Origin of the sequence: Polaribacter vadi (genome assembly GCF_018861005.1) — a bacterium.
Classification (GTDB): domain Bacteria; phylum Bacteroidota; class Bacteroidia; order Flavobacteriales; family Flavobacteriaceae; genus Polaribacter; species Polaribacter vadi_A.
Genome location: NZ_JAHKQL010000004.1, coordinates 243,459 through 301,129, shown reverse-complemented (window position 1 = coordinate 301,129; position 57,671 = coordinate 243,459). Strand labels below are relative to the sequence as shown.

Below are 57,671 nucleotides of genomic sequence, written 5' to 3'. Positions count from 1 at the left end.
AATTAACGGTTGTAGGCGCTGGTCCTGGAGATATAGATTTAATAACAGTAAAAGCTATTAAAGTTTTAAAAACTGCAGATGTAGTTTTGTATGATGCTTTAGTAAATGAAGAATTACTAGATTATATCAACCCAGAAGCAGAGCAAGTTTTCGTGGGTAAACGAAGAGGATGTTATCGTTATCAACAAGAGCAGATTAACGAATTAATTGTAGAAAGAGCTAAAACTTCTGGACACGTAGTTCGTTTAAAAGGTGGAGACTCATTTATTTTTGGTAGAGGTGCAGAAGAAATGGAATATGCTGCAAATAATGGTTTAGAGACTGCAATTGTTCCAGGTATTTCATCATCATTAGCAGTACCTGCTTATCAAAACATACCTTTAACTAAAAGAGGAAGTTCAGAAAGTTTTTGGGTTATTACAGGTACAACTAAAGAGCATAAAATATCATCAGATGTTGAGTTGGCAGCAAAGTCTAATGCAACAGTTGTAGTTTTAATGGGTATGAGTAAGTTACCTCAAATTGTAAAATTATTTCAGGCAGAAGGTAAAAATAATTTACCAGTAGCTGTTATTCAAGAAGGTACAACTGTTAATGAAAAAATAGGGATTGGCACTGTAGATACTATAGAAAATGTGGTTGCAGAAAACGAATTAAGAAACCCTGCAATTATTGTTTTGGGTAATGTTGTAAAACATCGTCAAGCCATTTTAGATATTCAACAAGAATATGCAAGCGATATAAAGTAGTAGTTTAATGGAAAGAAATAATTTATATCCTATTTTTTTAAAAACCAAAAACCTACAAGTATTAATTGTTGGTGGAGGTTTTGTGGCAGAAGAAAAATTAACTTTTTTGTTAAAATCGAGCCCAGATGCTAATGTAACAATGGTATCACCAATGTTTAGAGAAGGTACAGTAACTTTGTCAAAAAAAGGGAATGTAAAACTTATTCAAAAAAAATACAGTAAAAAGTATTTAAAAGGGAAACACATTGTTGTAGCAACAACAGATATTCCTAAAATTAACGAAAAAGTTTACAGTCATTGCAGAAAGAGAAGCATTTTGGTTAATGTTGCAGATAATCCACCTTATTGCGATTTTTATATGGGCGGAATTGTAACCAAAGGAAACGTAAAAGTGGCAATTTCTACAAACGGAAAATCGCCAACAACCGCTAAAAGATTACGTCAATTTTTCGAAGAAGTTATTCCAGAAAATATTGATGATTTAGTAAAGAATTTAAACGAGTATAGAAAAACCATTAAAGGAGACTTTGAGGAAAAAGTAGAAAAGCTAAATGAATTTACAAAAAGTTTAGTAGAAAAATAAAAGTAAAAAGGCGAATAATCTTTAGTTTTTTGCAATTAGTAAAAAACCAAAGAAAAGCCAAAAGCAAAATAAAATGATTACAACAGATATATTAATTATTGGGGCAGGACCAACAGGGTTATTTACAATTTTTGAAGCAGGTTTATTAAAATTAAAATGTCATTTAATAGATGCATTACCACAACCAGGTGGTCAATGTTCAGAAATTTATCCAAAGAAACCAATTTATGATATTCCTGCTTATCCAGAAATTTTAGCAGGCGATTTAACCCATAAATTAATGGAACAAACAAAGCAGTTTGAGCCAGGTTTTACTCTAGGAGAAAGAGCAGAAACAATAGATAAACAAGATGATGGTACTTTTATTGTAACTACAAATAAAGGAACAAAGCATCACGCAAAAATTGTTGCAATTGCAGGTGGTTTAGGATCTTTTGAGCCTAGAAAACCAAAAATAGAAAACTTAGAAAAGTTCGAAGATAATGGAGTTGAATACATTATTAAAGAACCAGAATTATATAGAGACAAAAAAGTAGTAATTTCTGGTGGTGGAGATTCTGCTTTAGATTGGGCAATTTTCTTGTCAGATGTTGCATCAGAAGTAACTTTAATTCATAGAAGAAACGAATTCAGAGGCGCTTTAGATTCAGTAGAAAAAGCACAAGAATTAAAAAACTTGGGTAAAATTAACATTATAACACCTGCAGAAGTAAAAGGAATTATTGGTGATGATAAAGTTACGGGTGTTGCTGTAGAGAAAAAAGGCGAAGATGCTGTAATTATAGATACAGATCACTTTATCCCTTTATTTGGTTTATCACCAAAATTAGGGCCAATTGCAAACTGGGGCTTAGAAATAGAAAAAAATGCCATTAAAGTAAACAACGCATTAGATTATCAAACAAATATTCCAGGAATTTACGCTATTGGAGATGTAAACACCTACCCAGGAAAATTAAAATTAATTCTTTGTGGTTTTCACGAAGCAACTTTAATGTGTCAAAGTGCATATAAAAGAATTTTTCCAGACAAAAAATACGTAATGAAATACACAACAGTTGGTGGTGTAGAAGGTTTTGATGGTACAAAGAAAGAAGCACCAAAAGCAGTAGTAAAAGCAATAGAATAAACTTTTTGCAGGGGTATAAAAACCTTGTAAATATTCGTTAAATAGCTTTTTAAACTCAAAAAAAATAATGTTTTTAAGAAGCTATTTCCAGCTTTCAGCACTCGCTTTTTTACCTAAAAAGGCAAAAAGAGCTCAAACAAATGCTTCAATCTGGGCTAAACTTGTTTAAAAATCAATTGATTTCTTGCAATAAAAGGCAAATTTAAAAGTGTAAAACTAAACAAGTTTTTAAAATTTGTAAGGTTTAAAATCATCCAAATTCATTAATTTTGGTCTTTGGTAAATAAATAAAAATGAGTGTAGATATCAACATAAAAATAACTGATAGAAATGGTGAAACACATGAAATTGTTGCACCAACAGATATGGCAATGAACCTTATGGAAGTTGTTCGTTCTTACGAGCTTGCAGAAGAAGGTACAATTGGTATTTGTGGAGGAATGGCTATGTGTGCCTCTTGCCAATGTTATGTAATATCAGATCATCAATTACCAGAAATGACAGACGATGAAGACGCAATGTTAGCAGAAGCATTTGATGTAGAAGATAACAGTAGGTTAGGTTGTCAAATACAAATGACACCAGAATTAGAAGGTTTAGAAGTAGAATTAGCACCAGAAAGCTAGAGTTTAAATGAAACAATCAGAACAAATAAAAGAAACAACCCAATTAATTGGAGCTAAAAATTACAGCATGTGTTTAAGAGACGCAGTTGAGGTTTTTACCAAACAATTAATTAATAATTTGTTCGATGTAAATGATTTAGCAGAAAGTGGTGCAGATACCAGAAATAAATTTTTACAAATACTAAAAAGATTATCTGTAGAAAATGGAGAGAATCTATGGAGCGAGTATCAAAGTTTCTTTGTAGAAATTAGAAGAAAATTAGATTTAGACGCAATTGCTGCAGAAAGAAACGATCCTGCTTGTAAAAGTTTAGAAGAAGTATATTTAGCTTATCCTGGTTTTTATGCAATTGCTGTACATCGTTTAAGTAATCAATTATTAAAATTAGCAGTTCCTGTTTTACCAAGAATGATGAGCGAATTTGCACATAGTACAACAGGTACAGACATTCATCCAGGAGCAGAAATAGGCGATTCGTTTTTTATAGATCATGCAACAGGTATTGTAATAGGAGAAACAACCATTATTAAAAATGATGTTTCTATTTATCAAGGAGTAACTTTAGGAGGCATCCAAGTTAAAAAGAGTTTGGCATCAACAAAAAGACATCCAACCATAGAAAGCGGAGTTGTAATTTATGCAAATGCTACTATTTTAGGTGGTGATGTAGTTATTGGTGCAAATTCTGTAATTGGCGCAAATGTTTGTGTTACAGAAACAATTTTAGAAAATTCTGTAGTAACTGTACAATCAGAAAATAATATTTTTCAAAAAAGAAATTAAACAATGCAGACAAAAAGTATCATAGATTTTGTAGGAAATACACCTTTGGTGGAAGCGCAACATATTTTTAAAAAAGAAGGTGTTACTTTATTATTAAAGTTAGAAGGTAACAACCCTGGAGGAAGTGTAAAAGATAGAGCTGCTTATTACATGATTTCTGAAGCTATTAAGAGAAAAAATATAAAAAAAGGAGATACTTTAGTAGAAGCTACAAGTGGTAATACAGGTATTGCTTTAGCTTTAATGGCAAAAGTATTGGGGGTAAATATGGTAATTACAATGCCAGAAAACTCAACTATTGAAAGAGTTAAAACAATGCGTGCTTATGGTGCGAAAGTAATTTTAACTCCTGCAGAAAAAGGTATGGAAGGAGCAATTGACCATGCATTAAAATTAAAATACAAAAAAGGATATTTTAGATTAAATCAATTCGATAATTTCGATAATCCAAAAGCACATTATAAAACTACTGGTCCAGAAATTTGGAGAGATACTGAAGGAGAAGTAACGCATTTTGTTTCTGCAATGGGAACAACAGGTACAATTACAGGTGTTTCAGATTTTTTAAAAGAAAAAAACGAAAATATTACAATTATTGGAGCGCAACCTAAAGACGGTGCTAAAATACCAGGTATAAGAAAGTGGCCAGAAGAATATTTGCCAGCTATTTTTAATTTAAATAAAATAGATCAAGTATTAGAAGTTGGTGAAGAAGAAGCAAGAGAAATGACTATACGTTTAGCAAAAGAAGAAGGTATCTTTGCAGGAATGAGTAGTGGAGGTTCTGTTGCAACAGCATTAAAAGTAGCAAACTCAATAGATAAAGGAGTTGTTGTAGCAATCATTTGTGATAGAGGAGATAGATACTTATCATCAGATATCTATCAGTAATTTAAAAGTAAAACAAGTATTTGCTATAAAATCAAAAAAAAAGTTCGTTACTTTGTAGCGAATTTAGTTCATAAACTTATTAATACGTTATCACGAAAGGCAGAGGGATTAGACCCAATGAAGCTTTGGCAACCTCTTAGAAATGAGAAAGGTGCTACATTCTACAATCTATTTTGATGATTTGTCAAAACAGTAATTGACAGATAACAGCGAAAATTACCACTTTCCTGATGACATATGATAGAATAATAAAATATGTCAAACATATACAAAGCTTTACAAGAAAGAATTTTAGTTTTAGATGGTGCTATGGGTACTATGCTACAAGCTTATAAATTTACAGAAGAAGATTTTAGAGGAGAACGTTTTAAAGACTATCCAACACCATTACAAGGTAATAACGATTTGTTATCTATTACACAGCCAGAAGCTATAAAAACCATTCATGGAAAATATTTTGCAGCTGGTGCAGATATTATAGAAACTAACACTTTTTCTGGAACTACAATTGCAATGGCAGATTATCAAATGGAAGATTTAGTATACGAGCTAAATTATCAATCTGCAAAAATTGCCAAAGAAGTTGCTGATGAATTTACAGCCAAAGAACCACATAAACCACGTTTTGTAGCAGGTTCAATAGGCCCTACAAACAGAACTGCAAGTATGTCTCCAGATGTAAACGATCCTGGTTATAGAGCTGTAACTTTCGATGAATTAAGAATAGCTTATAAACAACAAACAGAAGCTTTAATGGATGGTGGAGCTGATATTTTATTAGTAGAAACTGTTTTTGATACCTTAAATGCAAAAGCAGCTTTATTTGCAATAGAACAAGTAAAAGAAGAAAGAAAAGTAGAGATACCTGTAATGCTTTCTGGTACAATAACAGATGCTTCTGGTAGAACTTTGTCTGGGCAAACTGCAGAAGCTTTTCTAATTTCTGTTTCTCATATTCCTCTACTTTCAGTAGGATTTAATTGTGCTTTAGGAGCCAGTTTATTACAGCCCCATTTAGAGGCAATTGCCAATAAAACAGATTTTGCCATTTCTGCACATCCTAATGCAGGTTTACCAAATGCTTTTGGTGAGTATGATGAAACTCCAGAAGAAATGGGAGAACAGATTGAAGAATATTTAAAAAAGAATTTAATTAATATTATTGGCGGTTGTTGTGGTACATCACCAGGTCATATTCGTGTAATTGCAGATATTGCAGCAAAATATAAACCAAGACATCATTCTGAATTTGTTTCAGAATTAAATTAAAAAGACCTTTTAGGATTTTTAAACCAGAAAGGTCTGTATTTTAGACTATGATTTTAGAAGTAGCTATCTTAAATATAAAACAAGGTCAATCTTCAGCTTTTGAAATTAATTTTCTTAAAGCAGAAAGTATCATTTCATCAATGAAAGGATACATTTCTCATCAACTAAAAAAATCTGTTAAAGAAGAAGATAAATACATTTTAGTAGTGAATTGGGAAACCTTAGAAGATCACGAAATTGGATTTAGAAAATCTGAAGAATATCAAAAATGGAAAGCTTTGTTGCATCATTTTTACGAACCTTTTCCAACAGTAGAACATTATAAGTAATGAAGATAAAACAAACAAAATATATGAAATTGTCTGGTTTAGAACCTTTAATTCTAAACGAAAACAGTAATTTCATCAATGTTGGTGAACGTACAAATGTGGCAGGTTCACGTAAGTTTTTGCGTTTAATTAAAGAAGAAAAATTTGATGAAGCTCTAGATATTGCAAGACATCAAGTAGATGGTGGTGCGCAAATTGTGGACATTAATATGGATGATGGACTTCTTGATGGTAAAGAAGCTATGGTTCGTTTTTTAAATTTAATTGCTGCAGAACCAGATATTTGTCGTGTACCAATGATGATTGATAGTTCTAAATGGGAAATCATTGAAGCTGGTTTGCAAGTTGTACAAGGTAAATGTGTTGTAAACTCAATCTCTTTAAAAGAAGGTGAAGACAAATTTATAAAAGAAGCTAAACTAATAAAAAAGTATGGAGCTGCTGTAATTGTTATGGCTTTTGATGAAGTTGGTCAAGCAGATAATTACAAACGTAGAATAGAAATTGCACAACGTTCTTATGATGTTTTAGTAAATAAAGTAGGTTTTCCATCAGAAGATATTATTTTCGATTTAAACATTTTTCCTGTAGCAACAGGAATGGATGAGCACAGAAAAAATGCAATCGATTTTATAGAAGCTACAAGATGGGTGCGTCAAAATTTAGAAAACGTTTCTGTAAGTGGAGGTGTAAGTAATGTTTCATTTTCGTTTAGAGGAAATAATGGAGTAAGAGAAGCAATGCATTCTGTTTTCTTGTATTACGCAATACAAGCAGGTATGAATATGGGAATTGTAAATCCAGCAATGTTAGAGGTTTATGATGATATTCCTAAAGATTTATTAGAACATATAGAAGATGTAATTTTAGATAGAAGAGATGATGCCACTGAACGTTTGTTAGATTTTGCAGAGACTGTAAAAGGAACAGCAAAAGAAAAAACAGTAGATTTATCTTGGAGAGAAAACCCTTTACAAGACAGAATTACACATGCTTTAGTAAAAGGAATTGATGCTTTTATTATAGAAGATGTAGAGCAAGCAAGACAAGAAGCTGAAAAACCAATTGAAGTTATTGAAGGTAATTTAATGATTGGGATGAATGTAGTTGGAGATTTATTTGGAGCAGGAAAAATGTTTTTACCTCAGGTTGTAAAATCTGCTAGGGTAATGAAAAAAGCGGTTGGTTATTTAAATCCGTTTATTGAGGCAGAAAAAGGAGAAGAACAAAAAGCGCTTGGAAAAATTTTAATGGCAACTGTTAAAGGTGATGTTCACGATATTGGTAAAAATATTGTAAGTGTTGTTTTAGGTTGTAATAATTATGAAATAGTAGATTTAGGTGTAATGGTACCACCTGAAAAAATTATAGAAGCTGCTAAAAGAGAGAATGTAGACGCTATTGGTTTAAGTGGATTAATTACACCTTCTTTAGATGAAATGGTGTATTTGGCCAAAGAAATGGAACGTCAAAATTTTGATTTACCATTGTTAATTGGTGGTGCAACAACATCTAAAGCACATACTGCTGTTAAAATTGATACACAATATAAAAATGCAGTGGTTCATGTAAATGATGCATCTAGAGCTGTAACAGTTGTTGGTGATTTGTTAAATAAGAAAACCAATAATGAGTACGTTGCAAAACTAAAGAAAGATTATGATGAATTTAGAACTAAGTTTTTAAAACGAGGTAAAGAAAAATCTTATATTTCTATTGATGAAGCTCGTAAACGTAAATACAAAATTGATTGGGAAACATCAGAAATTGTAAAGCCAAACCAATTAGGTATTCAGACTTTAGAGCAATTAAGTTTAAAAGAATTAGTGCCTTTTATAGATTGGAGTCCGTTTTTTAGAAGTTGGGATTTACATGGAAAATTTCCAGATATTTTAACGGATAAAGTAGTTGGTGAACAAGCAACAATTATGTTTGACGAAGCTAAAGTTATGATTGATGAAATTATAGCAAAACAACTCTTAAAACCAAAAGCAATTTTTGGTTTGTTCGAGGCAAACACAATTAATGAAGATGATATTTCTATTCAGAAAAAAGGAAAAGAAGTAGCTATTTTTAGAACTTTACGTCAGCAATTAAAGAAAAGAGAAGGGATACCAAATATTGCTTTATCAGATTTTGTGGCTCCAAAAGAAACTGGTAAAACAGATTATATGGGTGCATTTTGTGTAGGTATTTTTGGAGCACAAGAATTGGCTGAAAGTTATAAAGCCAAAGAAGATGATTATAATGCAATTATGGCACAAGCCATTGCAGATCGTTTTGCAGAAGCTTTTGCAGAATATTTGCACAAACAAATTAGAACAAAACATTGGGGTTATTCTGCTGATGAAGAATTAACTAATGACGATTTAATTAAAGAAAGTTATAAAGGTATTCGTCCTGCACCTGGTTATCCTGCGTGTCCAGATCATTTAGAAAAGGAAACAATTTGGGATTTATTAGATGTAGAAAATCAAATAGGAGTTACGTTAACCGAAAGTTTAGCAATGTGGCCAGCAGCTGCAGTTTCTGGTTATTATTTTGCCAATAAAGAAGCAAAATATTTTGGTTTAGGTAAAATTACTGATGATCAAGTTGAAGATTATTCAACTAGAAAAGGAATACCAAAAGAGAAAGCTAGAAAATGGTTGCATCCTAATTTGGCTAGTCAATAATATGCTTTAAGGTTTCTAATAAAAACGAAACTAGAAAAAGAAAGAAAATAAGCTGGCAAACAAGTTGCGTTAGCGATTGAAATGACATCCTTTTTTCTTTTTCAGAAAAAAGATATAATGTAAAGCGCGACCTAAAAGGAAACGCCCAAGAAATATAAAATGAAAGTAACAGACCATATTAAAAATGCAAACGGAAAAACTTTATTTTCTTTTGAAGTAATTCCGCCAAAAAAAGGAAAAAACATTCAAGATTTATACAACAATATAGATCCTTTAATGGAGTTTAATCCGCCTTTTATAGACGTAACAACCTCTAGAGAAGAATATGTTTATTTAGAGAAAGGAAATGGTTTGTTAGATAAAAGAAAAACCAGAATGCGTCCAGGTACTGTAGGTATTTGCGCATCTATAATGCATAAATATAAGGTAGATGCAATTCCGCATTTATTATGTGGTGGTTTTACAAAAGAAGAAACAGAATATGTTTTGGTAGATTGCCATTACTTGGGGTTAGATAATGTTATGGCTTTACGTGGAGATTCTATGAAAGACGAACCTTATTTTGTGCCAGTTAAAGGTGGTAATGCTTTTGCAAGTGATTTGGTTTCACAGATATCAGACTTAAATAAAGGTAAATATTTACATGATGATGTTGTTGTAGAGCATTATTCAGATTTTTGTGTAGGTGTTGCAGGTTATCCAGAAAAACATATGGAAGCACCATCTTTAGTGTCTGATTTAAGACGTTTAAAAGCAAAAGTAGATGCTGGTGCAGATTATGTAGTTACTCAAATGTTTTTTGATAACAATAAGTATTTTGAATTTGTAAAAGCAGCAAAAGAAATAGGAATTAACGTGCCAATTATACCAGGAATTAAACCTTTAGCTGTAAAAAGACATTTACAAATTTTACCCCAAGTTTTTAAAATTGATTTGCCTCAAGATTTAATTGATGCTGTAGATAATTGTAAAGATAATAAGGCTGTAAGACAAGTAGGTGTAGAGTTTGCCATACAACAATCTAAAGAATTGTTAGCAGCTGGTGTGCCTGTTTTACATTATTATTCTATGGGTAAAAGCGATAATATTCAAGCAATTGCTTCTGAGTTGTTTTAGGCTTAGTTTTTTATAATAAAACCATTTACTTCTTTAGCTATAATTTTTGCAGAACCTATTAATTTAGGTTTTAATAACTTGTATATAATAGTTTTGAATTTAAGAATTAAAAAAGTGAATCCAAAAACAGCGATAAGAATTAAATAGATTTTAATGTTTGTAGATTTATTAGCAATAACTATAACTAATGCAAGTAAAAAAAACACAAAGAGAAGAGTTTTAAATATCAATGAATAATTTGGGCTAGAATCCACAATTCTTAAATCTATAAATGATTCTGAATTTTTCTCATAAATTTTACCTTTAACACTAATTTGCGTACTGTAATTTGTGGTTCCATAAAAAGTATCGTCTTTTAATGAACCAACAAATTTGCCTCTAAAGAAAGTATGTTTTTCTTTAAAAAGTGCATTCATCTTACTCCTAACTTCAGATAAATTTGCATTTGTTTTTATTAGATAAGTTTCAGACTTTACTTCCATTTTTAATAGCAAAAAAATAAAAAAGCTAAGTTATTCCTTTTTGTAAGCATAAGCACAATTGATAGACAAATAGTAAAAAGCAATTTTTTAAAAAATGGTAAAGTAAATAAAATGTTTACTTTTGTGGTTTAAAAAAGAAATAACAATATAAAAAAATATAAAAATGGCATTAGAAATTACAGACGCAAATTTTGATGAAGTAGTATTAAAATCAGACAAACCAGTATTAGTAGATTTTTGGGCTGCTTGGTGTGGACCTTGTAGAATGGTTGGACCTATTGTAGATGAAATTCACGCAGAATACGAAGGTAAAGCTGTAGTTGGTAAAGTTGATGTTGATGCTAACCAAGAATTTGCTGCAAAATATGGTGTAAGAAATATACCAACTGTTTTAATCTTTAAAAACGGAGAAGTTGTAGATAAGCAAGTAGGTGTAGCACCAAAAAATGTTTATACAGGTAAAATTGATGCTGCTATTTAGTAGTTTATGTTTTATAATAGCATAAAGGTTTGGCTAACGTCAAACCTTTTTTTATTTTAGAACTTTTATATAATAAGCACAAAATACGATGTTATTTTGTGGTTAAATAAAATTATTTGAATGAATAAATACATCTTTTTTTTGTGCTTACTTTTTTTTATTTCTTGTGATAAAATTCAGGATAACACAAAAGATAATATAGAAACAGGAATTTCTCTTGAATTAGCAAAGTACAGAAAACAGCAAGTTTCTGATGTTGTTTATAATTTACATTTCAAGATACCAGAAGAAAAGCAAGCTGCAATAGCATCTAGATTAGAAATGCTTTTTACGGTAAACGATTTAAAACAAAATTTTCTTTTAGATTTTAACGAAGAAGCTACAAAACTTAAATCGCTAAATGTAAACGGAAAAACGGTTGAGCTAGATGCATTTAATGAGCATATTATTATTGATAAAACAAATCTAATTTTAGGTAATAATACACTTGAAATATCTTTTGATGCAGGTGAACAATCTTTGAATAGAAATGATGAGTTTTTATATACACTTTTAGTGCCTGATAGAGCAAGTACACTATTTCCTTGTTTAGATCAACCAGATATTAAAGCGAAATATAATTTAAGAATTACAGCGCCAAAAGACTGGAAAGTTTTGGCTGGAGCTTTCGAAGAAAGTGCTATTGAAGTTGATAATTTTATAGAGCATACTTTTGCAACTTCAGATTTAATGAGTACTTATTTATTTTCTTTTGTAGCAGGTAAGTTTACAGAAGAAACTAAGAACCCTGGTGCTTTTGATATGCGTTTTTTATACAGAGAAAACAGCAAAGAAAAGATTGATGAAAGTGTAGATAAAGTGTATAAAATACATCAAAACTCAATAGATTTTTTAGAAAAATATACTGATGAAAAATTCCCATATCAAAAAATGGATTTTGCTGCAATTCCGCCTTTTCAATATGGAGGAATGGAGCATGTAGGTGCAATTCAGTACAGACAATCTTCATTGTTTTTAGATAAAAATGCAACTCAAAATCAAAAGTTAAGTAGAGCAAAATTAATTGCTCACGAAACATCACACATGTGGTTTGGAGATTTGGTTACAATGCGTTGGTTTAACGATGTTTGGATGAAAGAAGTTTTTGCTAATTTTATGGCAGATAAAATTGTAAATCCTGTTTATCCAGAGATAAATCACACATTAAGTTTTATGATGTCTCATTATCCAAGTGCCTATTCAGAGGATAGAACAAAAGGTACAAACCCAATTCGTCAAAACTTAGACAATCTTAAAAACGCAGGTTCTTTATATGGTAGAATTATCTACAACAAAGCACCAATTATGATGCGTCAGTTAGAGAATTTGTTGGGTAAAGAAGCTTTTCAAGAAGGTATTCAAGATTATATAAAAACCTATAAAAACTCTAATGCAGATTGGGAGGAATTGGTTGCTATTTTAGATAAAAAATCTACAGATGATATTAAAACTTGGTCAGATGTTTGGGTAAATTCTTCAGGTAGACCCATTTTTACAGAAGAAATCGAATACAATTCTAGAGGTAATGTTACAAAATTTATCCTTCATCAAAATGCAGAAGATGGTTCAGATAAAATTTGGACACAATCTTTTAAAATACAATTAAGAGATGCAAGAGGTTTTATAAAGAACATCAACATAAAAAATATGGGCAAATCTTTTGATATTACAGAGGCTGCAAAAGGTTTTAAACCAGGGCAAATTTTGTACAATACAAACGGATTTGGTTATGGAGTTTTCCCTATTTATAAAGATGAAGTTTATACGTATAAAGATGTTAAAGATGAGGTTTCTAGAGGATATCAATTTATAAATTTATATGAGAATATGTTAATTGGAGAAATCGATCCAATTGAAGTATATAAGTTTTATTTAGAGGATGTCAGGGTAGAGGAAAATGAATTAATATTAAGTTACATTACCAATGGTTTAAATACAATTTTCTGGAAGTTTTTGAATGATAAACAAAGAGAAGATTGGTTATCAATTACAGAAAAAGTTCTAAAAGAAGCTTTGTCTAAAAACAAGCCTAAAAACATTAAGAAAATAGTTTATAATTTGTTAGCTAAAGTCGGTTATAATTCTTCTTCTCAAAAAACATTGTATGCGCTTTGGAGCAAAGAAGGCGAGGTTAAAAACCTCTTTTTAAATGAAAATGATTACACTGCTTTAGCAATGAAGTTGGCAATTTACGAGCATCCAAAATCAAAAGAAATATTAGAGCAACAATTAACAAGAATCTCAAATCCTGATAGAGCAAAACGATTTAGTTGGCTTTTACCATCTTTAGCGCCAAAATCTATAGATAGAGATCTTTTTATGGAATCTTTGCTATTAAAAGAAAACCGACAAAATGAATCTTGGGTATTAGCTGCTTTAAACAATATTCATCATCCTTTAAGACAAACTGCAGCATCTAAACATTTAAGACCAATGTTGGCAAAACTAGAAGAAGTACAGCTTACAGGTGATATTTTCTTTCCTAAAAGATGGTTAACATCGTCATTTGGCCATTATTCATCCATAGAAGCAAATGATATTGTAGAAGAATTTAGAAGAGAAAACCCTAATTATAATCCTGTTTTAATCAATAAATTATTACAAAGTACAGATGATAGTTTTAAAGCAGAAAAAATTAGAAAAGTAGAATGAAGCTCTCTGAAGTAAAATCATCAGAAATTAAAAATCTAGACTTGTTAGCAAAACAAGTAGTAGAAGGTTTTATTACTGGAATTCATAAAAGTCCGTTTCATGGATTTTCTGTAGAGTTTTCTGAGCATAAATTATACAATAAAGGTGAGAGTACACGACATATAGATTGGAAATTATTTGCGAAAACAGAAAAGCTCTACACCAAAAAATACGAAGAGGAAACCAATTTAAGATGCCATATTATTATTGATAATTCTGCTTCTATGCATTATCCAATTATAAAAAAGCAGACAGTTAATCAACTAAATAAAGTAGGTTTTTCAGCAATTGCTGCAGCTTCTTTAATGGAAATTCTAAAAAGACAAAGAGATGCAGTGGGTTTAAGTATTTATTCTGATAAATACGAATATTACGCACCAGAAAAAGGAAGTGAGCGTCATAGAAAAATGTTATTGAATCAATTAGAGCAATTGTTAGTTTCAAGTTCTAAATCAAATACAGAAACCTATAAATATTTACATGAGATTGCAGAAAAAATTCACAGAAGATCTTTAATTTTTCTTTTTACTGATATGTTTCAGACTTCTAAAGAAGATGAAGCACTTTTTGATGCATTAAGGCATTTAAAATATAATAAACACGAAGTAGTTTTGTTTCATACTTACGATGAAAAAACAGAAATTGGATTTAATTTTGATAATTCACCAAAGAAATTTGTAGATGTAGAAACTGGAGCAGAAATAAATGTTTTTGCAGAGAATGTACAAGGAAAATATAAAGAATTAGCTCAATTGTATTTCAAAGATTTGAAAAATAAGTGTTTACAATATAAAATTGATTATGTTCCTTTAGATATTAACAAAGGTTACAATGATGTTTTAACAACTTATTTACTACAAAGAAAAAAAAATAAATAATTTTTTCATTTTATGTTTGCAGATCTAAAAAACTGTGTTATATTTGCAACCGCTAAAAGCAACGGTCTGGTAGTTCAGCTGGTTAGAATACCTGCCTGTCACGCAGGGGGTCGCGGGTTCGAGTCCCGTCCAGACCGCTTTAAAAGTCCTTAACAATCTAATAAATAGAGAGTTAAGGACTTTTTGTTTTTAAGAGTGGCAACATAAATGGCAACATTAGTTTAAAAACTTACATTTTAGCCTCTAAAATCTCCTTTTTTCTGTATTTAATTAATTAATAAAAATTAATTTTTAATTCTATCTATTATTGCAGTCGATTTTTAGTTAACTGAATTAAACTGATTTGATTAATCAAGTTTTTTTCAAAGTTTAGTTTTCTTTTTAGCGTTTCTAAAACAAATCTGATTTTTAAAATATAGAAGTGTTTTTATAACGGTAAAAAGGGGTTAATAGAGAATAGGGGTAATTATAGAATTGTATATGTTTTAACCAATATAATAAGTAGTTAATTTATATACATTTTAAATCATTAATGATTTGTATTGATTCTCTATTAAATTGCTTATTTGGTGGTGGGTGTTTGCTCCATATTCTAAAGACAAAGTTTGTAGTGATTTCTTTTGTCTATTTCTTTCTTGACTGGTTAAGTTTAACCAAAAGTTTTGATTTTGATATTCTAAAGATTTGCTTTTATAAAGTGGTCTTAATTGGCTTTTATTAATTGTAAAATCATAGAGTAGTACTTTGCTCCATTGTTCTAAAAGAATGGCTAAAAGTTGATGGTGGAGGTCTTTATTTTGTAGGTCTTTTAGAGTATGTAAACCTATTTTATTTAAGTCTATCATTTTTTTATATTTCAGCTCTACTCTTAAGATATTGTCTGGTCTATTAAAATGTTTGCCTTTGTTGTAAACTTTAACCCAATAGCGTTGATGTTTGGTAACTTTATAATCAAAATTATAGGGTTTTAAGAACTCTTTTTGGTTATGGGTAAGTAAGTTGTTGGTTATGTTAGTAACGTTATAAGGTAGCTTTAAATTGACCCCAAACTCTATATTTTGTAATCTAAAGTGATACAATTCTATCTCTAATAAATTGGCAACCTCATCTAGTGTATTTATTAAATTGGTAAATGTAAAATTGTTGTAATTGTGTATGCCGTCATTATAGAAATAATGGATACTACCAGTTAAAATGACAATCTTATTTTTAATGATGGTAATTGTTAAATTTTTATACTCTAGTATCAATTTAGAACATTCGCCCTCGTCTTTGTCTATGTATGTTTCAGACTTTTGTTTGAAACGTTTATCACTAATTAATTTAGGTATATCAACATTTAACAATCTGGCTTTTATAAAGTCAACTGGCATTATTGACTTAATTTTTTGTCAATAGCTTGTCTGGTGTATAAAACTCTATTGCCAATGTAAAGAGGTTCTAAAATTCCGCTTTTGCTCCAATTGTCTAAAGTACCAATTGAAACTCCTAAAAGTTTACTGGTTTCTTTTTTGCTTAAATATTCTGTTTTGGTGGTGGGTTGTAAATGATTTAAGAGTATTTCAAACTTACTATCAAAAATGTCATTTACTAATGTTGTTAACTCTTCTGGTGTTACTTGTATTAATTTCATATCAAACGTATTTTTTATTGTTTGATACAAATAATGTGAGGGTCTAAAAAGGGGTCGTATAATTTTGACCCCTTTGTTATAATTCTATTTTATTTCGATATAAAAAGTCTTTTACTTCTGCTTTGTCTTTTTCTGTAATACCTTTCTTATAAGAGTTGCCAATTAGCTTTTTGGCATTATCTGGACTAATACCCATTATAGATGCTAATACCTTATATTTTGAACCTTGAATGTCTGTTTTTAGTTGGTGTATGGAAGTTTCTACGCCTAGTAGTTTAAAAAGGTAAAACCGTTGTAATAGATTAAATTTAGGTATATCTTTTATTGATAAATCTGGGATTTCTATTTGTTTCTCTTCTTTTGGTTCTGATTTCTGAAAGTGTTTGTTGAAAATATCTTCAAAAATTGTAGGGTTTTGTAGTATGATTTGCCAAGCTCTATAAAACTCTCCACCATCTTTGCCCAAAAAAAAATAATCTTTTAAAGTGGCTGTAAAAAGTACTTTGCCTTTATAATCATTTTCAAAGTCAAGCATTTCGTCCATATTGGCTATGTAAAGTGATGGAAGTTGACCACGATTATGCTCTGGAGTAAATGAATGGATTTTAGAAAATATCTGATAAGCAGTTTCTTTGTTGCTAATAGTAAATAGTGATTTATCGGTTTTTAAAGTTGATTCATATTCTGAATATCCTTTATGAAACCCTTTTCCATATTCAACCAAATAAGGTGCAATGGTTTCAATATCAAGTATGGTATTGGTTTCGTCAATTATCTTTTTTTGCTTTAAATATCGTTTAAGTTCTATATGGTTTCTCTCTAATAAATAAAACTCGATATTATCATAAGAATGAGAAGAGCTAAAAGGTTTTATTTCGCAAAGCTCCCTATTTAAAAAAGTTAGTTGGTAGAAATATTCTTTTATATTGTCTGGTATTGCGTGAATATTTATGTCTTCATATAAACTTTTGATAGTTTGTTTCATAATTACTCAATTTCAATACTATCAATTTCTTGCATTATTCTATTTGTTTCTGATAGGGCAACAATTATTTTTTGATAGTGTAAAATGTCTTCAAAAGTTAACTCTCTGCCTTTTCTATCTTTTAACCATTTTTGTGCAGGTTGATACCCTCCAATATAGAACTCCCAAGCCACTAAAGGCACGTTGTTAAAATATTGATTATCATTTATCCAAACTTTGCCTAAAGTATCTGAAATAGGCTCGTAACCAATATCGGTTTTGGTTAATTTTCTAGTAATTATATTGTCTCCAGTTTCTGGGTAACTGGTTATGTAATTTTCTACGGTTTCACTTTCTAGTAAATGGACTTCTCTAATTTCTTTGCCTAATTTTACCAACTGCCAAAAAGTAGTTTGTTCTTTTGGGTATGGCACTCTAGGAAAATCTATTTTTAAAAATTCTTTGTATTTTTCTCTATAACTAGGGCTGTGCAATACTGCATAGATATAATCTAAAATGTCAATAGGAGCAAAGGTGTTTGAGGTTTGCTCTTTCTCATTAGTAAAGGTTAATTCTAATTTTTTACTAATCTCTTTTACTATCTCTAAGTTGAGGTTTGGTATTCTTTCTGGGGTGTCTTCTGTGGTTTGTTGGTTGGTTTTTTCTGGGTAAAGGTATAAAGGAAAAACGCAACCTGTTCCAAATAGTTTTGCACTTGCTGTAAAATTTCCTTCGATTATTTTATTTGTTATAAAATTATGCCTGTATGTTTGAGTTGTTTGTCTAGGTATTATTAAACCAATATTTGGTTGTAATAAATGTTGCATAACTTCAAATCTTGAACGTCCAATAAAACCTCCAGATTTCTTTGTTATAATTGTTTCTCTTACATCAAAAGGGCGATAGTTTATTTTAGTCTTTTGAAATGTATCTTTTAAAATACTTTCTTTTGCCTTAAAAAAAGTCCATCCACTAGAATCTTTTTTTTCTGGATAAGTTGCTTTTAAGTTTTCTACAGTTTCATTTTGAAAATCACTTATAATGTTTTGTAATTGCTTTTCTTGAAATTGGATAGCTAAAGCGTCGCATTTGGTTTCGACTCCATTTGAATTTAGGTTAAGTAAATAATTAACTTTCAGTCCTTTATTGTATTTTTCTTCTGCTTCAAAATCTTTAGGTACAAAAAAGTAGTAAGGCTTTTTATTTTCTAGTTTTTCCCATTTAATCGTTTTAGGTTTTAAGTTGTTTAAATCTTCATATTTAGAATTTCTCTTACCAAATAATTCAGAATGAAAAATTTGTCCTAGTTCTTTCTTCTTTTTTATACCAGTTTTTACAAAGATGTTTATAGAAACTCCTTGCATAATATCAAATACATTTTGGTCTGCACTTCCATCTGGTGCAGTTTCTTTTTTCTTTGCGTTTCCGTGTAAATCTAAAATATAAACCTTATCAAAAGTTTCTAAAATGTTTTTACGCATTTGCCTATGCGTTATACCATCAATAAAACTATTATTAGAAATATAGGCTAAAATTCCAGTTCCGTTTTTCTCTATATAATGTTGTCCATAACGTATAAATTTAATGTAATCGTCGTCTAAATTTATTTTACGTTCATTGAGGTTTTTCTTATAATCAACTAAAAGATTTTGTATCCAGTCGCCTTTATTTGTACTGCTAACTGCATAAGGAGGGTTTCCAATAATACACATAACTGGTGTATCTCTTTTAATATGGTTTGCCTCGTTTGCTTCACTACTTAACCAATTGGCAAATAGTGTGCCTGTGTCTGGGTGGTACTCTTCTAAGCTATTGGTTAAATATATTTTTGTACGTTGGTTTCTGGTGGCTTTAAAGCCTGTTTCTTTTAATAGTAAATCTATTTGTAAGTGTGCCATTGCATAAGATGCCATTAACAACTCAAAACCGTTTAAACGAGGTAGCAAGTTGTTTTCTGCATAACTGCTCCAAATACCCTCTTGTCCTTTAAATTTTTTATGTACGTGCTTTATAACCTCTGCTAAAAACGTTCCTGTGCCTGTGGCTGGGTCTAGTATTTGTACTTTATGAAATTCTTTGTCAACCTCTTTATATCCGCTTTTAAAATTCTTATTAGGTATATCTGTTTTTACTCTTACTTTGGTTTTAGAGCTATCTGCCAAACCCTGTGGTAAACCAAACTCGGTTTTTAAAATATCGTCAACCGCTCTAACAATAAAATTAACAACTGGAGCAGGGGTGTACCATACTCCTCTGGCTTTTCTAAGTTTGGGGTCGTATTCTGCTAAAAAGGTTTCGTAAAAATGAATGATAGGGTCTTCCATCTTTGTAGATTTCCCGTAGTTTTTTAAAATGTCTTCTACATTACAAGCCAAAAAGATTTCTGCTAAATTGTCTACTATCCATTTTATACGGTCGTCTATGTCTGCACCTGCTATGTAACCAAATAACTTTCTTAAAAAAGGGTTCGATTTTGGTATTAATTCTGATGCCTCTTGTCTGGTAAATGTATCTAAAGTAGGGTCGTGCAAACGTGCTGCAAATAAGCCATAAGCTATGGTTTGAGCGTAAACATCTGCAAAACCTTTGGGAGTTATATCGTGAATTAATATCTCTTTAAAAGCCATCATTTGCTCTCTAAGTGTACTATTCTCTAGGTTTTCTACATCACTATTTAAAGCCTTTTCTATAACGTCTGATAATAAACGAGCTTTACCTGCCATCATTTCTGCCAAACGTTTAGAACTCTTTATGGTTTGCCCTATATGGGTGGCAAAATCTTTAATTAAATTGGTAAACGTTGCAAAGTTTTGGGGTAGTGGTTTTATTTGATTTTCTACAACCTCTGCAATAGCTATTTTGGTAATAAATTCGCCATCTTGATAGATGTGAAAATCGATATAATCAGTAAAAATAAGATTGGTTAAACTGGCTTTATATCTGGTAAACTGTTCTTTGTTTCCTGTTCTCTTTTTACCCTCTAAATCTTTGTCGCCTATGTCTTTGGCTTCAATAAAACCAATAGGAATATCTTTTTTAGTAAGTATATAATCTGGTGCGCCACATTTTTGTCGTTTTGGTTCGTTGGTGGCTCTTACTTCTGGTAAAAGCGTTTCTAGAAGTTGTTGTAAGTCTCCTCTAAAGGTGTGTTCTGTGGCATTGCCTAAAGTATAACGTTGGTTGAGGTTGTCAATATAGCTATCTATTGTCATTTGTTCTTTTTCAATTTGTAGCTTTAAAAGTACAAAAGTAAAACAGATAACCTATGTTTTAGACAACTTTTAAACTTGATTTTGGTTTAAAAAAGGCACTTTCTGCAATCTTTATGGCTCTTTCATCTTTAGAGACTTTAATATAATTTAAAAAGGTTTTTTCTGATTGATGTCCACTAATTGCCATAATATCTAAAGTGTTCATTCCAGATAAATAGGCATTGGTGCAAAAAGAACGTCTGGCAGTATGGTTTTTAATTAACTCATTTTTAGCAGTCATTTTAGTAATTACTTTGCCTCCTTTGGTTTTTTTGGTGGTTATGATTTCGTCTATTTTTGCTTTGCCTCCAATAATTTCTAGACAATCATTAATTTTTTGATTTGGCATTTTGTTTGGAGGGTTTCCGTTTCTTTTTTTAAGGATTTTTTCTACTTCTGGGTGTATTGGAATGGGTAAATAGGTGTTTGTTTTTTGTTGATATAACCTAAAAACTCTTACTCCTTTATGTTCGTGAATATTGTCTTTAGTTAAACCGTTAAAATCTGAAACTCTTAAACCAGTATATGCACCTATAATAAATAAGTCTCTGGCATTGTCTAGTTGTTCGTTTTCTGATAAGTCTAGTTTTATAATGTCTTTAAGTTCTTTTTCGTTGAGGTAAATTTGTTCTGATTTTTCAGTAGGTTTTACAAAGTGTTTAGATTTGTATGATAAGTTTATGTTTACGCCTCTTTCTGTGGCTTCATTCATAAATACTTTAATCACTTTAAAATATTTGCCAATAGTATTTAAAGCATAGTCTTTGTCTTCTAAATAGTCTTTAAATGCATAGTAAAAATCTAAGTTGATGGTGTTAAATGTAATTTTATATTTTTCTTTAGTTTCAAAATCTTTAATATGGTCTAAAACCGTTTGATAATCTTGAATAGTTCTTAAAGAAATAGGTTTACCAGTTTTTTCTATAATTCTGCCTTTAGACTGCTCTTTAAAGCGTTCTAAAAATGGATAAAAAGAGTTATCTACTTTTTTTTGAGGTTTTGATTTATTTTGATATTTTTTTATTTCTTCTTTAAGGGTGTTTTTAATAGTATCGTTTTCTAGTTTTTTGGCTTTTAGTTCGTCTATAGTGTCTAAAACAAAACTTTCAAACTCTCTAAGCCATTTGTTAACCTCTTTTCTTTTTTTAGTTATTTCTGCAATGGGTCTAATTTCTTGTTTTTCATCATTCCAATATTTAGGAATGATACTAAAAGAAGTACCTCCTCTTATTCTATTGCCTCTGCTTATGCTTATGTAATAGTTTATAGGGGTTTCTATTTTAGATTTAAGGTCTTTTAAATTAAAATTGATAGTTGCCATTTTTTTCTTTTTGAAGTCTATGTAAATGTAGTTTATTCTTTAAAGAGTGGCAACATAAGTGGCAACATATTTTGTGTTCGTTTGTATATTATTGTTTTTAGTTATTTGTTAAGTGTTAATATGATTAGGTTTTTGGCTTGTTATTGTTGGAATGTTGAATAATTGGAAATATAAACTGTAGTCCCGTCCAGACCGCAAAAAGCTCTTCATTTTTTGAAGAGCTTTTTTTTTGTTTTTATATTAAGTTCGTAAAGTTCTAAGTTTAGAATCATTTATTTTAAAATTTAGGTAAAATGATGCAGAAATAAGTTAAATGTTTATTTAAAATTCTTTATTTTTTGAGAAACTTTGTTTCAATATGAAATGCAAGAAATTATTTTTAAATCGATATATAATTAAACATTTACTTTTAATAAGTTTTGTAAGTTTTTCAATAGCTTTTCAAGCGCAAAATAGCGGAATTAAAGGTGTTGTTGTAGATAATCAAAAAACACCTTTAGAAATGGCTTCTGTAGCTGTTTTAAGCTCTAAAGATTCTACTTTTTTAAGTTATACTACAACAGATCTAAAAGGGTTCTTTCATTTACAAGATGTGCCAAAAGATAGGGTTATAATTCAGCTTAATTTATTAGGCTTTATCCAGTATTCAAAAAAGTTGGTTTATAATAATAGTTTAATTGATTTAAAAACCATAATCTTAGAAGATGATGTAAGTAGTTTAGATGAAATTGTAATTGCAGCAGTTGTTCCTATTCAAATAAAAAAAGATACAGTTAGTTATAATGCCAATTCTTTTAAAGTAAATCATGATGATAATATTGAAGGTTTATTAGGAAAACTACCAGGTATAGAAATTGAGGATGGTAAAATAATATCGCAAGGAAATGCTGTAACCAAAATTATGATTGATGGTAAAGAATTTTTTGGTGGTGATCCATCCATCGTATTAAAAAATATTTCTGCAGATGCAATTGCAAAAGTAGAGGTAATTGACAAAAAAAGTGATGAAGCAGAACTTACAGGTGTTAGCGATGGTAACAAACAAATAGTAATTAATTTTACTTTAAAGAAGACGAAAAAAAATCGTGGTTTTGGAAAAGTATCAGCAGGTTTAGGTTTAGATAATCGTTATTTTGGTAATCTAAATTACAATCAATTTAATTCTAAAACGCAACTTTCTGTAATTGGTAAATTTAATAATATTAATATTACAGGCTCTAATATTAAAGGTTTTTTAGAGAATGCAGATGGGGTTGCAGATGAATCAGAAGATGATACTAATGGTAGTTTTAATTTAAAACAGAAGAGTTTAAGTGGTTTTTTAGAAACCAAAGTTACTGGTGTGCATTATGGTAGAGAGTTAAAAAAGAAAGAGTCTTTAAATGCAGATTATTTTTATAATGCATCCGAAAATAGAGGTATTTCAGAAACCAACAGAATTAATTTTACGAATACCAACAACTTTGATTTTAATTCTATTAACGATTATTTAAATACAACAAACAATCATAATTTTAATTTTAATTACGAAAACAAATCCAACAAAACTTTTACGATAAAATTACGTGGTCGATTTTATACTGATAATAGAACGAATAATTTAGATAGAAAAGGAATTTATGAAAATGAAAATCAAGAGATTGTAACAGAAAACAATCAACTATCTAAAAATACCACTTTTAAAAAGTTCGGAAATTTAAATTTTAACTTTTACAGACGTTTGCTAAAAAAAGGAAGAAGTTTTAATACAGGTTTTAATTGGGGTGTAAATAATTACGATAAAGAAAAGGATCAGCACACTTTTATCACCAGAAATATTAATACAAATACACCTACTTATCAAGAAATAATTGCGTTAAGAGATGAGATAAGCAACTCTAATAATTTTAATTTAAGGTTTAAATACACAGAACCATTAGGTGGTAATCATTATTTAAATGCTGAGGTTAATGCTAGTTTTTATAAAGCTGATGAAAGTACAGATCAATCTAGAACAACTATTAAAACTACAACAGAAGAAGATTTTTAAAGTTCGATTATGCATTTTTTCAGAATATAATGCGTTCTAAATTATTTCATAGTTACAATACGTCTAAAATAAATATTTCTACAACAATGGAGTTGTATAATTTAAGAAGAGAGTTTGGGCAAGAAATTGATCAGATTTATATAAAAGAGAAATTGTATATAACTCCTTCTTTTCTCTTTCAATACAAACCAAAAAGAGGAGAAAAGTTAAGATTTACTTATAAGAATATAATTAGAGCTCAAAGACTACGTGAAACCAATCCGTTTATAAACGATTTAAGCCCGTATTTTATTAGAACAGGTAATGTAGATTTACAGCCAGAAAAAGTACATTCATTTGTTTCTTTTTACAATGTAAACAGTGCAAATTTAACAATGAATTTTAATACAAAATTACAATACAATTATTCTACGGATGCAATTATTAGAAGTTATGCTATAGACGATGCTTATATTAGAACAAGTAGCTATCAAAATAATGGAGAAAGACATCGTTTAAATGCTCAAGTTCGTTTTTCTAAAAAACTGAATAAATTAGGAATACGTTTTAATTTAAATAATCAATTTTTTTACAATTCTACAAACTCGATTGTCAATTTTAATTTAAATAAAAATGAATCTCAAGATATTTCTACAAATTTCGTAATTCAGAATACAAGAAAGAGAAAAGTAGATTTAAAAGCAGGTGTTTTTTACGGCGTAAATAATACAAGTTTTTCCATAGAAAAAGATTTAGATAGAAAATTTACAACCCAAAAATATTTTGGAATGGTAGATGTTGATGTTACCCAAAGACTTAATTTAAACACTCAATTAGATTATATAATTTATAATGATGATAAATTTGATATTCATCAAGAACTACCTATTTGGAATGCAGCAATGTCTTACTCATTATCTCCAAAAAACAATATTGTAAAACTGGTACTAATAGATTTGTTAAATAAAAACGTAGATGTTTTTAGAAGAAGTACAGATAATTTTTTTGAAGAAACAATAGGTCAGAGTTTAGGGAGATATGTAGTTTTAAGTTATACCCACAGGTTAAATAATGGAAAAAGAAAGCCTAAAGAAAAAAGAAGTTAGACTTTCTTAATTATAATTTATTTTGATGTTAACATTTCTGGGGTTACAACAGTTCTAAAACCCATATGGTCTGAACCAGAATCTGTAGAAACCCCCATTTTTGCTGATATTCTAAAGCTTGCACAATACGATTCGTGACATAAAAATGAACCACCTTTCATAACATGTTCTACTTGATAAGGATTACTGGGGCTGTAAGATTTTTCAGCTCCTGTTGGGTTTAAAAGCGGTTGAGAAATATCTAACTCTTTATAATGATTTACATTAAATAAATCGCTTGTTAATTCCCAAACATTACCTAACATATCATACAAGCCAATACTATTTGGTGAGTAAGATTTGGTAGCAGAAATAAATTCAAAACCATCTTTAGATTCATTTTTTGTAGGAAAAACACCTTGCCAAGTATTTGCATTTGAATTTAAGATTGATGAATCATTACCCCAAGTATAAATAGTGTTTTCGTTGTTTCCTTGTGCAGCAGATTCCCACTCAGCTTCTGTAGGTAAGCGTCTGTTTGCCCATTTACAATAAGCTAAAGCATCTTCTAAAGCAATATGTACAACAGGGTAATTGTCTTTACCTTCAATAGTAGAATTTGGTCCTGAAGGATGTTTCCAGTTAGCTCCAATTTTCCAAGTCCACCATTGTTGATAGTTGTTCATGTTTGCAACTGCGTTTATGTTCTTATTAAAAATTAAACTACCAGGTTGTAAAATAGAATCATGAGGTTTTGGGGTTCCTGGAGGCAATTGAGCTTTCATTTCTTCCCAATCAATTTTACGCTCAGCAACTGTTATATAATCTGTTGCTTTTACAAAAGCAGTATATTGTTTATTGGTTACTTCATTTACATCAATATAAAAACCATCTACAGTAACTTTATGAGCAGGCTTTTCTCTTGGCATAGCATATTTATCAGAAGCTTTTGCGCCTCTTAAAAAAGTTTTGCTCTCTACCCAAATCATATTTTCTGGGGTTTTTATTTCTGATTCAACCTTGTTTTTTGAAGATTTTTTAGCTTCATTTTTGCAACTAGTAACTAATAAGGTCAATGAAATAAAAATAGTAGTTATATAGAAAAAGCTTTTTTTAGAGTATTGAATCATTTACGTATTTTTTTGATGTTATTTTGGCTGATAAAAGTAATAATTAATCTGGCTTTAACTCTTAAATACAAGCTCTTATTTTAGTTAAAAAAGGTTAAGAGAACATTTATTTTATAGATAATTAATGATTTTTTTTAAGAACCTACTAGTTCAGAGCAGTATTTTGTTTAGGTTATTGTCCTTCTAAAGAACAGTTCAGATATCCTAAATACAAACAAATAATAACCTTTATAGAAAGGCTATTAATGTTGGTGTTTTAAAGATTGTGATTGCCATCTTTAGATAAAATTAATAATCAACAGTCGCTTTCTAGAGATACTATTCTGTCTGCCTTTAATCAGATAAAAAATAGAGGAATTATACATTCTGTAGTTGATAAAGTTTATTATGTTTTTCCAGAAAATATTTTTACTTTTAGATGAACTTAATTCTTTTTTACAAAGATTAGAAGACAATATACAAGTAGATTTTTTTCATCACTTTAATAAAGATATTTTTAAAGATTTTCCCTTAATGTTAATCAATATTGTGAATTACAAAAAAAGTAACTTTACTATGTTCTGAAGAAAAGCAACTAAAGATATTTTAAAAGATTTCAATTGCCTTGTAATCAGTATAGTATAACATCAATAGTAATAGTGTCTTTTAAAAATAGAATGCCAGAAGAAGGTGGGGTTTATATTGTTTTAGATGATAATAATCATGAAAAAAATCAAGAAAAAAAAATAACTTTAGCAAATGATATTGGTGTTATTTCTGTGAATAATAATTTATTAAAACTAATAGTAAAATATGGTATAACCACAATTACTACGAACTTTATTGGGTAATAGATTAGCAGAAATGATATTGAATAAAGAATAAGTAAAAAATGAAAATCCTATTAGTTTAATCTTAATAAAATCTATTTAAAAGTGTTTAAAATCAATACCATTACAGAAAACGGAATGAGTTTTATAGAATTACAAAACTCAACAAGAACCACAACAGCAAAAATTTGCTTAGACCAAGGAGCAAGACTGCAAGAGTTAAAATTTAACGATGTTTATTTAATAAAAGAACAACCAGATTTTGATTATGCTTCTTCTTATGCTTCCTCAATTTTATTTCCTTTTGCAAGTAGGGTTAAAGAGGGTAAGTATAAGTTTCTAGGACAAGAACTAGAGTTAGACTGTAATGATGCAGGTAAAAGTGCTTTACATGGTTTAGTTTATAATAAAAAATTTAATCTTTTTGAGCCAGAAGAACACAAAAAAACTTGTTTTGCAACTTTTAATTATTATGAAAAGGAGTTAAATAAAGGGTTCCCTTTTACTTACATTTTTTCTGTCACATACACACTTTTCGAAGATTATTTAAAAATAAATGTAACAGTTAAAAATACTGATGAAAAAGCCTTTCCTTTTACTTTAGGTTGGCATCCATATTTTAATTGTAGCGATTTTGAAACTAGTTATTTATCGTTTAAAAGTGATAAAAAAGTTAAGTTCGATGAAAACTTAATAACTAAAGAAGTGTTTGATGAAAAAACACCAGAAACCTTTAAAATAGATACTAAACAAATAGATGATTGTTTTGTTTTAAATGATAACATTATTCAATTTACAACACCAGATTATAAAGTAGAAATGTCTCAAAGGTCTGCAAATAATTTTTTACAATTGTATAAGCCAAAAGATATACCAGTAATTGCAATAGAACCAACTACAGGTATTTCTAACTCTTTTAATAATAAAATAGGTTTACAAGTTTTAGAATCAGGTAGAACACACTCTATTAACTGGAACTTAAAAATTATTAACTAAAAACAAAAAATATTTTAAGAAAAAGAAGGATGAATTGTGGTTTTATGTACGTTGTACAATTAATTTAATTGCAAGAGATGAAGTAACGTATTTGGTAAATTAAACTTCTAAAAAAAACATTAAGAAAGTAAAATAATGCAAGATACAAGTTTGTAAGATTACTATCATAATAGCAGACATAGTAGTTAAGATTATTAATATAAAACTCTAAGTATTGCAAATTATTTAAGGGAATTAGTGAAAGTTTAAGAAAAATTTATATATTTACTCTTTAATTACTAATTCCCCCAAATGAATTTTATATTTAGTAATATTCTTTCAATAACAATTTGTAAAAGCTTTTTTTTACAAACGCAATCTAATTTTATTTTATTATTAAAAAAGATGTCATTTTATAATGATACTAATTTTTTTACATATAATTTAGAATTTTTGATGGATGATTTCTTTAGAACATCAACAAAGTTGCAATTTGAAAAATTACCTATTATAACTGAAAATGGAGGCATTTTTAGTTGTAAAGTCAGGTAATTTTATGAACATAAAACATTACTTAAAAAAGAACGTATTTGCGTCTGTTGGAAAAATCTTAACAGTATCATCTGTTACGTTGCTTTTATTACCAATAATTATCCAAAAAGTTGGGTTAGATTTATATGGTATTATAAGTCTTACACTTTTATTTAGTGGTGTTTCTAGTTTAATGGATCTAGGTTTATCTCAAGCAATAGTTTTGTTAAGTGGTAATGATAAAATAACTTCAAATCAGGTAGTTACATCAGCAATTTATATAAATATAACAATTATAACTATTGTTAGTATTGGTTTTGTGTTTTTAAATTATTTAGGTGTAGATTTCTTAGGGAAAAATATAAATCTTAACGATTCAGAAAAATATTGGCTGTTAGTAACCAGTTTTCTAATTCTAGTTTTTATGCTTTTAAATAATATTTGTAAATCTATTTTAGAAGCAAATTATTTTATGCATATAGTAAACTTTAGTTTAGCTTTATTTACGCCAGTATTATATATTACTATTTATTCGTTAAGTTTTTTTACTGATAATGTTTCTGTTTATATTATAACGCCTTTAGTTATAACTGTTTGTCTTTTTGTGTTTTATGTGTTTTTTATAAAAACAAAAACCAATGTTAAATTGGTAAAAGTAGATAAATCACATATAAAATTTGTTTTAAAATGCTCATTTCGTTTTTTAAACTTAGGTATAATTAACAGTGTAATAATGCCAGTAATGAGGTATTTATTTATTTTAATGGTTGCAGATGTTGGTTTATATGCAATTTTTGATCTTTCTTTTAAAGTTGCAATGTTGGCAAATAGTTTAATTGTATCATTATCAGTGCCAATGTTTGCTGTTTTTTCTAAAATGATAAAAGAAAAAGCTAAAGAAATGTCTAAAATAGCATTTAATATTTTTTATATTTCTTTAGTAGTTTACTTAGTTGTTTTAGCAGGTTATCATTTCTTTGGAGAAATAATTTTGTCTTATTTACGCTTGTCTGTAAGTAATTTAGATGTGCTTTACGATCTTATTTATGTATTATTAATATCTTTAGGTAGTGTAGCTGTAGTAGAGGTTTTTTACAGATATTTCTTAGGCGATAATCAATTACAAAAAGCATTTTTAATGAAGCTAACAGTACCAATAACCTCTGTTATTTTCTTTTTTATTTTAAGTGATGTAGAAATTATTTATAGATTTATTTATGCTTATGGTATCAGTTTAATTATAAATGCTTTGGTTATTTTTTGTGCATTTATAATAGAGAATTCAAAACAAAAACAAATAAGTGTATGATAGTTTTACTACTTGGTTTTTATGGTTTTGCTTTTCTGTTAGCCGCAAACAGACCAATGTCTTTTGTATTGTTTTATATTTTGGCATCTACTAAATTTTTGGGTTACATAGATCCTGCAACTTTTATTGTTGGCGGAATTGAAGTTGGTTATTTTGGTTTGAATTTGATGGCAATATTTGGTATATTTTTTAAGAAAAATTGGGTAGAACTTCCTAAAAATAGCATCACAATTATTATTCTAATAGCTGCCTTATTAATTTATGGAATTGCAAGGCCAATTATTAATGATTATTCTTCTGTAAAACAAGCAGTTATTGCAAGTAAAGATACTTGGTTTTACGCTATTTTTATTTACTTATTTGTCTATTATGATAATATAGATTTAAAACTTTTAATAAAATTCATAAAAGGTGTAAGTGTTTATTTTACAGTGAACTACTTGTTGTTATTTGTGTTTCCTGCTATAATTCCTCCTTTTTATGATGGTGGTTTTCATGTTAGAACTTTTTTTCCTACGTATATAAGTTTAGCTATTTTTCTCTATTTAATTGAAATTAAGATTGAAGAAGAGAAATCATATAAAAAATATGGTTTAACTGCTTTTCTTTTTTTAGGTTTAATTTTAGCAGAACATTCAGCATTAACAGTAATGACTTTGTTAGGTGCAATTTTATACTTATTTGCATTTGGTGAAGATTTAAGATTTAAAAGAACAAAAATTGCAAAACTATTAAGCATTGGTTTTTTTTGCATTTCATTAGCATTAATTTTTATTAATGGTTTGTATGATGGTATTGTAGATAAAGTAAGAGCAGTAGTTTTTAGTGAAGATTTAGCATTAAGTACAAGAGATTTATATAACAAATTTAGATGGGATGCTATAAATGATCAGAAAACATTTGGCTATGGTTTTATACACCAATCCTCAAGTTTAATGAATCAATTTAAACTGAGTGGTACAAGTGCATTTATGGAACGTTTTACAGTAATAGATTCTGGTTATGTAGATTTATTAATAAAGTTTGGCTATTTAGGTACAGGAATAATGTTGGCAGTTTTAAACCGATTTTTTCTGTTTGGCTTTTTCAGAAAGTTCAGAAATCACATCACTTTAGCAATGTCTTTCTATTTAATTCAATACCTATTTGTAAATTATACGTGGTCTGTTTATACATTTTCGCATGGTATAATTCCTGGTGCAATTGCTATGTACATTATAATTATGTATCAAGATTTAAAGTTAGAAGATGATAAATTAGAATTGGTATGAGAAAAAATATCCTCTACATATTGTCTTCCTACAACAGGTTTTCTGGCACTCCAAAAAAAACTTTCGATTTAATAGAGCATTCTAATAATAATAGTTTCTTATATGTTTGGTCTACAGCCTATAGTAATGAATTCAAAGATGGTTTTAAAAACATAACAGAAAAGATTTTTGAAGGTAATTATGGTAGAAATCTGCTAAAACACATAAAAAAGTTAATTAATATTATTGATGAAAATAATATAGAAATTATACAAACTCAATTTTTTTTTGGTGAACTTTTAGGCGGAATTTTAAAAGCCTTAAAGCCGAATATTAAACTAATTGTAACTTTTGAAGGTGCAATGTCTGCAGGTTTTATAAAAAGAAATATTCAAAAACTAATCTATAAAAAAGTAGATGCTTTTATATACATTTCTAAATATGTAAAAACAGAAAAAGAAAAAGTTTTTCCGCAATTAAAACAATCAGAAACACTTATAATTTATAATGGTACAGACAAATTAAAAGTAGATGAAACTTTGGCAATTAATAAAGAAAACAACTTTTCATTATTAAGCGTTTCTAGTTTAATCAATATAAAAAATATTGATGTTTTAATTGATATGATGCAGCTTTTATCAATTAATAAGCAACAAGATATTCATCTTTTTATTGCAGGTGATGGTGTTCATAAAAAAGAATTAGAAGCAAAAGTAAAAGCTCATAAAATTGAAAATAGAGTTCATTTTTTAGGAAGACAAAAAGCAATTGGCAACCTGTTAGCAAATGCTGATGTTATAGTACACCCTTGTTATATAGAAGGTTTTGGTTTATCTGTAGTAGAGGCAATGATGGCAGAAAAACCAGTAATCGTTTCTAATTCTGGTGCTCTACCAGAAATTGTAGAACATAAAAAAACAGGTTTTTTAGTAAACCCTTTTAAAGCTGAAGATTGGCAAAAAGCTATTTTAGAGTTGAAAAAGAATAAAGATTTAGCAAATAAAATAGCAAAAAATGCAAGAATAAAAGCAGAGCAAGATTTTTCAGTAAAAAACTTTGTGAATAATTATAATTTGTTTTATCAAAAATTATAAAATAAATGATACACACATTTTTAAAATATTTAACAAACAGAAATTTAAGCTATGTAATTACAAATGGCTATAAAGATTTGTTTACAAATTTGTCATCAGAAAGTGATGTAGATATTCTATTTACCAAGAGTAATTTTTTAAAGATAGAAACAATTATTAAAGACTTTTGTGATAAAGAAGACTTTAAGATTGTTCAAATTTATCATCAAGAAGTGTATGCCAAAAACATCTTTTTATATAGTAACAAAACACAAAAAATTCTTAATCTAGATATTTACGGAAAACTGCATAAAAACAACTGCGAATACTTTACAGAAAATGAAATATTTAAAAATAGAAGCTTTTATAAAGAAATTTCAATTTTAGCAAAACATCAAGAGTTTTTTCACTATTTCTTAAAGAAGTTAACAAAGAAAGATTTATCAAATACCGTTTTCGAATATTTAAGAGAATTATATCTTCAAGATAAAATTAACTGTACTAAAACATTAGAATATCAACTTAAAAATACCAGTAAAAAAGTAGAAGATGCTTTTTTAAATAATGATTTAAAAATAATAATAGCCTATAGAAATCAAATTCTTAATGATGTAAAAAAAGGAAGTGTAACTGTTGGTTATAGGTTAAAAGATAAACTAAGAATTTTAAAAAGAATTTGTTATCCAACAGGTATTTCTATTGCTTTTTTAGGGCCAGATGGTTCTGGTAAAACTACAGTTATTAATGGTTTAACAAGTTCTTTTCTGCCATTTAGAAAAACGGATTATTTTCATTTAAAACCAGTATATACAAAGAATAAAGTTGGCGGAGTTACAACAGATCCGCATAAATTTAAGCCATATAATAAATTAAAATCGTATAGTAAATTACTTTATTTTTTATGTCAATATAATTCTGGTTGGCTTAAAAATATTATCCCGTTAAAAATAAAATCATCATTAATTATTTTTGATAGATATTTTGATGATTTAATAGCCGATAATAAAAGATATAGATATGGAGGTAAAAATTATATGGCGAAATTTTTTCGTCTTTTTATAAAAAAACCTTCTTTATATTTTGTTTTAGTAACAGATGCAAAAACCATTTATCAACGAAAACAAGAAGTAACTTTTACAGAGTTAGAAAGTCAGATTTTTAAGTACAGAAGTTTAGTTGATAATCAAAGATATTTTGAAATAGATGTAAATGAATCACCAAGTTTAATTGTTAAAAATGTTTCAAGAATTTTAATGACTAAGATGAATGAGAGGTATTAGTTTTTTTTCTGATGATACTTATTTGAGTATTCCTAACCGCAAAAATCCGAAGGTAATTTTAGCAGTTGGTAATAAAACTATGGCTAAAAATTCGGTTAAAATTTACAATCCATTTTCATTAAAAGCTAAGTTGTTTAAAAAAATAGTTCGTTTTTCTTTTATCAATTTTAATACAATTCTAACAACAATTTTTGATTTAGATAAAAACGAAAACTCTGAATTTATTAAGTTTTTAAATGATAAGTTTCAGATTAAATTTACAGCCTCAATTTACAATGCTACTTTAAAAGATAAAGTTGTAATTCAGCTACAATCAGAAGGTTTAATTTTTGGTTATGTAAAATACCCTATAGATAAATTAGGTTTAAAAAACATTAAAAACGAAATTAAAGCCATAGAAGTTTTATCAGAAAAAGGAGTACTTAATTTACAAATGAAAAGCTTTGAGTTTAAAGGAACTCCGTTTTTTATATTGCCAGAATTACAAGGTAATATTGCAAATATTCCTGACAATGAAGTTTTAAAATTAGTAGAATCTTTTAAAAAAGAAGTGCGTTTAAAATTAAAAGAACAACCTAGAGTTTTAGAAATTAGAAACTATCTTAATGAACAAAATTTAATTTTAGAATTACAAATTTTAGAGAGTGTTGTTAAATCATCTACAGAATATTATCATGAAGTTTATGAGCATGGTGATTTTGCTCCTTGGAATATTGTAAAAACAAAAGAAGGTTTAGCTGCTTTCGATTTTGAATATTTTGCAGAAAGAGGTTTAGAATATTTAGATATAATAAAATACCATTTTCAAGTTGGTAGATTGCTAAAGGGTAAAAATGAAGAAGAATTATATCAACACATATCAGAGAAAATAAATATTAAAGAAATAAAAGAAATACTGTCTTTGTTTCTTTTAAAAGAGATTATGAGCGCTTCTCAACAAAAGAAATCAGCAGATTTTGAAAAACAAATGTTAAACTTTATCAATGCCTAAAAAATTAAAAATATTAATTTCTTGTTATGCTTGTAGTCCTAAAAGAGGGTCAGAACCAGGTATGGGTTGGAGTTTTGTTTTAGGATTAAGTAAGCAGCATGAAGTGCATGTAATTGTTGAAAAAGAAAAATGGCAAAAAGACATAGAAGTTTATTTAGAACAGTATAAAAATGAGAATTTAAAGTTCTATTTTATTCATAAAAAAAGGAATCGTTTATTACGTAAAATTTGGCCACCTTCTTATTATTGGTTTTATAAAATTTGGCAAAAAGAGGCTTATAATTTAGCAAAGAAATTAGAAAAGAAGCATAATTTTGATGCAGTTCATCAATTAAATATGGTGGGTTATAGAGAACCTGGGTTTTTATGGAAAATGGATATACCATTTGTTTGGGGGCCAATAGGAGGTACAGAAAATATACCATGGAAATTGTTTTCTTTATTCAGTTTTTATGGTAAAATATTTTATGGTGGTAGAAATATCATTAACAGTTATCAAAGAAGTTTTTTTACAAGACCAAAGTTGGCAGCAAATCATAAAAAATCTAGTTTAATTGCAGCTACACCAGATATTAAAAAATCGATTAAGAAATTATGGAATAGTGATGCTGTTGTAATTCCAGAAGTTGGTGCAGTAGAATTATCAGAAAAAAATATTACGAAAAGAGATCATAACAAACCATTAAAAATTGTTTGGTCTGGGCAACACACATCAGGTAAAGCTTTACATCTTTTATTAAAAAGTTTAGTGCTATTAAATAAAGAAATTTCTTGGGAATTACACATTTTAGGAGTTGGAAAAGAAACCAAAAAATGGCAACAATTATCTAAGAAATTAGATATAAATAAAAATTGTTTTTGGTATGGTTGGCTAGATAAAAGTGAAGCCCTACAAATCATGAAAAACGGGCATTGTTTAGCAATAACAAGTTTAAAAGATTTAACGTCATCTGTAATTATAGAAGGTATTTCTTTAGGTTTACCAGTGGTTACTTTAGATCATTGTGGTTTTTCTTTTGTGGTTGATGATACTTGTGGAATTAAAATTCCTGTAGATAATCCAAATAACATTTACATCAATTTTAAAAATGCATTAGAAAAGTTATATGAAAATGAGAGTTATAGAGTATCACTTTCAGAAGGAGCTTTAAAAAGAGCAAAAGATTTTTCTTGGGATAGTAAAATTGATCAGTTAAATGAAGTTTATCAAAAATTGGTAGTATGAAAATTTTAATGATACATAACAAATATGGTAAACACAGTGGAGAAGAGTCTGTGGTTTATGCTCAAATAAAATTATTAGAAGAAAATGGGCATAAAGTTGTAACTTATTTTAGAAGTAGCGAAGAATTAGAAACCATGCCTCTAGGTAAAGCAAAAGCTTTTTTCTTAGGATTAAAAAACAGCAAAGCCATAGCAGATATTACCCAAATAATTAAAGATGAAAATCCAGATTTAGCTCATGTTCATAATTTATATCCAATTATTTCTCCTGCTATTTTACCAGTAATAAAAAAAATGGGAGTGCCAATTGTAATGACAATTCATAATTATAGATTGCTTTGCCCAAATGGATTATTCTTTACAAAAGGAGCAGTTTGCGAAAAATGTACAGGCCCTAAAAGAGAATTGAATAGTATTATAAATAATTGTGAAGGATCTATATTAAAAAGTTCAGGTTACGCTTTGCGTAATTTATGGTCTAGAATTACAAAAAAATACGAGAATTATATAGATAGTTATTTGTGTTTAACTTCTTTTCAAAAAGAAAAGTTGGTGCAAAATGGTTTTGATGAAAGTAAATGTTTAGTGATTCCTAATTTTTTTAATAAGAAATTAGAAGATAAAAATTACGATATTTCTGATAAAAACTATATAGCATTTGCTGGTAGAATTAGTCCAGAAAAAGGGTTGCCAATTTTATTAGCAGCAGCTAAAAAATTACCTAAAATATCATTTCATTTAGCAGGTTTAATGAGACCTGGCTATAGAGAAGAATTAGAAATACCTAAAAATGTAATTTTAAAAGGTATGTTAAATGCAGATGAAATGAAAACTTTTTATGAAAAAGCGAAAATATTAGTACATACAAGTATTTGTTACGAAGGTTTTCCTATGGTTTTTCCAGAAGCAATGGCTTATAAATTGCCAATTATAGCACCAGATTTAGCTGGCTATCCAGAAATTGTAGAACACAATTACAATGGATTGCTATTTAAACCACAAAATAGTAATGATTTAGCAGATAAGATTGTATCTATTTGGACTGATAAAGAAAAATTAGAAGTTTTTGGAAAAAACGGATTTCAAAAAGTTACTAAAAATTATAGTAAACAATTTTATTTTGATATGTTATTAGAAGCATATCAAAAGAATATAATAACCCCCAATTATAAAAATTATGAACCTATTAAAAATTATTGATAATCACATTTTTTCTGATGATTTAAGTGCTATAAATTTAAATAAAAAAACCATAATTAATACTATAAATCCGCATTCTTATTGTGTTTCTAAAACTGATTTATATTTTCAGAAAGCACTATTAAATAGCGATATTTTATTACCTGATGGTTCAGGAATTGTTTTAGCAGCTAAGTTTTTGAGAAAAAAAAATATAAAAAAAATTGCAGGCGCAGATATTCATCAATATTTATTAGAAGATGCAAACAAGTATAAAAAAAGTGTTTTTTATTTAGGTGCTGCACCAAGAACATTACAGTTAATACAAGCAAGAATAGCGAAAGAATACCCCAATATAAAAGTAAATAGTTACTCACCACCTTACAAACCAGAGTTTTCTAAATTAGATACAAATAAAATGATTGAAGAAGTAAATCGCTTTAATCCAGATGTTTTATTTGTAGGGATGACAGCTCCTAAACAAGAAAAATGGGTAACAATAAACAAAGACAATTTAAATGCTACTATTACAGTATCTATAGGTGCAGTTTTTGATTTTTATGCAGGTACTGTAAAAAGGTCAAGTTCTTTTTGGGTAAATTTAGGTTTAGAGTGGTTACCAAGACTTTTAAGAGAGCCAAAAAGGTTATGGAGAAGAAATTTTGTGTCTACACCTATGTTTTTATGGTACTTATTTAGATCAAAGTATATAAGTTTTTGAAAAAAAATTAAACTATGTTAAAAATTATTGTATATTTATAATGTAGTAAAGAAGCTTTAGTAGTTTTTTTATAGAAATAGTATTAATAATTCCCCCATTATTATGAGTTTATCATTCCACACAGTAAGTGTAAGTTTAGATTTTGGTTTTTTCTGGCCAGCAATTGTTTTTTTCTTATCAATTTTTTTGTCATACCTATGTTATCCTATAATTATTAGGGTCTCTAAAGCTAAAAGGTTAATGGCAAAACCCAATCACAGAAGTGTTCATCGTTTTAAAACTCCAAATTTAGGAGGTATTGGTATTTTTTTAGCCATAAATTTAATTATTACTTTATTAGGTAATTATTTTGAAGATAGCACACTGTTAAGTCTTTTAGGTTCTATTACCATTTTATTTTTTACAGGTTTAATAGACGATTTAGTAGGTGTTAAACCAAAAAGTAAATTATTATTACAAGTAATAGCAGCTACAGCAGTGATTTTAATTTCAGATTTAAGAATCACTGATTTACAAGGGCTTATGGGTATAGGTGAGTTGTCCTATGTTGTTTCTACTTTATTAACAATTTTCTTTTTTGTATTACTTATTAATGCTTACAATTTAATAGATGGTGTAGATGGTTTAGCAGGTATGTTTGCAATTACAGTAACTGTATTTTTTGGTTTTTTCTATTATGTGAATGGTAATAATTCTATGTTCTTTTTAAGTATTTGTATTGTTGGTTCATTAATATCTTTTTTAATTTTTAATTTTTCAAAAAAAGAAAAAGTTTTTATGGGTGATACAGGTTCTTTGGTTATTGGTTTTCTATTGGCATACCAAGCAGTAAATTTTTTAACAGTAGATTTTAACCCTAATTTTTTAATTCAAAATACAAAGTCTCCAGTTTTTATATTAGCATTATTTAGTTTTCCTATTTTAGATACAAGTCGTGTGTTTTTATTGAGAATAATGAAAAAGAAAAGTCCGTTTTCTGCAGATAAAAGTCACATACATCATGTTTTTTTAAATTACGGATTAAAACATTGGCAAATTTCAGTTTTATCTACTTTTTTTACTTCAACATTGGTTTTAATTGTATTTCTTTTTAATGACTTAACCATTAATAAGCAAACAACTTTCTTATTAGCTATGTGGGGTTTAACAGTTCTTGTTGTAAATAATTATAGTTTAATTAGTAAATTAAAAAATATTTCTAATCAAGATGTTACTGAAGGTGCTGATTCTGAGGGTGCTCAAGTACATAAAGGTAAAACTATAGCTCTAAGAGATTTGGCTTAAAAACTAAAAATCATGAAATTATTCTCTTATAAAAAGATTTTTTATTTTCTGATATTTTTTACAACTGTTCTAAGTATTACTTCTTGTGCTACTAAAAAAAGTGTATTATATTTTCAAGATGCAGAAAATATTAATTTAAGAAAACTAAATTATTCAAATTCTAAAATTCAAACAGACGATATCATTAATATAAAAGTTACAGCTTTAAATGAAGAGTCTGTAGCACCTTATAATATAGAAAATGGCTTATCTCCAAGTACTAGTTTTATAGAAATTTTAAAATTACAAGGTTATTTAGTATCAAAAGAAGGAGATATTGTTTTTCCTATTATTGGTAAAATTAATGTAGTAGATAAAACCACATCAGAATTAGAAAATTATATAAAAACTATTTTAATTGATGGTAACCATGTTATTGATCCTACAGTAAGTGTAAGGTTGTTAAATTCTAAATTTACTATTTTAGGAGAAGTTAATAAAGCAGGTACTTATACTATTACAGAAAATAATATTACATTATTACAAGCCATAGGTTATGCAGGAGATTTAACAATAAATGGCTCTAGAAAAGATGTTTTAATTATTAGAAGTATAGATGGTCTTCAAAAAACAAAAAAAATAGATTTAACAAAAACAGATTGGTTTAATAGCGAGTTTTATTTTATTAAACAAAACGATGTAATTGTTATAAACCCAAATTCTAATAAAATTAAAAGTTCTGGGTTTTTAGGTAGTGCAGGTGCTTTAATGTCTGCTATATCTTTAGTTTTAACCTCTATTTTAATAGTAATTAATTAGCAAAATTACTATGAAAAAAGAGATGCCTTTTTTTCAGCCCAAAAAGAAAGAAACCTTTAATTTAAAACAAGAGGTTTTACGTTATACAAAACATTGGAAATGGTTTTTAATTTCTGTTGTAATTCTATTGTTTTTTGCCTTTTTCTCAATTAAGAAAAGTCCGGTAGTTTATGAAACATCAGCAAGAATTAAAATTTTAAATCAACAGGTAAATAATATTGAATTACCTGGTAATTTAAACTCACTATTTGAAGAAGCTAAAGTAAATTTAGAAAACGAAATTGAGATCATTAAATCTTATCGAATTTTAGAAAAAGTTTCTGAAAGTTTAGATTTGAATGTTAGGTATTATCATATAACTGCATCCAGACTTATTCAAGTTTGGGATATACCCTTAAAAGCTTATCCAATAAATAATTTCACACCTTTACCAACAAGTGGAGAGTATATAGTTCAAGTTTTAGAAAACGGATATATAATTAAAGATTCTAATAGTAAAGAATGGAAAGTATCTGAGCATACAATGAATGTAGCATTAAAAGACTTGCCTTTTTTACTAAAAATAGATGCTCTTAGAAATACATCAGAATTAATAAATAAGAAGATAAAAATTCGTTTTTTTACCACAAGAGAAGCTACTTTGCGTCTGTTTTCTGGTTTAAATATAGAGCATATAGGTAAGAGTAGTGAAATACTTAAAATTTCTTTAAGAAATGAAAGTAGTGCAAAATCAGAAGCAATTTTAAATGAAATTATTGCACAATTTAATCAAGATGGTTTAACAGATAGAAAACTTATTTTTCAAAGAACAATTGATTTTGTTGATGAAAGATTTGAGTTTTTAACCAAAGAATTAGATTCTATAGAAAATAAGAAAAAACAGTTTAAACAAAAGAATAAATTAACAGATATAGTTATGGATACTGAACATAACTTATCAGACAAATCAAATTCTAACACAGAAAAAGTAAATTTAGAAACTCAGTTAGAGATAGCAAGAATTTTAAGAAAAACACTTACAAATAAAAATAATTCAGAATTATTACCTGTAGATATTGGTTTAGGTATTGCTGGTGTAAATGATCAAATTACTTTATTTAACAAAAAATTACTAGAATATAATAAGTTAAAAATAAGTGGAGGAGAAAATAACCCTTTAGTTAAAAATTTAAATAAAGATATTAATCAACTAAAGAATAATATTTTTACATCTGTTGTAGCTTATCAAAAAAAGTCAGAAACAGCGCTTAATAATATTAAAATAGTAGATAGAAAAAATAAAGGCTTTTTTACTGCATTACCAACTAAAGAAAAAATATTAAGAGAAATAGAAAGAGAGCAGTCTATTAAAGAAAATTTATTCATTTTTTTATTACAAAGAAGAGAAGAAGCAGCTATAAATTTGGTAATCACTGCACCAACATTAAAAGTAGTAGATTATGCAATAACTAATTTAATTCCGGTTTCAGAAAGCCCAAAAATGGTTTATCTAAAAGCATTTATTGCAGGTTTGGTTATCCCTTTTATAGTATTTTACCTTATTTTCTTTTTAGATACAAGAATACAAACCAGAGAAGATTTAATTGCAAATATTACAACAAGTCAAGTAATTGGTGCAATACCATTTTCCGAGGATAAAAAGCTCTTTAGTGGTAAAGATGATAATTCTATTTTAGCAGAAGGTTTTAGAATGTTAAGAACTAATATTGGTTATGTTTTTAAAAATCAACCAGAAAAAGAGCTAGCAAACGTAATTATGGTAACTTCTACAAAAGAAGGAGAAGGAAAAACTTTTTGTGCCATTAACCTAGCTATTTCATACGCTGTTTTAAATAAAAAAGTATTGTTATTAGATACTAATTTTAGAAAACCAGAAATTCAGAACTATTTAAAAAGTGAAAGAAACTCTAATAAAGGTTTATCAGATTATTTACAAGGAGATTTTAAAAACTTTAAAGATTTAATATCATCATTTAGAATAGGAAAAACAGTTTTAGATATTCTAACTACAGGAGAAATTCCTAATGCACCAGCAGAATTGTTAGCCAATGAAAAACTAGAAGAGTTAATAAATTCTTTAAAAGATAAATACGATTATATCATTTTAGACACCACACCAACTTCTGTAGTTACAGATACGCTTTTAATTTCAGAAATGGCAGATCTAACTATTTATGTTGCTAAATCTAATTTTACCAATAAAAAAACAATTGCTTTTGCAGAAGAATTAGTTGGTACAAATAAATTAAATAATGTAAGTTATATTTTAAATGCAGTGTAAAGCTATGATTTTTAACTTGTAATTTTTTTAAAAACATAAAATGATAAAACATTAAAATTTATAGAATTTTAGGTTATTTAAAGAATACCTTGTAAAATATTTAAAATAAATTTGCAATTTCATTTTATTTCATAAAAATTTTGAAACTTTACTAATAATATTTGTGTATCTGAATTTAATCTTTAGATTTGCTATTCAAAACAAAGAGAACCAATGTTAAATAACAACTATACTCGTTTCTTCTTTTACTTTTATTTTTACAATAAGAGCAGAGACTTTGTATGTTGTTAAGAAACATATATAATATATAAAGTCTCGAATTTAATTCGAGACTTTTTTTTTGATATAATTTTACCAAATAAGTTGAACAAAACAATCGCAATACAAGGAGCAGAAGGCTCAAACCACCATAAAGTTGCTCGCGACTTTTACGGAACCGAAATTAAATTAAAAGAATGTATGTCTTTTGATGTTTTGGTAGACAGTTTGTTAGATAAATCTGCAGATTTAGGTGTAATGGCTTTAGAGAATACTATTGCAGGTTCTATAATACCTAATTACGCTTTAATAGATAAGCATAATTTACACATTACAAATGAAGAATATTTAAGTATTCATCATCATTTAATGGCGTTAAAAGGGCAAAATATAGCAGATATTAAAGAAGTTTGGTCTCATCCAATGGCATTATTGCAATGTAAAGATTTCTTTAAAAAGCATCCACATATTAAGTTGGTAGAAGATGTAGATACTGCAGAAGTTGCTAAAAGAATATCCAAAGAAAATTTAGATGGTATTGCTGCAATTGCACCAAAAATAGCCGCAGAAATTTTTGATTTAGATGTTTTAGAAGATGAAATACAGACTATAAAAGACAATTCAACAAGATTTGTAATTGTACAAACTGAAAAACCAGAAAACGGAGTTGATCAAATAAATAAAGCGTCATTAAAATTTCAATTAAATCATAAAAGAGGAAGTTTAGCAGCAATATTAAATGTATTGAGTGATTGTAAAATGAATTTAACTAAAATTCAATCTTTACCAGTCATAGAAACTCCTTGGAAATATTCATTTTTTGTTGATATAACTTTTGATGAATATAAAGATTACAAAAAAGCAGAAGCAATTATAGAAATAATGGCTGAAGAATTTAAAATATTAGGAACCTATAAAAACGGTAGAAAATGATTAAAGCTGCCAAAAGATTAGACACAGTTCAAGAATACTATTTCTCTAAAAAATTAAGAGAAGTTAGAGGCTTAGTTGCTGCAGGAAAACCAATTATCAATATGGGAATTGGATCTCCAGATTTGCAACCACCAGCAAAAGTTTTAGAAGCAATTTCTAAAAGTTTAGGAGATGCAAACGCACATAAATATCAATCTTATCAAGGTTTACCAGAATTAAGAAATGCAATTTCAAGTTTTTATAAAAACAAATTTTCTGTAGATACAAATCCAGAAAATGAGATTTTACCTTTAATGGGAAGCAAAGAAGGAATTATGCATATTTCCATGGCTTTTTTAAATGAAGGTGATAAAGTTTTAATTCCAAACCCAGGTTATCCAACGTATACATCAGTAACAAAATTAGTAGGTGCAGAACCTCTTTTTTATAATTTAAGTGATGCTACAAATTGGCAGCCAAATTTTGATGCATTAGAAAATGAAGATTTATCAGATGTAAAAATTATGTGGATAAATTATCCACACATGCCAACAGGTACAGACGCAACATTAGAAACGTTTGAAAAATTGGTAGCATTTGGTAAAAAGCATAATATTTTAATTATTAATGACAATCCTTATAGTTTTATTTTAAACGATAATCCTATCAGCATTTTACAAGTAGAAGGTGCAAAAGATATTGCTTTAGAATTAAATTCTTTAAGTAAAACCTTTAATATGGCTGGCTGGAGAGTGGGTATGTTATTAGGTAATTCAGCTTTAATAAACGAAGTTTTAAAAGTAAAATCTAATATGGATTCTGGTATGTTTTACGGAATTCAAAAAGGAGCCATAGAAGCCTTACGATTATCTGATGATTGGTTTTCTGATCAAAACAAAATTTACGAAGAACGCAGAAAATTAATTTGGCAATTGGCAGATAAATTAGATGCTACTTATAATAAAAATGCAACAGGATTATTTGTTTGGGCAAAGATTCCTGAAGGAAAAAAATCCGAAGAAGTTACAGATTCAGTTTTATACGATAACGATATTTTTATCACTCCAGGAACCATTTTTGGTTCTCAAGGAGAAGGTTATATCCGATTTTCATTATGTGTAACCACAGATGTAATTAAAGAAGCAATATCAAGATTATAAGTTATGAAAAATATATACATGATTGGTATTGGTTTAATTGGTGGTAGTTTTGCTATCGATATTAAAAACCACAATCCAGAAGCTGTCATTCACGGAATTAGTAGAAAAGACGAAACCCTAAATAAAGCTTTAGAATTAAATTTAATTGATAAAAAAGCAACCTTAGATGATTTAGAAAATGCAGACTTGGTAATTGTATCAATCCCTGTAGATGCTACTGTAAAGTTACTGCCAACAATTTTAGATAAAATATCAGATAATGGTTTGGTTGTAGATGCAGGTTCAACAAAAGAAGCAATTTGTAAAGTGGTTGAACATCATCCAAAAAGACGTAATTTTTTAGCAGCACATCCAATTGCAGGTACAGAAAACTCTGGGCCATCAGCAGCCATTTCTGGCTTATATAAAGGGAAAACGAACATTATTTGCGAAGTAGAAAAAACAACTTTTAAGCTTCAAGAAAAAGCTTTAGATCTTTTTAGAGCCATTGGAATGCGTATTCGTTATATGGATCCTGTTTCGCATGACAAGCATATTGCGTATGTTTCGCACTTATCTCACATCAGCGCATTTATGTTAGGTAAAACAGTAATTAATAAAGAAAAAAACGAACGCGATATTTTTGATATGGCAGGTTCAGGTTTTGCATCAACAGTACGTTTGGCAAAAAGTTCGCCAGCAATGTGGACTCCAATTTTTGAACAAAACAAAGAAAACGTAATAGAAACATTAGAAGAGTACATCAGCAATTTGCAAAATTTTAAAGAGTTGATGCAACAAGATAATTTCTCCGAAATTTTTAACGAAATGGAGAATACAAATTATATAAAACAAATTTTAAACGGCATAAAATAAAAGCCAAAACAAGTAGAAAGATGAAGAATACAAAAGAATTAAGAACATGGTTGGACGATATGAAATTAGATCATCCACTAGTAATAGCAGGGCCTTGTAGTGCAGAAACCGAAGAACAGGTTTTAAAAATTGCACACGAATTAAAAGATTCTGATGTAAATTATTATAGAGCAGGTATTTGGAAACCAAGAACAAGACCAGGAAATTTTGAAGGTGTTGGTGCATTAGGTTTAGGATGGTTAAAGAAAGTAAAAGAAGAAACAGGTATGAAAACCTGTACAGAAGTTGCAAATGCAGCACACTGTAAATTAGCAATCGAGAACGATGTAGATTTACTTTGGATAGGAGCTCGTTCTACAGTATCTCCTTTTATTATGCAAGAAATTGCAGACGCTTTGCAAGGTACAGATAAAATTGTATTAGTAAAAAACCCAGTAAATCCAGATTTAGCTTTATGGTTAGGTGGTATAGAAAGATTATATACTGCAGGAATTAAAAATTTAGGAGCAATTCACAGAGGGTTTTCAACTTACGACAAATCTAAATACAGAAACAATCCAAACTGGCAATTAGCTATAGAATTCCAAAACAAATTTCCAGATTTACCATTAATTTGTGATCCTTCACATATTACAGGTAACAGAGAAATGATTCAAGATGTTTCTCAAGTTGCTTTAGATTTAAATTTCGACGGTTTAATGATCGAAACTCATTTCGATCCTGATAATGCTTGGTCTGATGCAGCACAACAAGTAACTCCAACAAAATTGAAATCAATTATGGAAGAGTTAAAAATTAAGAAAACTACAGAAACTGCAACAAGTTACAGAGAACCTTTAGAAAGTTTAAGAGCTCAAATTAATGTAGTAGATGATCAGTTAATTGAGTTGTTAGGTAAAAGAATGAATGTCGCAGATCAAATTGGTGCTTTAAAGAAAGACCAAAATGTTGCTGTTTTACAATCAAGACGTTGGAACGAGATTCTTGGAAACATGGTTTTAGAAGGAACTAGCAAAGGTTTAAGTGAAGAATTTGTTTTAAAAATGTTTAAAGCAATTCACCAAGAATCTATCAATCATCAAGAAAAGATTATTAACGGATAATTTTTGGGCGTTACCCAAGGGTCAGGCTTTCGTTACTCGCTTTTTTGTGAAAAACAAAAAGAGCTCAAACAGGCCACTCAATCCTTAACGCAAAGAGCTAACTCCAAAAGGAAGTTCTTTAAAAATTATCTTATAGATATTAAAAGACTCTTCAGGTTTCCAAAATCTGAAGGGTCTTTTTTATACTCATAACTCTAATTTCTATGTTTCTATATGGTCAGAAATATTTTTTAGACACTTATATAGAAAAACATCGACACTTAGAGTAAAATTCCTTTTTCAGAAATTTTATATCAAGAAGTTTATGATTAAAACTGAATGTTCTCAATACAATTTTCTCATAAATCAAAAATCACTCGAACCTACATTCTAATGTTTGCATAAAATTCTGCATCTTTGTATTAATGACAGGAATCGTATACAAATCCACAGGAAGTTGGTATCAAGTAAAATCTGAAGAAGGTATCTTTTATCAATGCAGAATAAAAGGAAAATTCAGAATAAAAGGTATCAAAAGTACCAATCCAATTGCTGTTGGAGACAAAGTAGTTTTCGATTTAGAAAAAAAAGGAGATGAAGAAACAGGTGTCATCAAAAAAATCTTAGAACGTGAAAATTTTATAGTACGTAAATCTGTAAATCTATCTAAGCAAACACATATTATTGCAGCAAATTTAGATTTGGTTTTTCTATTAATTACTATAGATAATCCACCAACATTTACCGCATTTATAGATCGTTTTTTAGTAACCACAAGAGCTTATAGAATAGATACAGTTTTGGTGTTTAATAAAATAGATTCTTATGCAATAGAAGAACGAGCAGAAATTTTATACTTAAAAGATATTTACGAAGCTATTGGTTACAGATGTGTTGAGGTTTCTGCAACCAAGAATAAAAATGTAGATAAAATTAAAGAAATGATGATTGGCAAAACATCTATGTTTGTTGGTCATTCTGGCGTTGGTAAAACTACTTTGGTAAATACTATAGAACCTACTTTAGATTTAAAAACCAAAGAAATTTCTGATCAGCATAAGCAAGGACAACATACTACAACCTTTGCAGAAATGTTTGATTTAAGTTTCGATGCTAGAATTATAGACACCCCAGGTATTAAAGGTTTTGGAGTTGTAGATATGGATAAATACGAATTAGGTGATTATTTTCCAGAATTTTTCGAGCTAAAACAATATTGTAAATTCAATGATTGTTTGCATTTAAAAGAACCACAATGTGCAGTAAAAGCAGCTTTAGAAGACGAAGAAATTTCTTGGTCTAGATACAGAAGTTATCTTCAAATTTTAGAAGGTGAAGAAGAAACAGAACACTACAGAACAGATATTTGGGACGAAGAAGATAATGAATAAACTATGAAAATTGTTATTCAAAGAGTTTCTGAAGCAAGTGTAACCATTAATCAAGTTAAAGTTGCAGATATTAAAAAAGGATTGTTAATTCTTTTAGGTATTGTAAATGAAGATACACAAGAAGATATCAATTGGTTAGTGCGTAAAATTGCAAATCTTCGCATTTTTAATGATGAAAATGGTGTAATGAATAACTCTCTTTTAGATATTGATGGGGAAGTAATTGTTGTCAGTCAGTTTACATTACAAGCATCCACAAAAAAAGGAAACAGACCCAGTTATATTAAAGCAGCAAAACCAGAGGTAGCTATTCCTTTGTATAAAGGTTTTGTAACATCATTACAAAAAGAAATTAAAACGGAAGTACAAACAGGTAAGTTTGGCGCAGATATGAAAGTTGAGTTATTAAATGATGGGCCAGTAACCATAATCATCGATTCTAAAAATAAAGAGTAACTTAACGTTTGTTAATTTTGTATTAAAAAACAGTAAAATATATTCCAAGGAAAATAAAATAACATATATTTGCCATGGAAAATAAATAACCAATCTTAAAATTTATAAAAAATGAAAAAATTAGTTTTATCATTAGCAGTTGTAGCATCAGTTTTAACAGCTTGTAAAAGCGAAAAAAAAGAAAAAGTAGCTACTAACGAAGCTGTAAAAGTAGAAGTAAATGTTTCTGAATTAAATAATGTAGATACTGCTATATCAGTATTAACTTGGAAAGGAACAAAACCAGGTGGAGCACATGATGGAACTGTAGCTTTAAAAAGTGGAGGTTTGTTATTAGAAGAAGGTACTTTAAAAGGTGGTGAATTTGTAGTAGATTTAACTACAATTACAAACTCAGATATGAAAGGTAGTGGAGGTGCTGCAAAGTTAGAAGGTCACTTAAAAAATGCAGACTTTTTTGATGTAGAAACTTACCCAACATCAACATTTGTAATTACTAATGTAGAGCCTAAAGAGGGTAAATTACATGTAACAGGTAATTTACAAATTAAAGATGTAACTAAAAGTATAACAATACCTGCAACTGTTTCTACAGAAGGTGGTGTTACCACTTTTAAAAGCGAAACATTTAATATAAACAGAGCAGATTTTAATGTAAAACACGGATCTAAATCTTTTTTCGATAATTTAAAAGATAAGTTTATAGATGATATGATGGAATTATCTTTTGAAGTAAAAACAAAGGCATAAATTTTATTTATCATTAAAATTATTTAAACCCAGAACTTTTAGTTTTGGTTTTTTTTTTTAAATTGCATTGCTATTTAAAAAATCTATGATAAAAGATAAATACCCCAACTCACTGCTAGCAGTATTATTTTTACTTACTTTAAATACGTTCTCACAAATTAGTGAGTTAACTGCATTTACAATTCCACCAGAATTAAAAGAAGATGCAAATGCTGTTGTTAGAAACAATATTACAGAGATTACTATAGAAGATGTAAATAGAATGGTTGTTTCCAAAAAAATGGTAGTAACTGTACTAAATAAACTTGGTAATTCAGACGCTGGTATTTATGAGAGTTATGATAATGATACCAAAATAACCAACCTCACAGCTATTATTTACGACGCTTTTGGCAACGAAATTAAAAAGTTTAAAGAAAGAGATTTTATAGATGTAAGTGCAGTTGATGGTGGTACTTTGTATTCTGATGCTAGAGTTAAATATATAGATTATACTCCAATTTCTTATCCTTATACATTAGTTTTTGAATCAGAATACAGAACGTCTACAACTGGTTTTATTCCTTGGTGGAGTCCAGTAAATGGTTACTATGTATCAGTAGAAAAAAGTAGTTATACTTTAAAAAATCCGAAAGCTATTCCTTGGCGAATTAAAGAAACCAACTTTACAGATTATAATATTGAAAAAAATGAATCTGATACTGAATTAAATTATTCCTTGGCAAAGAAAACTGCTTTAGAATACGAAAATCAAAGTCCTGCTTACAGAGATATTTTACCAATAGTTAAAATTGCATTAAACAAATTTAGTTTAAAAGGTGTTTATGGTGAAGCTACAAATTGGAAAGAGTTTGGTAAATGGATGCACGAATCGCTTTTAGTAGGTAGAGATGTTATTGATGATGCTACTAAATATAAATTATTAGATTTAGTAAAAGATGCCAAAACAGATGTAGAAAAAACAAAAATTGTATATGAATTTATGCAAAATAAAACCAGATATATCAGTGTACAAGTTGGTATTGGTGGTTGGGAACCTATTGCTGCAAATAAAGTAGATCAAGTTGGTTATGGAGATTGTAAAGGGTTATCTAATTACACAAAAGCTTTGCTAGATGTTGTTGGTGTTACTTCTTATTATACTGTAGTTTATGCAAAAGAAAGAAGAAATTTAGACAAAGATTTTTCATCCATTCAAGGAAATCATGTTATCTTAAATGTACCTAATAATGGTAATGATATTTGGTTAGAATGTACAAGTCAGACCATGCCTTTTGGGTTTTTAGGCGATTTTACAGATGATAGAGATGTATTAGTGGTTACTCCAGAAGGCGGAATTATTAAAAGAACGGCCTCTTATACAGACGAAGTAAACCTACAAACAATAAAAGGAGAAATAGAATTAACAGCTCAAGGAGATGTAAAAGCTACTTTAAAAAGAACATCAAAAGGGATTCAGTATGATGATAAATTTTACTTCGAAAACTATACTGATGAAGAATTGATTAAAAACTACAAATCGAATGTTTGGAGTTATAATAATAATTTAGAGGTAGATGCTTATCAATTAAATAACGACAAAGAAAATGTGGTTTTTACAGAAGATTTGGGGCTTTCTATAAAAAGTTTTGCATCAGTAAACGAAACCGAATATTTATTTCGAGTAAATATATTTAACAAAGAAAGTTACATCCCAAAAAGGTATAGAAAAAGAAATTTACCCTTAAAAATTAGCAGAGGTTATAAAGATGTAGATGAATATACTATTAAAATTCCTGATTCTTATAAATTAGAATATATACCAGAAAACAAAGAATTATCTACCAAGTTTGGTACTTATAAAATAAGCTTTCATAAAATAGATGAATCTACTTTTTCTTACAAAAAAGAAATTTTGATGAAAGAAGGTGTGCATCCAAAAGAAGATTACAAAGCTTATAGAAGTTTTAGAAGAAGTATTGCAAAATCAGAAAATTTAAGAATAGCACTTATTAAAAAGTAACCATGAAAAAGAGCATTTTAGTAGTATTAGTAGTTTTTTTACAATTATCATTAGTAGCCCAAGATTATAAGTTTGGTAAAGTATCAAAAGAAGAATTAGAAGAAGAATTTTATCCTTTAGATTCTACAGCAGATGCTGCATATTTATATAAATACAGAAGATCATTTTTTAATTATTCACAAAATCAAGGCTTTCAATTAATCACAGAAATACATCACAGAATTAAGATTTATACCAAAGAAGGTTTTGATTATGCTACAACATCAATAAAATATTATAAACCAGATTCTGGTGATTCAGAATCTGTAAGTAGTATTAAAGGCTATACATTTTATTTAGAAAATGGTAAATTAATTAAAGAAAAACTCTCTAAAGAAGGAATTTTTAAAGAGAAAATAAATAAATATAATAGTAGTGTAAAAATAACAATGCCTAAAATTAAAGAAGGTTGTGTTTTAGATATTAAATATAAAATTTCATCACCTTATGCAACTTCTATTGCAGATATTCAATTTCAAAAAGGGATACCTATAAAAAAATTAAGTAGTCAAGTTGAGTTTCCAGAGTATTATAAGTTTAATAAAATGAATAAAGGTTATTATATGGTTCCTATGAAAGAATCATCTAAAACTGGTAGAATTGGAGATTTATCATATAGGATAAATGTTTTTTATTTTGATGGTAAAGATATACCAGCGTTAAGAAATGACGAGTCGTATGTAGCGAATATATATAACTATAGAGGAGGAATGAAATTTGAATTAGCACAGACCGATTTTTTAAGTATTGGTGGAGATTTAAAGAATTATTCCACAACTTGGGAAAATATTAGTAAACAAATTTATGAATCATCATCTTTTGGAAACGAACTCAATAAATCTAGTTATTATAAAGATGACTTGGCAAAAATTCTAGCAGAGAATACAACTGAAAACCAAAAGATTGTAGCCATTTTCGAATTTGTAAAAAGCAAAGTTAAGTGGAACGGTTTTTATGGAAAATATTCAGATAAAGGTGTAAAAACTGCCTATAAAGAAAATTCTGGTAATGTGGCAGATATCAATTTAATATTAACTTCTATGTTACGTTCTGCAGGTTTAAATGCCAATCCTGTTTTAATAAGTTCGCAAGGAAATGGAGTTCCATTTTTCCCAACTTTAAAAGGTTTCGATTATGTTATTTCTGTTGTGCAAATGGCAAACAATACTAATATATTGTTAGATGCCACTGAACAATATAGTACACCAAATATTTTACCAATTAGAGCTTTAAATTGGCAAGGTAGAGTTGTAGCTGAAAATGGTAATTCTTCTTGGATAAAATTATCAACAGAAATCCATGCTACTGAAGAAAATATGATAATGGTTAAAATTACTGATGATTTTATGATTGAAGGTTTAATTAGAACCAAATATGGTAATTTAAATGCCTTAAACTTCAGAAAAAATAACAATCATCTTAAAGAAGAAGAATTAATTACTAAATATGAAGAGAATAATAATTTAGAAATCGAAGATTTTAAAATAGTTAACAAAGAAAAATTAGAGAAACAAATTATTAGAAATGTAAAGTTTACAAACGAAGATTTAATAGAGCAAATTGGAAACAAACTATATATTGAACCTTCTTTGTTTTTAACAAAACGTAAAAACCCTTTTAAACTATCTGAACGTAAATATCCGATAGATTTTGCTACTGCTTGGCAAGATAAAAATATTGTTTCGATAAATATTCCAGATGGTTATGCTGTAGAAAAATTGCCAGAAACATTAGCAATTGGATTACCAAATAATTATGGAATTTTTAAATATCATGTTACACAAAATGGCAATAAAATAAAGACAGTTTCTGTTTTACAATTTAATTCATCTATAATTCCTGTTCAGTTTTATGCATATTTAAAAGATTTCTATGGTAAAATGGTACAAAAACAGACAGAAAAAATAGTTTTAGTAAAACAGTAAAATTCTAATTTTATAAATTAATTGAGGTTGTGTTTTTAACTTCCTTAATAGTAAAAGTGCTATGGGTACTTCCAATATATTTTATGGCTGTTAATTTACTAACCATAAAATTTCTATAAGTATCCATATCCTTAACATATATTTTTAAAATATAATCATAATCTCCACTTACGTGAAAACATTCTGAAACTTCTTCTAGTTTAGATATTTCACGTTCAAAAGTGGTTACATATTCTCTAGAATGTTGAATTAATTTTACATGGCAAAAAACTAAAAAAGACTTTTCAATTTTATTTCTATTGATGATAGCCACATATTTTTCAATTACCTTTTCCTTTTCTAGTTTTTTAATACGCTCATAAACAGCAGTAACAGATAGGTTTAATTGTAAAGAAAGTTGCTTTGTAGTTTGTTTACCATCATTTTGTAGTAAATTAATAAGTTTTTTATCAGTAGAATCCATAATAACAAATTTTCTAAAAAGTAGAAACACAATTAATTTTTATAGTTTTTATAACTATATAGTGACTCAAATTTAGATAAATAATCTATATTTAATGTATTGTGTTAATAATATTTCTTTTTAGTTGTTTTTTTGATGTAAATAAAACTACTAATTATGAAATTCAACCCAGCAGAAAATATTCAAGATTTACAATATTTTGGAGAATTTGGAGGCGTTAATCCATCAATTTCAGATTCATCAACATACACCTTTTTATCAGCAAAAACAATGTTTGATACTTTTGAAGGTAATGCAGATGGCTGTTATTTATACTCACGTCATTCAACACCATCAAATTTATATTTAGGAGAAGCACTAGCAGCAATGGAAGGTTCAGAAACTGCAAATGTAACAGCATCTGGTATGGGGGCAATAACTTCGGTTTTATTGCAACTTTGTAGTTCTGGAGATCACATTATTTCTAGCAGAACCATTTATGGAGGCACTTACGCATTCTTAAAAAACTTTACACCAAAATTTGGCATAGCAACTAGTTTTATAGACATCACAAATTTAGATGTTGTAGAGGCTTCAATAACAGAAAATACGAAAGTTTTGTATTGTGAAGCTGTAAGTAATCCGTTATTAGAAGTGGCAGATATAAAAGGTTTATCAGCTTTAGCTAAAAAATATAATTTAAAATTAGTGGTAGATAATTCGTTTTCGCCATTGTCAATATCTCCTGCAAAATTAGGTGCAGATGTAGTTTGCCATAGTTTAACGAAGTTTATAAATGGTTCTTCAGATACTGTAGGAGGTGTAGTTTGTGGTACAAAAGAATTTATAAATGCTCTAAGAAATGTAAATGATGGTGCAAGTATGTTGTTAGGTGTTACTATGGATAGTTTAAGAGCAGCTTCAATATTAAAAAATATGAGAACTTTACATATTAGAATAAAACAACATAGTAAAAATGCTATATTTTTAGCTGATAAGTTTGAGGCTGATGGATTAAAGACAGTATATCCAGGGTTAAAAAGTCATCCTTCAAATTCCTTATATAAACAAATGATGAATGTAGAATATGGTTTTGGAGGAATGTTAACAATAGATGTTGGTTCGTTGCAAAAAGCAAATGAATTAATGGAGCTAATGCAACAAAGAAACTTAGGTTATTTAGCAGTAAGTTTAGGTTTTTACAAAACATTATTTTCTGCACCTGGTAGTTCTACATCTTCAGAAATACCAGAAAAAGAACAAAAAGAAATGGGGTTATCAGATGGTTTAATTCGTTTTTCTATTGGCTTAGATAATAATATTGAACGCACTTATAAAATGATGAAAAAATGTATGGAAGATGTAAATGTTTTATAAATACGTTAAACTAATATTTTAAGTTTTATTAAACATTTAAAACAAGAATTTTTGCAATCTTTGTAATATCATTCATTTAATTAAATTTCTAATCATCAAGATTTTATTACACTATGAAAATACTCGTACAATTAGCAAGAATTATAGTAGGTGTCTTATTTATTTTTTCAGGATTTGTAAAATTGGTAGATCCAATTGGTTCTCAATATAAATTCGAAGAATATTTTTCTGAAGGTGTTTTAAATATGGAATTTCTAATTCCTTATGCATTAACATTTTCTATTATTCTAATCATTGCAGAAATTGTTTTAGGGGTAGCTTTATTAGTGGGCTGGAAACCGAAATTTACAGTAATAAGTTTAAAAATAATTATTTTAATATTCTTGTTTTTAACTTGGTATTCTGCTTATTATGATAAAGTTACAGATTGTGGTTGTTTTGGTGATGCTATAAAATTAAAACCTTGGGAAACATTTTATAAAGACGTAGCTCTTACAATTTTAATCTTCTTTATTGGCTTTAAAATTAAGTACATAAAACCGATAGCAAAAAAGTTTATTCCTTTTCAGATTGTATTTGTTTCGCTAATTATTTCTTCATTTATTACTTATTATGTCTTAGCACATTTACCAATAATCGATTTTAGAGCGTATGCTATTGGTAAAAACTTACCAGAAGGAATGGAGTATAAAGATGATGGAGAAATACCTCCAGTTCATGATTTTATGTTAGAAAATGCACAAAATGATTTAGCACCTCAAATTCTAAAAATGGATAAAGTAATGCTAATTATTATGTCTAGTTTCGAAAAATCGGATTATAATGCTTTTCCAGAGGTAAAAAAGATTTCTGAAGAAGCCATGCAAAAAGGTTACAAAGTTTATGGTGCTTCTGCCTCTTTTTCTGATATTATTGATTTAACAATTAAGAAATACAATTTACCTTTCGAGGTTTTATTCTGTGATGAAACCACTCTAAAAACAATGATTAGAGCAAATCCTGGAATAATGATTTTAAAAAACGGAACAGTTACAGAAAAGAAAAACTGGTCAGATATTGACGATATAGAACTATAATGAAAAGTTTATTATTCGTTTTTATTGGTGGTGGTTTTGGTAGTGTTTTACGATTTTTAATTGGTAAATGGCTAAATAATTCAGAAAACGGAATACCTTATGGCACATTTGTAGCCAATATTTTAGGTAGTCTTTTTATAGGGTTTATTTTAGGTTACGCTGCCAAAAATAATGCACTTAGCCAAAATCATACTTTATTATTAGCAACTGGTTTTTGTGGTGGTTTTACTACATTTTCTACTTTTGCGTATGAAAACCATATCTTTCTAAAATCAGGAGATTTTACTTCTTTTGCCTTTTACACAATAGCAAGTTTTGTGGTTGGCTTTTTGGCTGTTTTTGCAGGAATGTATTTGGTGAAATTTATATAAATGTCAGTTCGAGTGAATTTATGAAGAATGAATAAATTTGCATCGAGAACAATTAAAATCCTAATAAATGAATGAATTCGTAACCTATCAACCTAATGAAAATTACGCAATAATTACCATTAATAACGGAAAAGCAAATGCCATTTCTCATGAAGTTATTGAAGGTTTAAACACAAGTTTAGACAAAGCAGAACAAGAAAATAAAATTGTAATTCTCACAGGTACACAAGGAATTTTTTCAGGAGGATTTGATTTAAAAGTGATGACAAAATCACCTGAATCTGCATTAGAGTTGGTTACAAAAGGTTCGCAACTATCATTAAGAATGTTGTCTTTTTCTAAACCAATTATTGTTGCTTGTAATGGTCATGCAATTGCAAAAGGAGCTTTTTTATTATTATCAGCAGACTATAGAATTGGGGTAGATGGCGATTTTAAAATCGGTTTAAACGAAGTTATGATTGGTATGACAATGCATAATGCTGGTATTGCCATTGCAAATTCTCGTTTATCAGAAGTATATTTAAACAGAGCTGTAAATAATTCAGAAATATTTAATTCAAAGGATGCTGTAAAAGCTGGGTTTTTAGATCTAATTGTTCCAGAAGAAGCTTTATTACCAACTGCAATTAAGGTAGCAAATATGTTTTCTAAATTAAACAAAAAAGCACACGCAGCTACAAAATTAAAAGTTAGAAAACCCCATTTAGAAGCGTTGTTAAATGCAATTGAGTTAGATGCAAAAGGAACTATTTCTATAGATGCCTAATCTAATTTATAAATTGATTATTTTCGCAGGCGATTACAAGTTAAAAAATTAAACAAAAAATAAATGAAAGCATATATTTTTCCAGGTCAAGGAGCTCAATTCACAGGAATGGGATTAGATTTATACGAAAAATCACCTTTAGCACAAGAATATTTTGAAAAAGCAAACGATATTTTAGGCTTTTCAATTACAGATATTATGTTCGAAGGTACAGCTGAACAATTAAAAGAAACCAAAGTTACACAACCAGCAATTTTTTTGCATTCTGTAATTTTAGCTAAAGTTTTAGGTGATTCTTTTCAACCAGAAATGGTTGCAGGTCATTCTTTAGGAGAATTATCAGCTTTAGTTGCAAACGGAGTTTTATCTTTTGAAGACGGATTAAAATTGGTTTCTAAAAGAGCTTTAGCAATGCAAAAAGCTTGTGAAATTGCACCATCAACAATGGCAGCAGTTTTAGGTTTAGAAGATAAAGTGGTAGAAGATACTTGTGCAGAAATTGATGGAGTAGTAGTAGCTGCAAATTACAATTGTCCAGGTCAATTAGTAATTTCTGGAGAAATTGAAGCAGTAGAAAAAGCTTGTGAAGTTTTAACAGAAAAAGGAGCAAGAAGAGCATTGTTATTACCAGTTGGTGGTGCATTTCACTCGCCAATGATGGAGCCTGCAAGAGAAGAATTAGCTGCTGCAATAGAAGCAACAACTTTTAGCAAGCCAACTTGTGCTGTGTATCAAAATGTGGTTGCAAAAGCAGTTACAAATCCAGAGGAAATTAAAGAAAATCTAATTGCTCAATTAACTGCACCAGTAAAATGGACACAGTGTGTACAAGCAATGATTACAGATGGTGGAAAAGAATTTATAGAAGTTGGGCCAGGTAAAGTTTTACAAGGTTTAATGCGTAAAATCGATAGATCTGTTACTGCTAGTGGAGCTGCTTTAGCAGAATAATACAAAAATATTTTAAATAAAAAAGTCCCAATTTCA

51 protein-coding genes, 1 tRNA gene and 1 riboswitch (1 of these 53 only partly in view) are annotated in these 57,671 nt (G+C 28.5%); of the genes, 44 read left to right on the top strand and 8 right to left on the bottom strand.

Annotated elements, in window-relative coordinates; genetic code table 11:
- The 10 genes from cobA to metF form a co-directional block, all read left to right on the top strand.
- Positions 1 to 749, top strand: the 3' portion of a protein-coding gene (gene cobA, locus KO506_RS03975; protein ID WP_215993596.1) for a uroporphyrinogen-III C-methyltransferase. The gene continues 19 nt to the left of window position 1, outside the view; 749 of the gene's 768 nt are visible here — the last part of the coding sequence; its start codon lies beyond the left edge, outside the window; the stop codon is at positions 747 to 749.
- Positions 750 to 756: 7 nt separating this feature from the next.
- The gene (locus KO506_RS03970) at positions 757 to 1,332 is read left to right on the top strand and encodes a precorrin-2 dehydrogenase/sirohydrochlorin ferrochelatase family protein (RefSeq protein ID WP_215993595.1); all 576 of its coding nucleotides are present in this window, start codon (positions 757 to 759) and stop codon (positions 1,330 to 1,332) included.
- Between the two features lie 73 nt (positions 1,333 to 1,405).
- The gene (locus KO506_RS03965) at positions 1,406 to 2,461 is read left to right on the top strand and encodes an NAD(P)/FAD-dependent oxidoreductase (protein ID WP_215993594.1); all 1,056 of its coding nucleotides are present in this window, start codon (positions 1,406 to 1,408) and stop codon (positions 2,459 to 2,461) included.
- 293 nt (positions 2,462 to 2,754) lie between these two features.
- Positions 2,755 to 3,087, top strand: a complete 333-nt coding sequence (locus tag KO506_RS03960; RefSeq protein WP_215993593.1) for a 2Fe-2S iron-sulfur cluster-binding protein — start codon at positions 2,755 to 2,757, stop codon at positions 3,085 to 3,087.
- A 7-nt stretch (positions 3,088 to 3,094) separates the two neighbouring features.
- Positions 3,095 to 3,871 (top strand): serine O-acetyltransferase EpsC, encoded by a 777-nt coding sequence (epsC, locus tag KO506_RS03955; protein ID WP_215993592.1) that lies wholly within the window; start codon positions 3,095 to 3,097, stop codon positions 3,869 to 3,871.
- Between the two features lie 3 nt (positions 3,872 to 3,874).
- Positions 3,875 to 4,762: a cysteine synthase CysM gene (gene cysM / locus KO506_RS03950; RefSeq protein WP_215993591.1), complete on the top strand. Its 888-nt coding sequence runs from the start codon at positions 3,875 to 3,877 to the stop codon at positions 4,760 to 4,762.
- Positions 4,763 to 4,846: 84 nt separating this feature from the next.
- Positions 4,847 to 4,972: riboswitch (SAM riboswitch) on the top strand.
- Positions 4,973 to 5,017: 45 nt separating this feature from the next.
- On the top strand, positions 5,018 to 6,031 hold the full coding sequence (locus KO506_RS03945; protein ID WP_215993590.1) for a homocysteine S-methyltransferase family protein: 1,014 nt from the start codon (positions 5,018 to 5,020) through the stop codon (positions 6,029 to 6,031).
- Positions 6,032 to 6,078: 47 nt separating this feature from the next.
- Positions 6,079 to 6,360, top strand: a complete 282-nt coding sequence (locus tag KO506_RS03940; RefSeq protein ID WP_215993589.1) for an antibiotic biosynthesis monooxygenase family protein — start codon at positions 6,079 to 6,081, stop codon at positions 6,358 to 6,360.
- Positions 6,360 to 9,035, top strand: coding sequence for a methionine synthase (gene metH, locus KO506_RS03935; RefSeq protein ID WP_215993588.1), 2,676 nt, complete (start codon positions 6,360 to 6,362; stop codon positions 9,033 to 9,035). The genes KO506_RS03940 and metH overlap by 1 nt, the downstream gene beginning before the upstream one ends.
- A 159-nt stretch (positions 9,036 to 9,194) precedes the next feature.
- Entirely contained in the window at positions 9,195 to 10,151 is a 957-nt protein-coding gene (gene metF, locus KO506_RS03930) for a methylenetetrahydrofolate reductase [NAD(P)H] (protein ID WP_215993587.1), read from the top strand.
- Positions 10,152 to 10,153: 2 nt separating this feature from the next.
- Here the strand turns inward: metF and KO506_RS03925 are convergent, their stop codons facing one another.
- Positions 10,154 to 10,633 carry a hypothetical protein gene (locus KO506_RS03925; RefSeq protein WP_215993586.1) on the bottom strand — a complete coding sequence of 160 codons (480 nt, stop codon included), beginning with the start codon at positions 10,631 to 10,633 and terminating at the stop codon, positions 10,154 to 10,156.
- Positions 10,634 to 10,796: 163 nt separating this feature from the next.
- Here KO506_RS03925 and trxA point away from each other — a divergent pair, with 163 nt between their 5' ends.
- From trxA to KO506_RS03905, 4 genes are all read left to right on the top strand, one after another.
- Complete coding sequence (trxA, locus tag KO506_RS03920; protein ID WP_215993585.1) at positions 10,797 to 11,114, top strand: thioredoxin; 318 nt, start codon at positions 10,797 to 10,799, stop codon at positions 11,112 to 11,114.
- 120 nt (positions 11,115 to 11,234) lie between these two features.
- On the top strand, positions 11,235 to 13,805 hold the full coding sequence (locus tag KO506_RS03915; protein ID WP_215993584.1) for a M1 family metallopeptidase: 2,571 nt from the start codon (positions 11,235 to 11,237) through the stop codon (positions 13,803 to 13,805).
- Positions 13,802 to 14,722 carry a DUF58 domain-containing protein gene (locus KO506_RS03910; protein WP_215993583.1) on the top strand — a complete coding sequence of 307 codons (921 nt, stop codon included), beginning with the start codon at positions 13,802 to 13,804 and terminating at the stop codon, positions 14,720 to 14,722. The genes KO506_RS03915 and KO506_RS03910 overlap by 4 nt, the downstream gene beginning before the upstream one ends.
- Positions 14,723 to 14,785: 63 nt before the next feature.
- A tRNA-Asp gene (locus KO506_RS03905) sits at positions 14,786 to 14,859 on the top strand.
- A gap of 384 nt (positions 14,860 to 15,243) precedes the next feature.
- Here the strand turns inward: KO506_RS03905 and KO506_RS03900 are convergent.
- The 5 genes from KO506_RS03900 to KO506_RS03880 form a co-directional block, all read right to left on the bottom strand.
- A complete protein-coding gene (locus KO506_RS03900) occupies positions 15,244 to 16,095 on the bottom strand; it encodes a hypothetical protein (protein ID WP_215993582.1) in 852 nt (283 codons plus the stop codon).
- Positions 16,095 to 16,355, bottom strand: a complete 261-nt coding sequence (locus KO506_RS03895) for a helix-turn-helix domain-containing protein (RefSeq protein WP_215993581.1) — start codon at positions 16,353 to 16,355, stop codon at positions 16,095 to 16,097. The genes KO506_RS03900 and KO506_RS03895 overlap by 1 nt, the downstream gene beginning before the upstream one ends.
- A 76-nt stretch (positions 16,356 to 16,431) precedes the next feature.
- Complete coding sequence (locus KO506_RS03890) at positions 16,432 to 17,340, bottom strand: hypothetical protein (RefSeq protein ID WP_215993580.1); 909 nt, start codon at positions 17,338 to 17,340, stop codon at positions 16,432 to 16,434.
- 2 nt (positions 17,341 to 17,342) lie between these two features.
- Positions 17,343 to 20,531: a type ISP restriction/modification enzyme gene (locus tag KO506_RS03885; protein WP_215993579.1), complete on the bottom strand. Its 3,189-nt coding sequence runs from the start codon at positions 20,529 to 20,531 to the stop codon at positions 17,343 to 17,345.
- Positions 20,532 to 20,589: 58 nt separating this feature from the next.
- A complete protein-coding gene (locus KO506_RS03880) occupies positions 20,590 to 21,891 on the bottom strand; it encodes a tyrosine-type recombinase/integrase (protein ID WP_215993578.1) in 1,302 nt (433 codons plus the stop codon).
- A 358-nt stretch (positions 21,892 to 22,249) separates the two neighbouring features.
- On the opposite strand from KO506_RS03880, the gene KO506_RS03875 reads away from it, so the two are divergent.
- Together KO506_RS03875 and KO506_RS03870 are read left to right on the top strand one after the other, a co-directional pair.
- Entirely contained in the window at positions 22,250 to 23,920 is a 1,671-nt protein-coding gene (locus tag KO506_RS03875) for a carboxypeptidase-like regulatory domain-containing protein (protein WP_215993577.1), read from the top strand.
- Between the two features lie 29 nt (positions 23,921 to 23,949).
- Positions 23,950 to 25,005: an outer membrane beta-barrel protein gene (locus KO506_RS03870; RefSeq protein WP_215993576.1), complete on the top strand. Its 1,056-nt coding sequence runs from the start codon at positions 23,950 to 23,952 to the stop codon at positions 25,003 to 25,005.
- Positions 25,006 to 25,022: 17 nt separating this feature from the next.
- On the opposite strand, the gene KO506_RS03865 is transcribed toward KO506_RS03870, so the two are convergent.
- Entirely contained in the window at positions 25,023 to 26,114 is a 1,092-nt protein-coding gene (locus tag KO506_RS03865) for a formylglycine-generating enzyme family protein (protein ID WP_215993575.1), read from the bottom strand.
- Positions 26,115 to 26,383: 269 nt separating this feature from the next.
- Between KO506_RS03865 and KO506_RS17070 the strand changes: the two genes are divergently transcribed.
- From KO506_RS17070 to KO506_RS03755, 23 genes are all read left to right on the top strand, one after another.
- On the top strand, positions 26,384 to 26,536 hold the full coding sequence (locus KO506_RS17070) for a hypothetical protein (RefSeq protein ID WP_252726774.1): 153 nt from the start codon (positions 26,384 to 26,386) through the stop codon (positions 26,534 to 26,536).
- A gap of 177 nt (positions 26,537 to 26,713) precedes the next feature.
- Positions 26,714 to 26,944, top strand: coding sequence for a hypothetical protein (locus KO506_RS17065; protein ID WP_252726773.1), 231 nt, complete (start codon positions 26,714 to 26,716; stop codon positions 26,942 to 26,944).
- Between the two features lie 84 nt (positions 26,945 to 27,028).
- A complete protein-coding gene (locus tag KO506_RS03855; RefSeq protein WP_215993574.1) occupies positions 27,029 to 27,919 on the top strand; it encodes an aldose 1-epimerase in 891 nt (296 codons plus the stop codon).
- 499 nt (positions 27,920 to 28,418) lie between these two features.
- Positions 28,419 to 29,738, top strand: a complete 1,320-nt coding sequence (locus KO506_RS03850; protein ID WP_215993573.1) for a hypothetical protein — start codon at positions 28,419 to 28,421, stop codon at positions 29,736 to 29,738.
- On the top strand, positions 29,735 to 31,009 hold the full coding sequence (locus KO506_RS03845; RefSeq protein WP_215993572.1) for a hypothetical protein: 1,275 nt from the start codon (positions 29,735 to 29,737) through the stop codon (positions 31,007 to 31,009). The genes KO506_RS03850 and KO506_RS03845 overlap by 4 nt, the downstream gene beginning before the upstream one ends.
- Positions 31,006 to 32,082, top strand: coding sequence for a glycosyltransferase family 4 protein (locus KO506_RS03840; protein WP_215993571.1), 1,077 nt, complete (start codon positions 31,006 to 31,008; stop codon positions 32,080 to 32,082). Before KO506_RS03845 ends, KO506_RS03840 begins: the two co-directional genes overlap by 4 nt.
- A 5-nt stretch (positions 32,083 to 32,087) precedes the next feature.
- Positions 32,088 to 33,341: a hypothetical protein gene (locus KO506_RS03835; RefSeq protein ID WP_215993570.1), complete on the top strand. Its 1,254-nt coding sequence runs from the start codon at positions 32,088 to 32,090 to the stop codon at positions 33,339 to 33,341.
- On the top strand, positions 33,328 to 34,332 hold the full coding sequence (locus tag KO506_RS03830) for a hypothetical protein (RefSeq protein ID WP_215993569.1): 1,005 nt from the start codon (positions 33,328 to 33,330) through the stop codon (positions 34,330 to 34,332). Before KO506_RS03835 ends, KO506_RS03830 begins: the two co-directional genes overlap by 14 nt.
- Positions 34,325 to 35,557, top strand: a complete 1,233-nt coding sequence (locus KO506_RS03825; protein ID WP_215993568.1) for a glycosyltransferase family 4 protein — start codon at positions 34,325 to 34,327, stop codon at positions 35,555 to 35,557. The genes KO506_RS03830 and KO506_RS03825 overlap by 8 nt, the downstream gene beginning before the upstream one ends.
- Positions 35,554 to 36,756 (top strand): glycosyltransferase family 4 protein, encoded by a 1,203-nt coding sequence (locus KO506_RS03820; RefSeq protein ID WP_215993567.1) that lies wholly within the window; start codon positions 35,554 to 35,556, stop codon positions 36,754 to 36,756. The genes KO506_RS03825 and KO506_RS03820 overlap by 4 nt, the downstream gene beginning before the upstream one ends.
- Positions 36,734 to 37,456 (top strand): WecB/TagA/CpsF family glycosyltransferase, encoded by a 723-nt coding sequence (locus KO506_RS03815; RefSeq protein ID WP_215993566.1) that lies wholly within the window; start codon positions 36,734 to 36,736, stop codon positions 37,454 to 37,456. The genes KO506_RS03820 and KO506_RS03815 overlap by 23 nt, the downstream gene beginning before the upstream one ends.
- A 102-nt stretch (positions 37,457 to 37,558) precedes the next feature.
- Positions 37,559 to 38,740 carry a glycosyltransferase family 4 protein gene (locus KO506_RS03810; RefSeq protein ID WP_215993565.1) on the top strand — a complete coding sequence of 394 codons (1,182 nt, stop codon included), beginning with the start codon at positions 37,559 to 37,561 and terminating at the stop codon, positions 38,738 to 38,740.
- 12 nt (positions 38,741 to 38,752) lie between these two features.
- Entirely contained in the window at positions 38,753 to 39,538 is a 786-nt protein-coding gene (locus KO506_RS03805; protein WP_215993564.1) for a polysaccharide biosynthesis/export family protein, read from the top strand.
- Positions 39,539 to 39,548: 10 nt separating this feature from the next.
- Complete coding sequence (locus tag KO506_RS03800; RefSeq protein ID WP_215993563.1) at positions 39,549 to 41,819, top strand: polysaccharide biosynthesis tyrosine autokinase; 2,271 nt, start codon at positions 39,549 to 39,551, stop codon at positions 41,817 to 41,819.
- A gap of 363 nt (positions 41,820 to 42,182) precedes the next feature.
- Positions 42,183 to 43,010, top strand: a complete 828-nt coding sequence (locus KO506_RS03795) for a prephenate dehydratase (protein WP_215993562.1) — start codon at positions 42,183 to 42,185, stop codon at positions 43,008 to 43,010.
- Positions 43,007 to 44,149, top strand: coding sequence for a pyridoxal phosphate-dependent aminotransferase (locus tag KO506_RS03790; RefSeq protein ID WP_215993561.1), 1,143 nt, complete (start codon positions 43,007 to 43,009; stop codon positions 44,147 to 44,149). The genes KO506_RS03795 and KO506_RS03790 overlap by 4 nt, the downstream gene beginning before the upstream one ends.
- Before the next feature lie 3 nt (positions 44,150 to 44,152).
- Entirely contained in the window at positions 44,153 to 45,004 is an 852-nt protein-coding gene (locus tag KO506_RS03785; protein WP_215993560.1) for a prephenate dehydrogenase, read from the top strand.
- A 20-nt stretch (positions 45,005 to 45,024) separates the two neighbouring features.
- Positions 45,025 to 46,107: a bifunctional 3-deoxy-7-phosphoheptulonate synthase/chorismate mutase type II gene (locus KO506_RS03780; RefSeq protein ID WP_215993559.1), complete on the top strand. Its 1,083-nt coding sequence runs from the start codon at positions 45,025 to 45,027 to the stop codon at positions 46,105 to 46,107.
- Positions 46,108 to 46,511: 404 nt separating this feature from the next.
- Complete coding sequence (rsgA, locus tag KO506_RS03775) at positions 46,512 to 47,477, top strand: ribosome small subunit-dependent GTPase A (protein WP_215993558.1); 966 nt, start codon at positions 46,512 to 46,514, stop codon at positions 47,475 to 47,477.
- A 3-nt stretch (positions 47,478 to 47,480) separates the two neighbouring features.
- Positions 47,481 to 47,933 (top strand): D-aminoacyl-tRNA deacylase, encoded by a 453-nt coding sequence (gene dtd / locus KO506_RS03770; protein ID WP_215993557.1) that lies wholly within the window; start codon positions 47,481 to 47,483, stop codon positions 47,931 to 47,933.
- A gap of 111 nt (positions 47,934 to 48,044) precedes the next feature.
- Positions 48,045 to 48,683, top strand: coding sequence for a YceI family protein (locus KO506_RS03765; protein WP_215993556.1), 639 nt, complete (start codon positions 48,045 to 48,047; stop codon positions 48,681 to 48,683).
- An 85-nt stretch (positions 48,684 to 48,768) separates the two neighbouring features.
- Positions 48,769 to 50,685 carry a DUF3857 domain-containing protein gene (locus tag KO506_RS03760; protein ID WP_215993555.1) on the top strand — a complete coding sequence of 639 codons (1,917 nt, stop codon included), beginning with the start codon at positions 48,769 to 48,771 and terminating at the stop codon, positions 50,683 to 50,685.
- Positions 50,686 to 50,687: 2 nt separating this feature from the next.
- Positions 50,688 to 52,649, top strand: coding sequence for a transglutaminase-like domain-containing protein (locus KO506_RS03755; RefSeq protein ID WP_215993554.1), 1,962 nt, complete (start codon positions 50,688 to 50,690; stop codon positions 52,647 to 52,649).
- 10 nt (positions 52,650 to 52,659) lie between these two features.
- Here KO506_RS03755 and KO506_RS03750 read toward each other — a convergent pair whose 3' ends face one another.
- Positions 52,660 to 53,112, bottom strand: coding sequence for an Lrp/AsnC family transcriptional regulator (locus KO506_RS03750; protein WP_215993553.1), 453 nt, complete (start codon positions 53,110 to 53,112; stop codon positions 52,660 to 52,662).
- 156 nt (positions 53,113 to 53,268) lie between these two features.
- Between KO506_RS03750 and KO506_RS03745 the strand changes: the two genes are divergently transcribed.
- From KO506_RS03745 to fabD, 5 genes are all read left to right on the top strand, one after another.
- Positions 53,269 to 54,468 carry an aminotransferase class I/II-fold pyridoxal phosphate-dependent enzyme gene (locus KO506_RS03745; protein ID WP_215993552.1) on the top strand — a complete coding sequence of 400 codons (1,200 nt, stop codon included), beginning with the start codon at positions 53,269 to 53,271 and terminating at the stop codon, positions 54,466 to 54,468.
- 113 nt (positions 54,469 to 54,581) lie between these two features.
- A complete protein-coding gene (locus KO506_RS03740) occupies positions 54,582 to 55,544 on the top strand; it encodes a DoxX family protein (protein ID WP_215993551.1) in 963 nt (320 codons plus the stop codon).
- Positions 55,544 to 55,915: a fluoride efflux transporter CrcB gene (crcB, locus tag KO506_RS03735; RefSeq protein ID WP_215993550.1), complete on the top strand. Its 372-nt coding sequence runs from the start codon at positions 55,544 to 55,546 to the stop codon at positions 55,913 to 55,915. Before KO506_RS03740 ends, crcB begins: the two co-directional genes overlap by 1 nt.
- A 67-nt stretch (positions 55,916 to 55,982) precedes the next feature.
- A complete protein-coding gene (locus KO506_RS03730) occupies positions 55,983 to 56,684 on the top strand; it encodes a crotonase/enoyl-CoA hydratase family protein (protein WP_215993549.1) in 702 nt (233 codons plus the stop codon).
- Positions 56,685 to 56,747: 63 nt separating this feature from the next.
- Positions 56,748 to 57,635, top strand: a complete 888-nt coding sequence (gene fabD, locus KO506_RS03725) for an ACP S-malonyltransferase (RefSeq protein WP_215993548.1) — start codon at positions 56,748 to 56,750, stop codon at positions 57,633 to 57,635.
- Positions 57,636 to 57,671: the final 36 nt, after the last annotated feature.

Coding starts and splice junctions, on each gene's coding strand:
- KO506_RS03825 (WP_215993568.1), top strand. CDS start 34,325: ATGCCTAAAAAATTAAAAATATTAATTTCTTGTTATGCTTGTAGTCCT.
- KO506_RS03820 (WP_215993567.1), top strand. CDS start 35,554: ATGAAAATTTTAATGATACATAACAAATATGGTAAACACAGTGGAGAA.
- KO506_RS03760 (WP_215993555.1), top strand. CDS start 48,769: ATGATAAAAGATAAATACCCCAACTCACTGCTAGCAGTATTATTTTTA.
- KO506_RS03750 (WP_215993553.1), bottom strand. CDS start 53,112: ATGGATTCTACTGATAAAAAACTTATTAATTTACTACAAAATGATGGT.
- trxA (WP_215993585.1), top strand. CDS start 10,797: ATGGCATTAGAAATTACAGACGCAAATTTTGATGAAGTAGTATTAAAA.
- crcB (WP_215993550.1), top strand. CDS start 55,544: ATGAAAAGTTTATTATTCGTTTTTATTGGTGGTGGTTTTGGTAGTGTT.
- KO506_RS03940 (WP_215993589.1), top strand. CDS start 6,079: ATGATTTTAGAAGTAGCTATCTTAAATATAAAACAAGGTCAATCTTCA.
- KO506_RS03865 (WP_215993575.1), bottom strand. CDS start 26,114: ATGATTCAATACTCTAAAAAAAGCTTTTTCTATATAACTACTATTTTT.
- KO506_RS03945 (WP_215993590.1), top strand. CDS start 5,018: ATGTCAAACATATACAAAGCTTTACAAGAAAGAATTTTAGTTTTAGAT.
- KO506_RS03800 (WP_215993563.1), top strand. CDS start 39,549: ATGAAAAAAGAGATGCCTTTTTTTCAGCCCAAAAAGAAAGAAACCTTT.
- dtd (WP_215993557.1), top strand. CDS start 47,481: ATGAAAATTGTTATTCAAAGAGTTTCTGAAGCAAGTGTAACCATTAAT.
- KO506_RS03890 (WP_215993580.1), bottom strand. CDS start 17,340: ATGAAACAAACTATCAAAAGTTTATATGAAGACATAAATATTCACGCA.
- KO506_RS03780 (WP_215993559.1), top strand. CDS start 45,025: ATGAAGAATACAAAAGAATTAAGAACATGGTTGGACGATATGAAATTA.
- KO506_RS03745 (WP_215993552.1), top strand. CDS start 53,269: ATGAAATTCAACCCAGCAGAAAATATTCAAGATTTACAATATTTTGGA.
- KO506_RS03790 (WP_215993561.1), top strand. CDS start 43,007: ATGATTAAAGCTGCCAAAAGATTAGACACAGTTCAAGAATACTATTTC.
- KO506_RS03845 (WP_215993572.1), top strand. CDS start 29,735: ATGATAGTTTTACTACTTGGTTTTTATGGTTTTGCTTTTCTGTTAGCC.
- KO506_RS03815 (WP_215993566.1), top strand. CDS start 36,734: ATGAACCTATTAAAAATTATTGATAATCACATTTTTTCTGATGATTTA.
- KO506_RS03915 (WP_215993584.1), top strand. CDS start 11,235: ATGAATAAATACATCTTTTTTTTGTGCTTACTTTTTTTTATTTCTTGT.
- epsC (WP_215993592.1), top strand. CDS start 3,095: ATGAAACAATCAGAACAAATAAAAGAAACAACCCAATTAATTGGAGCT.
- KO506_RS03850 (WP_215993573.1), top strand. CDS start 28,419: ATGGAGGCATTTTTAGTTGTAAAGTCAGGTAATTTTATGAACATAAAA.
- KO506_RS03895 (WP_215993581.1), bottom strand. CDS start 16,355: ATGAAATTAATACAAGTAACACCAGAAGAGTTAACAACATTAGTAAAT.
- KO506_RS03765 (WP_215993556.1), top strand. CDS start 48,045: ATGAAAAAATTAGTTTTATCATTAGCAGTTGTAGCATCAGTTTTAACA.
- KO506_RS03960 (WP_215993593.1), top strand. CDS start 2,755: ATGAGTGTAGATATCAACATAAAAATAACTGATAGAAATGGTGAAACA.
- KO506_RS03835 (WP_215993570.1), top strand. CDS start 32,088: ATGATACACACATTTTTAAAATATTTAACAAACAGAAATTTAAGCTAT.
- rsgA (WP_215993558.1), top strand. CDS start 46,512: ATGACAGGAATCGTATACAAATCCACAGGAAGTTGGTATCAAGTAAAA.
- KO506_RS03785 (WP_215993560.1), top strand. CDS start 44,153: ATGAAAAATATATACATGATTGGTATTGGTTTAATTGGTGGTAGTTTT.
- KO506_RS03840 (WP_215993571.1), top strand. CDS start 31,006: ATGAGAAAAAATATCCTCTACATATTGTCTTCCTACAACAGGTTTTCT.
- metF (WP_215993587.1), top strand. CDS start 9,195: ATGAAAGTAACAGACCATATTAAAAATGCAAACGGAAAAACTTTATTT.
- KO506_RS03925 (WP_215993586.1), bottom strand. CDS start 10,633: ATGGAAGTAAAGTCTGAAACTTATCTAATAAAAACAAATGCAAATTTA.
- KO506_RS03965 (WP_215993594.1), top strand. CDS start 1,406: ATGATTACAACAGATATATTAATTATTGGGGCAGGACCAACAGGGTTA.
- cysM (WP_215993591.1), top strand. CDS start 3,875: ATGCAGACAAAAAGTATCATAGATTTTGTAGGAAATACACCTTTGGTG.
- KO506_RS03730 (WP_215993549.1), top strand. CDS start 55,983: ATGAATGAATTCGTAACCTATCAACCTAATGAAAATTACGCAATAATT.
- KO506_RS03900 (WP_215993582.1), bottom strand. CDS start 16,095: ATGCCAGTTGACTTTATAAAAGCCAGATTGTTAAATGTTGATATACCT.
- metH (WP_215993588.1), top strand. CDS start 6,360: ATGAAGATAAAACAAACAAAATATATGAAATTGTCTGGTTTAGAACCT.
- KO506_RS03755 (WP_215993554.1), top strand. CDS start 50,688: ATGAAAAAGAGCATTTTAGTAGTATTAGTAGTTTTTTTACAATTATCA.
- KO506_RS03970 (WP_215993595.1), top strand. CDS start 757: ATGGAAAGAAATAATTTATATCCTATTTTTTTAAAAACCAAAAACCTA.
- KO506_RS03870 (WP_215993576.1), top strand. CDS start 23,950: ATGCGTTCTAAATTATTTCATAGTTACAATACGTCTAAAATAAATATT.
- KO506_RS03910 (WP_215993583.1), top strand. CDS start 13,802: ATGAAGCTCTCTGAAGTAAAATCATCAGAAATTAAAAATCTAGACTTG.
- KO506_RS03880 (WP_215993578.1), bottom strand. CDS start 21,891: ATGGCAACTATCAATTTTAATTTAAAAGACCTTAAATCTAAAATAGAA.
- KO506_RS03875 (WP_215993577.1), top strand. CDS start 22,250: ATGAAATGCAAGAAATTATTTTTAAATCGATATATAATTAAACATTTA.
- KO506_RS03740 (WP_215993551.1), top strand. CDS start 54,582: ATGAAAATACTCGTACAATTAGCAAGAATTATAGTAGGTGTCTTATTT.
- fabD (WP_215993548.1), top strand. CDS start 56,748: ATGAAAGCATATATTTTTCCAGGTCAAGGAGCTCAATTCACAGGAATG.
- KO506_RS03830 (WP_215993569.1), top strand. CDS start 33,328: ATGAGAGGTATTAGTTTTTTTTCTGATGATACTTATTTGAGTATTCCT.
- KO506_RS03810 (WP_215993565.1), top strand. CDS start 37,559: ATGAGTTTATCATTCCACACAGTAAGTGTAAGTTTAGATTTTGGTTTT.
- KO506_RS03885 (WP_215993579.1), bottom strand. CDS start 20,531: ATGACAATAGATAGCTATATTGACAACCTCAACCAACGTTATACTTTA.
- KO506_RS03805 (WP_215993564.1), top strand. CDS start 38,753: ATGAAATTATTCTCTTATAAAAAGATTTTTTATTTTCTGATATTTTTT.